We start from the raw sequence: 54056 nt of genomic DNA on the forward strand, positions 1-54056 counted from the left end.
CTGCCAGGCCGCGAAGGTGCCCGCAGCGATGGCAGACCGGATGCCCGCCATCAGATCCTGATAGTAATGCAGGTTGTGCCATGTCAGCAGCATGGACGAAATGATTTCCTGACTGCGAAACACGTGATGCAGATAGGCGCGCGAATAGCCGCGGCAGGCCGGGCAACCACAGGCCTCATCCAGCGGGCGCGGGTCATCCATATGCCGCGCGTTCTTGATGTTCAGCACACCGTTCCGGGTAAACACCTGCCCCGTGCGCCCCGACCGGGACGGCAACACGCAATCCATCATGTCGATGCCGCGCGCCACCGCGCCGACAATATCATCCGGTTTGCCCACGCCCATCAGATAGCGCGGCTTGTCCGCGGGCAGCTGGTCGGGCGCAAAGTCGAGACAGCCGAACATGGCCTCCTGCCCCTCGCCTACGGCCAGCCCGCCAACCGCGTACCCCTCGAACCCGATGGCTGTCAGGGCCTCCGCACTCTGCGCGCGCAAATCCTCTTCCAGCCCGCCCTGCTGGATGCCGAACAACGCGTGGCCGGGCCGGTCCCCGAACGCATCGCGCGACCGCTGCGCCCACCGCATCGACAATTCCATCGATTGCGCAATCCGCGCGCGATCCGCAGGCAAGGCGGGGCATTCGTCAAAACACATCACGATGTCCGAGCCCAGCAAACGCTGGATCTCCATCGACCGCTCCGGTGTCAGGCTGTGCTTGGACCCGTCGATATGGGATTTGAAGGTCACGCCCTCTTCGGTCAGCTTGCGCAGGCCCGCAAGGCTCATCACCTGAAAACCACCCGAATCTGTCAGGATCGGACCATCCCAATTCATGAAACGGTGCAGACCGCCCAAGGCATCAATGCGCTCGGCCGTCGGGCGCAACATCAGATGATAGGTGTTGCCCAGCAGGATATCCGCCCCCGTCTCGCGCACCGAACCGGGCAACATCGCCTTGACCGTGGCGGCGGTGCCGACCGGCATGAAGGCGGGCGTGCGGATGTCCCCGCGCGGGGTGGAAATGGTGCCGGTGCGTGCGCGCCCGTCCGTGGCGGCCAGATCAAAAGAGAATGTGCTCATGGCGCCCCTCATGCCGCGCGTTGCAGCAAATGCCAAGGCCCCGAAGACAGCGACAGCCAGCCCGGGCGCTGCGCGATATTACCCCGCAATTGCCCAACACTGGTACGCTCCGCGCCCGTTTGCTGCCTCAATTTCTTGGTTAATGGCCACCCACAAGGCGATTTCAGCCGTTTCAAAGCAACTGCGCCCAATACCGGCGCCAGTCCAAGGCAACAGACAGGCACAGATCAATGTATTATGACCCGACAACTCTGGTCACCATCGTGACGCAGGACACAGCCAATAATCAGGGCTGGACAAGCATTTCAAACACCTATGACCCCTTCGGCTTTCTCGTGGCGCGCGTGACCGAGATGGACAACGGCTCCACCCAGTCCGAAACATTTTTCGGGCCACAACGGCTCAGCCTCACGGTCACTGACTCGGCCGCGAACAGCGCCTCATGGGCCTCGCGCACAACCGAATGGGACTGGATGGGCAACAAGACCAGCCGCACCACGGTCGAAGACAATGGCGACACGCGCACCGAAAACTTCGACGTCGTCACGGGCGCGCGCATCGCACGCATCGAAGTCGACCACAGCGACAGCAAGGGCTGGTACTCCAAATCCACGTTTTTCGACTCGACGGGTACGATCAAGATTGGCTCGGAAAGGGTGACCGACAGCGGGCGCATCGACGCGGTCACCTTTGATGCCGCCACCGGCGCGCGCAGTTCGCGCACCATCACGGATGGCGGTGATGACCACAGCTGGCACAGCATCTCGACCGTTTTCGATGTGAACACCGGCAAGAAAACCGCACAGACCACCCTGCAGGACGACCAGAGCAGCGAAACGCTGGAATGGGTCAACGGCAAGCTGACGGTGCGCACCAAAGTGGATGGCACGGCGGATGCGTTCGAGTGGCAAAGCCACGAGACCACCTATGATGCCAAGGGCAAGGTTGCCCAGATCCGCGAGGTCGAGGATGATGGCGATCTGGTTGTGCAAACCTTTGCGGGCGGCACCCTGATCGAACAGACCACATACGACAATTCCGACAGTGCGACCTGGCATGTCGAACAGGTTTCCTACGACGCCGCCGGCAATGTGACCGACACGCAGTATTTCGACGAAGGCGGATTGCTCCTGATCGTCTAATGCAGCGCAAACCGCACATGCCGCATCCGTTGTGATGCGCGGGCGTGGTTGCTAGGGTGGTCGCCTAACGCAAGGCAGGAGACCACCCATATGGAGACGTTGAATTTCGGTTGGGAGGAATGGATCGGCCTGCCCGCTCTGGGTTTGCCCGCGCTCAAGGCCAAGATCGACACCGGCGCGCGCACCTCGGCCCTGCACGCCCACGACATCGAGGTGTTCGGCCCCGACAAGGAGCCCAAGGTCCGCTTCAACGTCTTTCCGGTTGCCGGGCGCGACGACATCTCGATCACCTGCTCGGCGCCCATCCTAGACAGGCGCGAGGTCACCTCGTCCAACGGTGAGGCAGAATTGCGCTATGTCATTGAATCCACGCTGGAAGTCGCAGGGCAGACCTGGCCCATCGAAGTCACGCTGACCGACCGCTCCTCCATGACCAGCCGCATGCTGCTGGGCCGCCAGGCGCTGGCCGACCACATCTCGATCACCGCCTCCGAAAAGCGCTTGCAACCCGACCTCAGCTACGACGTCTACCACTCGTCCGCCATGCGCAAGGTCGCCCCGCCCCGTTCCCTGCGCATCGCCGTGCTCAGCCGCGAGGACAACTATTCCACCCGCCGCCTCGTCGAGGTCGGCGAAGACCGCGGTCACACGGTCGAGGTGATCGACACCACGCGCTGCTACATGGCGATCAACGCCATGGCCCCCGAGGTGCATTACGACGGCAAGCGCCTGCCCCGCTATGACGCGGTGATCCCGCGCATCGGTGCATCCGTCACCGCCTATGGCACGGCCGTCATCCGCCAGTTCGAAACCACCGGCACCTATTGCGTGAACGGCAGCGCGGGCATCACCGCCAGCCGGGACAAGCTGCACGCCCATCAGATCCTCGCCTCCAAGAAAATCGGCATGCCCACCACGGCCTTTGCCGCCTCGCCCCGCGACACCGCCAACATCCTCGGGCTTGTCGGCTCGGCCCCCGTCATCGTCAAACTGCTGGAAAGCACGCAAGGCAAAGGCGTCGTGCTGGCCGAAACGAAAAAGGCCGCGGAATCCGTGATCGACGCCTTTCGCGGCCTGCGCGCCAACTTTCTCGTGCAGGATTTCGTCAAGGAAGCGGCGGGCGAAGACATCCGCTGCCTCGTGATCGACGGCAAGGTCATCGCCTCGATGAAGCGCACCGGGGCCGAGGGCGACTTTCGCTCGAACCTGCACCGGGGCGGATCGGCCAAATCCGTGCGCATCAGCCGCGAGGAACGCGACACCGCCGTGCGCGCCGCGCGCGCCTTCGGGCTCGGCACCTCCGGCGTTGACCTGCTGCGCTCCGAAACCGGGCCCAAGGTCCTCGAAGTGAACTCATCCCCCGGTTTCGAGGGGATCGAAAAGGCGACCGGCAAGGATATCGTGGGCAAGGTCTATGATATGATCGAAACGCGGGTGAAACCCCGGCCCGCCCGGCGCCGAGGGTGATCCGCGCGATATATACTTGACTAAATATGCCTCAGAATATATATCATCAATACCGAAACAGGCAGATCGTCTTCCCGGATGACCGCTATCTGTCTGATTTCATGGACAGTATCCGGTCGCTTGAGCGGCGTGAAGACAAGCTTGGCGTGCTGATGCTGGAAGAGGAACTCAAGACCAATGACCCCGACGCCGATGAAAGATGTGGTTTGCTGGCCGACCGGTTCGAAGTGTTCGCCATCCGGATTCCGGGCAGCACGACGCACCGCCTCGCGGTCTCCATCGATTTCAAGTCGGGCCAGCCTGCCCCGCCTGTCATGCTGCACGGCGTCTTTCGTGCGCAATCGGCCTGCGTGCAGGCGCGCCGCCATGCGGAACAACACCGCGATCTGATCAACCCAAGCTGGGAGCCCTGAACATGACATCCCTCAAGTCCATATTGCTCACCGAAGATCCCAAGCTCGAGGCGGCCTATGACCAGTCCGCCATCAAGCGGGACATCGCCCTGATGCTGCGCGCCCTGCGCAAGAAGGCGGGGCTGACCCAGACCGAACTGGCGGTGCGCACCGGCCTGTCGCAATCCCATATTTCCAAGATCGAGGCCCCCACCGGCGGCCTGCCCGAGATCGAGTCCTGCGCCAAATACGTACATGGCTGCGGCCAGTCGCTGCTGATTTCCCCGGTCTCGCATGCCGTTGCGGCCCAAAACAGCGGTGCAGAACTGCGCGCCGTGATCTGAGCGCGTGGATGTGAGCGCTGCGGCAGAGGCATATTTTACCTTCGAACGGCTGCTCAACGCGTTGAGCGTCGCAGGCATCGCCATCCTGTCGGTGCCCGCCTTTTCGCTGAACTTCCGCAAACGCCAGCTCCACACCATCGAAACGATTGTGCGCAAACGCGAGCAAAACGGCGCCGACAGCGCGCTCGACGCCATTGCCGACGAACTCAAGGATGGCGCGCAGCAGGACACGGCCAAATGGCGCCCGATTGACCAGACCTGCCTGCGCTGGGGTTACTTTCTGCTGCTGGGTCCGGCCATCCTGCGCGCACTGGTTGTTTAGGTATGCGCCACGATCTGGCGATCACAGCCAGCGCGCCCCCTTTACCGCCCCTGCTACAAACCCTATATAAACGCTCAGGAACGACCACGGGGACGTCATGAACCAGCCCAACGAACAGCTTGAAGGCACGCCGCTCATCGCGCCGTCCTCGACAGATCATCCGCTGCACGAAGCGATCGTAGAGGCATGCCGCACCGTCTACGACCCCGAGATTCCGGTGAATATCTTTGAGCTTGGCCTGATCTACACCATTGACATCAATGCCGAAAACGAGGTGCGGGTGATCATGACCCTCACCGCCCCCGGCTGCCCCGTCGCGGGCGAAATGCCGGGCTGGGTCGCGGATGCGATTGAACCGGTTGCCGGCGTCAAACAGGTCGATGTCGTCCTGACATGGGAACCCCCCTGGGGGATGGAGATGATGTCGGACGAGGCGCGCCTCGAACTGGGCTTCATGTAAGCCCCCGGCTTCTCGACACAAAACCTTTACAAAACCATCATGCGCGCATCGGGAAACCGTCATATGCGCGCGTCATGCTGCGCGGGCGGATGATCCGTATTCTGCACACGCGCGATCACTCGCATGCGCCTGTATCCCCGTACCCCGCGCTCCCCCGCGCGTTGCAGGCCAAACCAAGGGCCGCCGCGTCCAAACCCGGCGGCCCTTTCCTTTGGGCGCACTTGGTTGGACGCTCAGAGGCGGCGCAAAACCCACATCAGGATCCGCCGACGGCGTGCCCGGCGCTTGCGGTTTTGCATGTCCTCTTTCATTTTTGCAAACTCGCTCTGCTCCTGCTGGTACAAACTGTTCATTTCCATTGATTTATAGGGGTGACGCATGGCACATCCTTTCGGTTACACCCTCAAGATGGCAGCCCGTGACCGGCATTGTCAGACCTCAGAAACCCAACTAGGCTTGCATTTATGCAAATCACCGATTGGACAGATTTCGGCCTCTTCACGGCCGTCGCCCGTGCGGGCACCCTTGCCGGCGCGGCGCGCGAAACCGGGCTCAGCCAGGCGACCCTGTCGCGGCGCATGACCGCGCTGGAACAGCGCACCGGGCGGCGCCTCTTTGTGCACGGGGCCAGCGGCTATACCCCCACCGCCGAAGGGCGCGCGCTGCTGGAACGGGCCAAGCGGATGGAGGCCGCGGCCCGCGACATCGCCCATTGGTCCGCCGCCCAATCCGGCCCGCCCCGCGTGCGAGTGTCGGCAGGCACATGGACGTCCGAATTCCTCGCCCGCATCCTCACCGCCTATTGGACACCGGATGCGGCCTGGACGCCGGAATTCGTCAGCTGCAACCTCGACATGGACATCGAGCGGCGCGAGGTCGACATCGGCGTGCGCAACCGCCGCCCCAACCACCCCTGGCTTGCCGGGCGGCGCATCGGCACGGTGCACCACGCCGTCTACGCCACGTCGCCCGATATCACGGGATGGATCGGGCCCAGCGATGACACCGCCACCCTGCCGTCCGAGGCCTGGACCGTCGCCAATCACGGCGATCAGATGGTCGCCGTGTCCAATGATCCGCAAATCCGCATGGCGCTGGCCCGCGGCAGTATAGGCCGCGTCGTACTGCCGACCTTTGCAGGTGATGCGGTGCCCGATCTTGTGCGTGTCAGCGACATCATCGACGCGCTCACCTCCGAGGAATGGCTGGTCTGCCACCAGGACACGCGACACGACCCCGCCATCCGCGCCGCCCTCGACGCCATCGCGATGGGGCTGCGCATGCACGCACCCTTGCACGAGGCGGGCCAAAGCCCTACCTTAACAGTCGGATAATCGAGGTTCTCACCCATGTTTTCGATCCCCGGCAAACAAGCCGTCAGCATCACGCCCCGCGCCGCCACGCAAATCTCCAAACTGATGGAGAAAGAGGGCCATTCCGGCCTGCGCATCGGCGTCAAGAAAGGCGGCTGTGCGGGCATGGAATACACCATGGAATACGTGGACGAGGCCGACCCCAACGACGAATCCGTCGAACAGGACGGCGCGCGGGTGCTGATCGCGCCCATGGCGCAGATGTTCCTGTTCGGGACCGAGATCGACTACGAAACCTCGCTGCTCGAATCCGGGTTCAAGTTCAACAACCCGAACGTCACCGACGCCTGCGGCTGCGGCGAATCCATCAGCTTCAAGGATGTCGAGGCGCTCACAGCCGAGCAGAACGGCTGACATGGCCCTCTCCGAGGAAGAGATCGCACACGCGCTCGACCTCTTTGCCGGTGTCGGCCCCCTCACCACACGCAAGATGTTCGGCGGTCTCGGGATCTATCACGAGGGCAAGATTTTCGCCGTGGTGATGTCGGACGGAAGCACGCGGATCAAGGGCCAGGGCGAGATGCAGGCGCGCTTTGACGCCATGGGCATGACGCGCTGGACCTATCAGCGCGAGGGCAAGGCGCTCACATCCATGCCCTATTGGACCCTGCCCGACAGCGCACTCGACGACGCTGAAGAGGCCGCAGCCCTCGCGCGCGAAGCGCTCAAGTACCTCTAACCCCAGTTAGTAATCATCGCCCTTGTAGCGGTTCGGCTGCCCCTTGGCCCCCGCCTCGCCGATAAACGCGGCCCAGTCATCACCGGGGCGCCAGATGCTCTCCATATTGGCGAAGGCATCCGCCTCTGACATGTCGAACCCCGCCTTGGCATAGCGGTAGAAAAAGGCACTGACCCGCGCGTTATAGATGCAATGCAGGTGGATTTTCTCACGCGGCAAGCGCTCGATGGCGTCGCAGAACTGCTCAAAATCCGCATCCGTGGGGTCCTCGAACGCGACCGGAATGTAGATGTAGCGCATGCCAAGCGCACCGACCGTCCCCGCCTCGTCCGCCAGCGCGCCATCATTGTGGTGCGGGCCAAGGTTGATGATATGGGTCACGCCAAGCGCCCGGATATCGGCCAGTTCCGCCTCGCTCGGCTGGCCCGAGGTCGTAAGACGCGCGTTGATCCGCCGCCAGTTCAGAATGTTGGGCAAATCTGTCATGTCACGCTCCTTGGGTTGCGTCGTGCAGCGGCGGGCAAGCCGCATGCGCCTTGGTAAATCGGTTGGTGGATGCGGGAAAACGGTGCAGCTTGTCCGCCGGGCGCACCGGGCGCGGCACGAAATTGCCCCCGCAATTGGGGCACACGCCGCCCAGGCGCTGCGCAACACAGTCCGCACAGAACGTACATTCAAAACTACAGATCCGGGCATGTTCCGCATCGGGCGGCAGGTCCGTATCGCAGCATTCGCAATTGGGTTTCAACACAAGCATCAGGCGCTCTCCATCTTATCTGCCCATAGACTAGCGGCAAAAGATCAGGCAGAAATGACAAGATGACCTCGAAAACTGCCAAATCGACACATCCCGCCAAAGGCCCCCGGCTGGTCGTCTTTGTTGTCTACCGCAACATCGTCCTGCTGGATCTGGTGGGCCCGCTCCAGGTCTTTTCCCACGCGCCGGACCCGACAACCGGGCAAAACGGCTATGAATGCGCGGTGGTGTCCGTGGACGGAACGCTGACCGACACAAACACCGTGGTGTCGATCCCCAGCCTTGCCGCCGCGCAGGTGCGAGATCGCGCCATTCACACGCTGGTCGTGGTGGGGGGTGACGGCGCCATCCCGGGCATGCATGACGCGAAACTGGTCGATACGGTGTCGATGCTGGCCAGGCGCGCGCAGCGGGTCTGTTCCGTCTGCTCCGGCGCTCTGGTGCTGGCCGCAACCGGCCTTCTCGACGGGCGGCGTGCCGTAACCCATTGGGACGATTGCGCAATGCTGGCCGACGCCTTTCCCGATGTGCGGGTCGAGATGGACCCGATCTATGTCAAGGACGGCCATATCTGGACCTCTGCGGGGATCACCGCAGGCATCGACATGGCACTGGCCATCGTGGCCGAGGATCTGGGCCGCGCCTCTGCCCTGACCGTGGGCCGCTCCATGGTGGCACAAATGGTGCGCTCGGGCGGGCAATCCCAGTTCAGCCCGGTGCTCGGGCGTCAATTGCGCGACGGCGCCGGTCAATTCGAGGCCCTGCATGACTGGATGACCGACAACCTGCACGTGCCCCTCACCGTCGACGTGCTGGCCGCGCGCGCGAACATGAGCGCACGCAACTTCGCCCGTGTCTATGCGCAGGTGATGGGCGTGACACCGGCCAAGGCGGTCGAGGCGATGCGCATCGCACAGGCGCAGGACCTGCTGGAGATCACGCATCACAGCATCAAGCAGATCGCCACCACATGCGGCTTCCATGATGAAGAGCGGATGCGCCGCGCCTTCCTGCGCACGACCCACGTGTCCCCCTCAGACTACCGGCAGAACTTTCAAGTGCCGTAAGGGGGTGGCGCACAGGCCCTGACACGGGGATTCCGGGCACAGGAAACACGCCCGCAGACCGCCATGCCCGCGCAGCGACCGCTCGACAGCCCGCGGTCAGGGGGACTAGATTGATCCGTACATGAAACACATCGAACTGCGGACAGCCGATGCCGATGCCATGGACCTACAGACACGCTTCAAAGGAGTGGCGCGCCTTTCTGGACGACGCCAAGGAACGGATGTCGCTTCAGTCCGACAATATGGCCTACACCGCCGTGGATGCCGTGCTGCAGGTGTTCCGGCGGCGTTTGACGGCGCAGCAAGGCCTTGATTTTGCAAGCGTTCTGCCTGCTGTGCCCCGTGCGATCTTTGTCCATGGCTGGGACGTGACTGCCTCCCCCGTCCCTTTCGCCGCGCGCGACGCGCTCACGCAAGAGGTCAGACAAATCCGCGCAAATCACAACCTGACACCGGATAATGCGATCGAGGCCGTCGCATGGGCCATCAGGCGCCACACCAACAAACGAGATTTCGAGCGCGTGTTGGCCCGACTGCCGGACGGCGCGGTCGCCTATTGGCATGTCGATGTTGAAGACCCCGCAGAACTGGAACAGCGGATCATCTAGCACACAGGGCTCACACCCCCAGTTCACCCACCAATTGATCGACAAAGGCCCGCATGAATCGCACCCGCGTCTCTGCCATGGCACGTGCCGGGGCGGTGTGCAGCGTCTCGGCGACCCGGTACATCTTGACCTCAAAATGGTCGAGCGCATAGGCCCCGTCATCCAGGGGCCGCGCATCGGCCAGCGGGTCACCGCCGTGAAACAGGCCGCGCCCCATTTGTCCCGACACGCTGAAACAGCGCGCAATGCCGATCGCGCCCAGGGCCTCCAGCCGGTCGGCATCCTGCAAAATCCGCGCCTCCAGCGTCTCGCAGGCGACACCGGCGGAGTAGCTGTGCGCGCGGATGCAATGGGCGACGGCCGCCTGCCCGCCGAGGCCTCGCGCCGCCATCCACGCAACCGCATGATCGGCAGAGAGGCTCGCCGCCTCTGTGCGGCGCGGATCGTCCTTGGGCAGGTTGATGATGTCATGCAGGAATGCCGCAATCATCAGCACCTCGCGGTCCACCTTGGCCTCCACCCGGTCCGCGATCTCCGTGCAGGTCGCCCACACCCGCCGCACATGCCAGATGTCATGCGCCCCGTCCGCCTGACCGGCCCAAACGCGCGCAACTTCTGCGTCAAGGTCGTCCTGCAAGCTCATGTTTTACCTTGCAAATGAACATATGTCTCGCGAAAGCGCGCGCTCAGGTGATCCCCTGCCAACATCACCGTGTCACTGCCCTCGGGCGCAACATTGGTGTCATAGGTCGGGTTGAAGAACAGCGGCACCGATATCCGCTCTGCCGTGCCCCCCACCACACGGTGGGGCGTCGCCTTGACGCGACCGGCTGTCCAGAATTCCAGCATCTCGCCAAAGTTGATGATGAATTCGCCCGGCCGCGCGCTGACAGGCAACCACCCACCACCCCGCTTGCGCACCTCCAACCCCGGAGAGCCGTCCGTCGCAAGCAAGGTCAAACAGCCGTAATCGGTGTGGGTCGCAATGCCGAAATCCTTGGCCCCCGCCCATGCAGGCCGCTCGGGATAGTAGTTGCCGCGCAGCAGCACCATGGGCGTCTCAAACGCCCCCTCAAAGTAAGACGCATCCGCCCCCAGACTGCGCGCAATGGCCCGCAACAGCCCCTTGGACACCTCCAGCGCATCCGCGTAATAGGCCGAGATCACCGCCTTGAAGGCCGGGTCCTGCGGCCACATGTTCGGCGCATAAAACACGCGATCCCCAAGAGGATGGCCCTCGGGCAGCTGATACCCCACATCAAAGAACTGCTTGTAGTCCGGATTGGCATCCGGATCGACCTGCTCGGACCCCGGCGCGCCCCACCCACGGTTCGACCCGGTGCGCGCCATGTCCAGATCGCGCTTTTGCGCCTCCGGCAGCTTGAAAAACGCGCGATACGTCTCGATCACCTCCTCGACCCGCGCCGCTGTCAGGCCGGTGTTGTACACCGTCGCAAACCCGACCCCTGTGGCTGCCGCCCCCAGGGCCGCCAGGCTCTCTGCATCGCCCGCTGCCAGTGCCGCGCTATCCAAACGTGGGATCATACCCGCCTCCTGCTCCAATTCGGGGCCAGCCCTAGCGCAGCCACACGGCGGATGCTAGGACCAAGCCGACACCACCAAAGGGGCATATCGACATGCGGCGGAAACTTGCAGCGGGCAACTGGAAAATGAACGGCGACAGCGCCCTGCTGGCCGAACTCGGCACATTGGCAAACAGCCAGGGCGACAGCGCGCCGCAAATCATCATCTGCCCGCCTGCCCCCCTGCTCACCCGCGCGGTCGACATCACCAAAGACAGCGCCATCGGCATCGGCGGCCAGGATTGCCACCCCAACACCTCCGGCGCCCATACCGGTGATGTGGCCGCGCCGATGATCCACGACACCGGGGCCAGATCGGTCATCGTCGGCCACTCCGAACGGCGCAGCGCCCACCAGGAAAACGACGCCGTTGTGCGCGCCAAGACCAAGGCCGCATGGGCCGCCGACCTCACTGCGATCCTCTGCATCGGCGAAAGCGAGGAAGAGCGCATAGGCCCCGACACGCTCGCCATCATCGCCGCCCAACTCGACGCCTCGACCCCGAACGGGGCCACCGGCGACAACACCGTCATCGCTTACGAACCGATCTGGGCCATCGGCACGGGCCGCGTACCCACGCTCGAGCAGATCATCGAAACCCACGACATGATCCGCGCGGAACTCACAAAACGCTTCGGCGATGAGGGCGACAAGATCCGCATCCTCTATGGCGGTTCGGTCAAACCCGGCAATGCCGCCGAAATCTTCCAGGCAGAGAACGTGGACGGCGCGCTGGTCGGGGGCGCCTCGCTCAAGGCCGAGGATTTCCAACCCATCATCGACGCGCTGGCCGCCTCCTGATCTTCTTCTGACCAAAAATACCACGGGGGAGGCCGCAGGCCGGGGGCAGAGCCCCCTGAAAAATAGCGTGCGGCCCCGTCAGGGGCCGCTCCGCCAGATCACGCAGCGATCACTGCACGATGATCTCCGGCCCCATCATCATGGTCGGCAACCAGGTCGAAATCGCCGGAATATAGGTGACCATGATCAGGAAGACGAAGAGCACGGCCAGGAACGGCAGCGCCGCGCGCACAACCCGCATCATCGGCATGCCCGCCACACCGGAGGTCACGAACAGGTTCAGACCCACAGGCGGCGTGATCATCCCGATTTCCATGTTCACCACCATGATAATGCCCAGATGGATCGGGTCGATCCCCAGTTCGATGGCAATGGGAAACACCAGCGGCGCCACGATGACAAGCAGGCCCGAGGGTTCCATGAACTGACCGCCGATCAGCAGGATCACGTTCACGATGATCAGGAACACAACCGGGCCAAATCCCGCCGCCAGCATCGAGGCCGCGATTTGCTGCGGGATCTGCTCATCCGTCAGAACATGCTTCAGGATCAACGCGTTGGCGATGATGAACATCAGCGTGACCGTCAGTTTGCCCGCTTCGAAAAACGCGTGTTTCGTGTCCCGGTGCACCAGTGCCAGCGGCATGCGGCCCAGGTCTTTCGCAATGGCCACCGGGCTGACCTCCAGCCCGCGCAGCATGCGTTCGGCCACCGCACCCACGGCTGCGACGACAAAACCGATCAGCACGGAGGTGGTCAGATCGACCGCCCCGCCCGTGACCAGCCACAACAGGATGCCCACGGCCAGACCGCCCATCAGGGTGATGCCGGTAAAGTTGCCCGCATGGGGCGCGACCTTCGCAAATGGCCCCATGTCGCGATAGACGAAACTGGCAATCAGGAACGAATAGACGGCAGCGACGGCCGCGGCTTCGGTCGGCGTAAAGATACCGCCATAGATGCCGCCCAGAATGATGATGATCAGGAACAAACCGCCCGAGGCCGCGGCGGCGGATCGTCCAACCTCGCCCCAGCCCAGCCAATCGCCCTTGGGCAGGTCCTTGATCACGGCCATCGCGTAGATGGTGATCATCAGCATGGACCCAGCCATCAGGCCCGGGATGACACCGGCCAGGAACATCCGGCCCACGGACACGTCCGTCGCACTCGCATAGACGACCATCACGATAGAGGGCGGGATCAGGATGCCCAGCGTGCCCGCATTGGCGATGACGCCCGCGGCAAAGTCCTTGGTGTAGCCCACCTGCCGCATGCCCGCGATCACGATAGAGCCGATGGCGACAACCGTGGCAGGGCTCGACCCCGACAGGGCCGCAAACATCATGCAGGCAAAGACGCCCGCAATGGCCAGACCGCCCGGAAAATGGCCGACAACGGCGATGGAAAAGCGGATGATCCGCTTGGCCACCCCGCCCGTCGACATGAAGGTCGAGGCGAGGATGAAGAACGGGATCGCCAGCAGCGTGTAGTGCCCCGCCATCGCCTGAAACAGCGTCTGCGCGATCGAGGCGAGCGAGGTGTCACTCAGCACCAGCAGGAACACGATCGAGGACATGCCAAGGCTGACAGCAATCGGCACACCGATCAGCATCATGCCCACGACGAGAGCAAAAAGAATTGCAACTTCCATGGCTTAGTCCCCGGCGTTCATGTGTTTGACGTCTTCGATCGCTTCTTCGGCCTCATGGCTCACGATCAGCGTCTGCGATTTGCCCGTCCACACGCGCACCGTCGCCTGGATGAACCGGAACAGCAGCAGCCCCATGCCGAAGGGCAGGATGAAATAGGGCATGAAACGCGGAATTTTCTCATAGGCCTCGCCCTCGTTCATCAAGGGTTCGATCCATTTCAGCCAGACCGGATGCGGGATATCGACGACCTCATACCAGCCGCGATAGGACGAGCGGCGCATCTCCTCAAAACCCGTCGGGAACCAGCGCCCGGTGGTCTGTGGCAGGTTGGCAAAGTTGGCCCAGTAGTCCCACGCCCCCTTGAAGACGAGAAAGGCATAGCCGATGCAAATGGCCCCCGCGACCAGCGCGATGATGCGGCGTGTGGGGGCCGAGAACAGGTTGATGACCGCGTCTACACCCAGGTTGGCCGTGGTCTTGACCGCATAGCTGACCCCGAACAGAACGAGCCACGCAAACAGGAAGGTGGTCATCTCCAACCCCCAGATCAGGCCGGTGTTATAGCCATAGCGCAACACGACATTGATGAATGTAATCAAGGTCATAAGCGCCAAGAGGATGGCGATTGCCGTTTCCTCGATTTCGTTGACCCAGCGGCCGAACGACGTGCCCGGATCATAAGCGGCTGCCATGGTCCTGCCCCTTCCCCATACTGTCTTTGGAATTAAAAACGGCCCGGCGGATCATGCCGCCGGGCCGGGTGCGCCACCTTAGTTGGTGGCGGCGTTGATCGCTTGTGCGGCGTCGATGTTTTCCTGACCGACGTCACCCACGAACTGGTCCCAGACGGGCTTCATCACGGCAACCCATTCGGCGCGCTGTGCATCGTCAAGCTGGCGCACAACACCACCCGCATCGATGATCGCCTGCTTGGCGCTCTCGTTCACCGCAAAGGCTTCGGTGTTGCGGGCCGTGGTGACCTCTTCGATGATGGTGGCGAGCTGGTCGCGGGTGCCATCCTCGAGGCTGTCCCAGAAGTCGGTCGAGGTCACGACGAGATAGTCGATGATGCCGTGATTGGTCTCGGTCACACCGTCCTGCACCTCAAAGAATTTGCGCCCGTAGATGTTGGACCAGGTGTTCTCCTGCCCGTCCACAACGCCGGTCTGCAGCGCGCCGTAAACTTCCGAGAATGCCATGGGCTGGGGCGAGCCACCGATGGCCGCCATCTGCGCCTTGAGCACGTCAGAGTTCTGCACGCGGAACTTAAGGCCATTGGCATCCGCGGGGCTGACGAGCGGCTTGTTCGCCGACATCTGCTTCATCCCGTTGTGCCAGAAGGCCAGACCCAGCAGGCCGCGACGGGTCATCGATTCCTTCATCGCCTGACCGGTTTCGGAAGCCTGGAACGCATCAACCGCGTCGATGTCCTTGAACATGAAGGGCAGATCGAAGATGCGGAACTTCTTGGTGAACTGCTCGAACTTCGACAGCGAAGGGGCGGCCAGTTGCACATCACCTTGCAGCAGCGCCTCGAGCACCTGGTCATCGTTGTAGAGCGTCGAGTTGGGGAACACTTCCATGCAGGCCGTGCCGTTCATCTCTTCGTTCACGCGGGTTTGCAGCAGCGTGGCCGCGATGCCCTTGGGGTGCTTGTCGGTGTTGGTGACGTGGCTGAACTTGATGACAAGCTCGCCCGCGTCACAGGCGGCAGACACAGCGCTCGCGCTGATGGACAGGGCCAGTGCCGTTGCGGCAGCGGTCATGAATTTCATGGTGATCTCCTCCCAGAGAATTGTTTTTGAGTGCTGTCCCCGCGGGGACATCAATGTGCATAAAAGCAGAGCGTGCGGTGGGGTGTGGGTTAAGAAATCAGAAATGTGCTCTGAAACCTTGGAAAGTCATTCAAACAATGACTTATAGGTCATTCTTCATGTACGTGTTGCGCGACACCGCACACCGATGTGTGAAACTTCGGACACGTATGCGCAACACTGTGTGGAAATCCACACAGTGTTAGCGTCGGTAGTCGTCGGCCCGAATCCCATAGCGTTTCAGCTTGTCGTAGAAGGTCTTGCGCGGCAGGCGCAGCGTTTCGGCGGCGGCGCTGGCGTGCCCGTTATGCCGCCCAAGTGCCGCCACCAGAAGGGAGCGCTCGACCCGCGCCATCTGTTCCACCAAACCCAAATCCGCCGCCTCTGCGACCTCTTCGGGCATCCCGAGGACAAAGCGCATGGCCGCGCTCATCAACGACCGGGCATTGCCGGGCCAATCCTGCGCCATCAGGGTGGCCATGTGGTCGGGCCCAATCTCGGGCGCGGCGAGGCCTGCCTGTTCCGCAGCCTGCGCGACGTAGTGGCGAAACAGGACGGGGATATCCTCGGGCCGTTCACTGAGGGACGGCACGCGCACCGGCATCACCTCGATCCGGTAGTAGAGATCGGCGTTGAGCGCCCCCGCCTCGACCGCCGCACCCAGATCGCGGGTGCTGCCCGCCAGCAGGCGCGCAGGCGCCCCGGCCTCGAGCGTTTCGAGCAGGGCCAACTGGCTGGCGGCGGGCAGATGGGTGATTTCGTCCAGAAACAGGCTGCCGCCGGAGGCTGCATCCAACGCCTCGGCCAGCGCCTTGGGCGCCATATCGGCCGCTGCGCGTTTCACGAAAGCGGCTTTGGAGCGCAGGGAGGACAGATGAATGACCTCGGCCACTTTGGAGATGCCGGTGCCGGGCGCGCCTGTCACGAGCACTTCGGTCTCGAGCGGGGCGACCAGCCGCACACGGTCGCGCAAGCCGTTGGCCTGTGCCGACACACCAAAGAGCATGCGGGCGGCTGGATCGCCGCTTTCTACCAGCGCACGGAGGCGGCGGTTTTCCAGCACAAGTGCACGCGTCTTGAGAGCGCGTTCAAGAACGGCCAGCAAGTCACTGGGCGCACAGGGTTTTTCAAGAAATCCAAACGCCCCCTCGCGCATCGCCTGCACGGCCATGGGAATGTCGCCTTCGCCCGTCAGCAGGATCACAGGCAGGTCCTCATCCACCTTGCGGGTATGGGCCAGCAGGTGAAATCCGTCGCGCCCCGGCATGCGGATGTCAGAGACGATGACGCCATCAAAGTCGTTTGTGATGTGATCCTTGGCCACGATGAAGGACCCGGCGGTGACCGGTTCCAGATCGGCCAGTTCGAGCGATTGGGCCAGTGCGTCGCGCACCGCAGCGTCGTCATCCACGACCAGAACGCGGGTTGTCATGCTGCGGCTTCCTCTGCCCAGGGTGTCAGGTCAACAATGAATTCAGCGCCTTGCGCGGTGTTCTTGCCATGGATTTCGCCACCGAAACTTTGCACGATGCCGTAGGAGATCGACAGGCCCAGCCCCATCCCTTCGGACGCGCCGACCTCTTTCGTGGAATAGAACGGATCGAACACGCGGTCGGGCATCTCGATCCCGGGGCCGGTGTCGCGGATGGTGACGGCATGGGCGCCGATGTCGATGAACAGTGCGCGCTGGTCTTGCCCCGCCATGGCATCCACCGCGTTCGAGATCAGATTGACAAAAACCTGGCCCAGCCGCACCTCGCCCCCCGAGACCCAGATGGGTGCCGTGGGCGGGCTGTAGTGCAAGGTTACATCCTCGTTGCGCAGGCGCGGTGTCGTGAGTTCGACAGCGCTGTTGATCACGGCGACCAGATCGACGCGCACCGCCGGTTCGCTTTCCTGCCGGGCGAAGGCGCGCAGGTTCTTGATGATCCGCCCCATGCGCCGCGCCATGTCCGAGATGCGGTTGAGATTGTCACGCGCGCGGTCCGGCTTGCCCCGGTCATGGAAGGCGACGGCATTGTCGGCAAAGGTCTGGATCGCCATCAGCGGCTGGTTGAGTTCGTGGCTGAGGCCCGCGCTCATCTGCCCCAGCGCGCTGAGTTTGCCTGCCTGCACAAGGTCGGCCTGGGCGCGGGCCAGCGCGGCTTGCGCCTCTTCCCGCTCTTCCGCCTCGCGGCGCAATTGAGTGTTTGTGTCCGACAGGGCGGCGGTGCGTTCGGCAACGCGCCGTTCCAGCAGGGCGTTGGCCTCAGCCAATGTGCGCCGCCGTTCGGTGGCCAGAAACAGGAGCGCACCGAAGGCAAGGCAGAGGCCCGCGACTGCGGCCGCCTGCAGCGTGGCAAGGCGGCGCGCCGGGGCCACGTCGATCAGCGCCTCGCCCGTCATGCCGATCACCGGCAAGGGCCGCACGAGGTGCAGCGCGTTTTGCGGCAAGTAGGGCCCCCACCCCATTTGCCAGACCTCGTGCCGCCCCAGTTCGTAGCTGTCGAATGGCGGAGCGTCACCATTTGGCGGGACCAGGCCGGGGGCGGTCTCGGGGCGCTGCCAGAACACGATTTCCGAGCGGTTGGTGATGAACACCCGGTCTTGCGCATCCGTGAAGAACACCGCCGGGTTCGATCCGACCCAATCCCATTCGATGCCTGCGAGGTCTGCGGTGACGACCACGGCCCCCTGCACGCGCGATTGCCCGTCAAAGACAGGGGCCGCATAGGCGAACACCCGGCGTCCGCCAGCGGTGCGCCCGTTGCCCCAGCCAAGCGCCCCTTGGGTTGCGCGCTGCACGAGGTGGCCGATTTCGACGCCTGTGGGGTCTGCACGGGCTGAGGCCATGACGTGCCCGCTGGCATCGGTGAGCCGGATGTCTTCGGCGGCCGTCTTGTCCGCGATTTCGAGGAACAGCGCTTCGGCCCGGCCTGTGTCCTCGCCTGCCAGCGCTGCGCCCACCTGCGGGTGGTCGGCCACCAGCACGGCGAGTTCGCGGTAGCGTTGCAGCTGCCCCGTCAGCCGGTCGCTGGCGAGTGCGAGGTCAGAGGCCCCCTGCCGCGAGAGCTGATCGAGCGCCTGGAAGTAGCCATAGCGCCACACGCCCGTGGCTGCCGCCGCGACCAGCGCCACAAAGCCCAGCACCACCGTGATCCGTCTGAGAAATCCGTCGCCCATGGTGCATCTTATCCGCGCCTGTCGGGGCTTGCCAAGCGGGGGCGGGCCTGAGACATCTGCCCTCATGTTGATCCAGTCGCCTCATGACCCCGCCTTTGTCCAGGACCCCTATCCTGTTTACGATTCGGCGCGGTCGCAGGGGCCGGTACTGTTCTGGCGCGATTACGGGATGCTGGCGGCCTTTGATCATGCCACGGTGCATGCGCTGCTGCGCGATCGCCGGTTGGGGCGTGCGGTGCCCGGGGGCGGCCTGCGACCCCGTCCCATCTGCTGGAGTTCGAGCGCGTCGAGGCGCAGTCGATGCTGGATATGGAGCCGCCTGTGCACACCCGCCTGCGCCGTCTGGTGCTGCATGCCTTTACCTCGCGCCGGATTGCGGGGATGGCGGGCGATATTGCGCAGATTTGCGATGCGTTGCTGGCGGAATTGCCCCGCGATGCGTTCGATCTGATCCCCGCCTATTGCCAGCAGGTGCCGGTGCGCGTCATTGCCCGCCTGTTGGGCGTGCCCGAGGAGATGGGGCCGGACCTGCTGCGCTGGTCGTCGGCCATGGTGGCGATGTACCAGGCGGGCCGTGACCGCGCGATCGAGGAGGCGGCCAACCAGGCGGCGGCGGAGTTCACCGATTTCCTGCAAGGCTACATTGCGCGGCGCCGGGGCGATCCGCGCGACGACCTGATCACCGAGCTGATCGCGGCGGAAGAGGACGGCACCCGGCTGAGCGCGGATGAGATGATCGGCACCTGCATCCTGCTGCTCAATGCCGGGCACGAGGCGACGGTGCATAGCCTGGGCAACGCGGTGAAGTGCGTGGTCGAGACGGGCACCGCTGCGGCCCTGAGCGCGGATCGGGTCGAGGGCACGGTGGAGGAACTGCTGCGCTTTGACCCGCCGCTGCACATGTTCACGCGCTACGCCTATGAAGAGGTCGAGGTGGGCGGCCACACGCTGCACCCCGGCGACCAGATCGCGCTGATGCTGGGCGCTGCGGGCCGGGATCCGGCGATCTTCGCCGATCCGCACCGCTTTGACCCGGACCGCCCCAAACCCAACCACGTGGCCTTTGGCGGTGGCCTGCACTTCTGCGTCGGGGCGCCGCTGGCACGGCTCGAGATGCAGATCGCCCTGCCCGCCCTCTTTGCCCGCGCGCCCGGGCTACGCATCGCCGAACCGCCGACCTATTCCGACAGCTACCATTTCCGCAAACTCGACCGCCTGATCGTCACCCCGTGAGTCGGGACCGGGTCAAGGATGGCCAAAGGCCACCGCCGCAGGCGGCCTGTCCTTGACGCGGGCGCGACTCACAACACCCTTGATCAGGTCTGTTTAGGACGCATTGCGCCCTAAACGACCTCTCAGCAAACCATCCCCAACAGACCAGAAAACACAGCGCCTGCAGCAAAGCGTCGCCTCGCCCATATCTGAATAAGAAATGCGCGGTAGCGCTCAATTCGATCACGTCTCGAGCGGGAGCATCGTGGTGGACTTGATCTCTTCCATCGACAACAGCGCCGTGACGTTGTGCACCCGCACCTCGGATATCAGCGCCTGGTAAAACGCATCATAGGCCCGCGCATTCCTGACCCGCACTTTGAGGATGTAATCGATGTCGCCCGCCAGCCGGTGCGCCTCCTGCACCTCGGCGCGATCCCGCAGCGCCTGCAGAAACTTCGCCTGCCAGTCCGCCTCGTGCTCGGACGTGCGGATCAGAACAAAGAAACAGGCCTCGAACCCCAGCGCCTCTGCATCCAGAAACACGGTTTGCTGACCGATCACGCCTGCATCCTTCAACTTGCGAATCCGGTTCCACACCGGCGTCTTGCTGGATCCCACGGCACGCGCGATTTCGTCCAGCGACTGGCTCGCATCGCGCTGCATCTCGGCCAGAATTTTGCGATCCACCTCGTCTATGCGAACGGCCATTCCATACTCTCCTGATTTCCCGGACACGCGTTCTGACCTTGCGCCAAAACAGAACATTCATCCTTATCTACGCCGCGTGGTGGCAACAAACCAGAACAATATTCTATATTGAGGGGACGAAACAGCCACCCGAGGGCCACGTCATGAACCACTTTCCGATCTTCCTGAACACATCCGGCCGCCGGATCGTGCTGTCGGGCGGTGGCGATGCCGCGCTGGCCAAGCTGCGCCTGCTGATGAAGACCACGGCCCACATCACTGTCTTTGCGCCCGCAGCCGATGATCAGATCAAGGCATGGGCCGATGCGGGCAAGCTGCGCCTGATCGCGCGCGCGATGGAGCCAGGCGATACGCTTTGCGCCGCGCTCTTCTATGCTGCTGACGAGGACGAGGTTGAGGACAAGCGCACCGCTGCCATCGCCCATGCGGATGGCGCGCTGGTCAATATCGTGGACAACCTGGCCGACAGCCAGTTCATCACCCCCGCTATCGTGGACCGCGACCCGGTCACCGTCGCCATCGGCACCGAGGGGGCCGCGCCCGTGCTGGCCCGCGCGATCAAGGCCGACCTCGAAGAGCGCCTGCCCCAGGGCCTTGGCACCCTTGCCGCCATCGGCAAGGCGTTCCGCAAGGCCGCGGACGCCCTGCCCTTTGGCCGCCCGCGCCGCGATTTCTGGCGCGACTACTATTTCAACGCAGGCCCCAAGGCGATTGCGTCAGGCGTTGAGGCGGTGCAACCCGCCCTCGACACCCTGCTGGCCGATCACCTGATGAAGGATGCACGCAAGGGCCATGTCGCCTTTGTCGGCGCAGGCCCCGGCGATCCCGAATTGCTGACCCTCAAGGCGCGGCGCGCGCTGGATGAGGCCGATGTGGTCATCTATGACCGCCTGATCAGCCCCGAAATCCTCGAACTCGCCCGCCGCGAGGCGACCATGATCGACGTGGGCAAGGAGGCCTTTGGCCCCTCGACCCCGCAAGAGGTGATCAATGATCTGATCGTGGAACACGGATTGAAGGGCAGCCAAGTCGTGCGCCTGAAATCGGGCGATGCCACTGTCTTTGGCCGTCTCGACGAAGAGATCGACGCCGTCACGGAAGCGGGCGTTGACTGGCATATCGTGCCCGGCATCACCTCGGCCTCAGCCGCTGTTGCCTCGATCGGCCAGTCCCTGACCAAACGCGGGCGCAACAGTTCGGTGCGGTTCCTGACCGGGCATGACATGAAAGGCTTTGCCGATCACGACTGGAAGGCGCTGGCCGCCCCAGGCGAGGTTGCCGCCGTCTATATGGGCAAGAAATCGGCCCGCTTCATCCAAGGGCGGTTGCTGATGCACGGCATTGATCCGGCCACGCCTGTGACCGTGATCGAAAACGCCAGCCGCGCCGATCAGCGCGTGCTGTCCACAACCCTGGCCGAGATGGAGCCGACCATCACGCAGGCCGGTCTGGACGGCCCGGCCCTAACCTTTATCGGTCTTGCGCCCCGCGCGGCGCAGGCGGCCCTGCCCGAGATCCCCATGCCACAGCGCGCACAGGAGGCCCTGTAGATGCCCAAAGTCTTTACCCCCAAGGTCGTCACCGCCAATGATCTGCTGGCTGGCGACGTGATCTATCAGACCGCCACCGGCTGGACCCGCCGTCTGGAAGAGGCCGAAGTGCTGACTGACGAGGCCGATGCCGATCTGCGCCTGATCGAGGCCAGTCAGCAGGTCGATGACGTTGTGGGCGCTTACCTCGCCGATGTGGCCGTGACCGACGGCGTCCCCGCCCCCACCCATTTCCGCGAAGAGTTTCGCGCGACAGGACCCAGCAATTACGCCCATGGCAAGCAAGTGGAGCTGCAGTGATGTATAGCTATTCCGAATTCGACACCGCGTTCCTCGCCGAACGCAACGCCCAGTTCCGCGCCCAGGTCGAGCGCCGGATTTCCGGTGCGCTGACCGAAGACGAGTTCAAGCCGCTCCGCCTGATGAACGGGCTCTACCTGCAATTGCACGCCTATATGCTGCGCGTTGCCATCCCTTATGGCACGCTCAGCAGCGCCAAGATGCGCAAGCTGGCCGAGATCGCGGAGCGCTGGGACAAGGGCTATGGCCACTTCACCACCCGCCAGAACATCCAGTACAACTGGCCCGCGCTGAAGGACGTGCCCGATATGCTCGACGCGCTGGCCGAGGTGGGCATGCACGCCATCCAGACCTCCGGCAACACGATCCGCAACGTGACCGCCGACCATTTCGCAGGCGCTGCGGCGGACGAGATTGCCGACCCGCGCCCCGTGGCCGAGTTACTGCGCCAGTGGTCGACCGACCACCCCGAATTCCAGTTCATGCCGCGCAAGTTCAAGATCGCCATCACCGGCTCCCCCAATGACCGCGCCGTGACCAAGGCGCACGACATTGGCCTGCGCATGCTGGAACGTGATGGTGCGCGCGGGTTCGAGGTGATTGTGGGCGGTGGCCTCGGCCGCACCCCGATGATTGGCAAGGTTATCAACGACTTCCTGCCCGAAGCGGATCTGCTGCCCTACCTCGAGGCCATCGTGTCGGTCTGGAACCAGATCGGGCGACGCGACAACAAGTACAAGGCGCGCATCAAGATCACCGTGCATGAACACGGCATCGACGAGATCCGCCGCCTGGTCGAGGAGCGCTTTGTCGAGACGCGCAAAGCCTTCTCGGGCGTGGATCAGCAGATGCTGCGCGAGATCGAGGGCCATTTCGCCCCGCCCGCCTTTGTCACGGCAGACACGGCGCCCTATACCAACGCGCTGCAAACCTATCCGGCCTTCCGCGCCTGGAGCGACACGAACGTGACCGACCACCGCGATGCCGACCACGCCATCGTGACGATCAGCCTGAAGAAACACGGAGCAACCCCCGGCGACGCCTCGGCCGCGCAAATGCGCCTGATCGCCGATCTGGCTGAAACCTATGGCTATGACGAAATCCGGATCAGCCACGAGCAGAACGTGATCCTGCCCCATGTGCACAAGGCGGCCCTGCCGTCGATCTACTCGGCCTTGCGCGCCGAGGGGCTGGCGACGGCCAATATCGGGCTGATCAGCGATATCATCGCCTGCCCCGGCATGGACTACTGTGCGCTCGCCACGGCCCGCTCGATCCCCATCGCGCAGGAAATCGCGACCGCCTTTGGTGATCTGAAACGCGAGCACGAGATCGGGCAGCTGAAGATCAAGATTTCGGGCTGCATCAACGCCTGCGGGCACCACCATGTGGGGCATATTGGCATCCTCGGCCTCGACCGAGCGGGTGTGGAAAACTACCAGATCACGCTGGGCGGCGATCACACCGAAACCGCAGCCGTTGGCGACCGCGTCGGCCCTGGCTTTTCGGCAGACGACATCGTGCCGGCGGTCGAGCGGATCGTGGACACCTATCTCGACCTGCGCAGCAGCGAGGAAGAGGCGTTTATCGACACCTACAAACGCATCGGCATGGCCCCCTTCAAGTCCGCGCTCTATCCCGAAACGAAGGTGGCAGCAGAGTAAGCGCCCATGCTTCATTGTTCCCCAAATATGCACGGCCCAACTCAGCCCGAGGCGCATGTGATGGTCAGCGCGCTGAACGCGCGACTGACCCATCACGGCGCGACGGACGTGCTGCGCGCGGCGTTCGAGGCAGTGCCGGACATTGCGCTTGTCTCCAGCTTTGGGGCGGAGTCGGTGGTGCTGTTGCACCTGGCGGCCATGATCAAGCGGGACGTGCCGGTGATCTTCATCGACACAGAGATGCTGTTTGCCGAAACGCTGGTCTATCAGCAGGACTTGGCCGAGCGGCTGCGCCTCGAAAACGTGACCGTGATCCGGGCGGACGATCTGGCGGCGCAGGACCCGTACAACACGCTGCATCAGCGCGACACGGATGCCTGCTGCGCCGTGCGCAAGACACGGCCCCTGCAAGCGGCCCTGGCCACGCATAGCGGCTGGATCACCGGGCGCAAACGCTACCAGTCGGGCAGCCGCGCCAGCCTCGAGTTTTTCGAGGTCGAGGATGGCACGGGCCGGATCAAGGTCAATCCGCTGGCCCGCTGGGCGCCCGAGGATGTGGCCGAATACATGGACGAAAACCGCCTGCCCCGGCATCCGCTGGTGGCCCAAGGCTATCCCAGCATCGGCTGCGCGCCCTGTACGTCGAAGGTGGCCACGGGCGAAGACGCGCGCGCCGGGCGGTGGCGCGATACGGATAAGGACGAATGTGGCATCCATTTTGTGAACGGCAAGATGGTGCGCGTAGGAGCAACGACATGACAATTCTAGTGACAGACCAGGGCTTTGGCCCCGACACGTGGGATCGCGGCTATACCCCGCTGGGCGAGTGCGCCAATGATGCCGTCGCCCTTGACGTGCCCAGCGATGCCGATCCCGACACCATCCCGCTGAGTGCCGAGATTATCCGCGTCGATTTCCCCAGCTTTGCCGATGGGCGCGGGTTTACCATCGCGCGCATGCTGCGTCTGCGCGGCTATCAGGGCCGCTTGCGCGCCCACGGCCACGTGATTTCCGACCAATACGCGATGGCGCGCCGGTCAGGCTTTGACGAGGTCGAGATTTCACAGGCCCTTGCCGCCCGCCAGCCCGAGGACCAATGGCAGTTCCGCGCCAATTGGCAGGAGCATGACTATCAGGCCCGCCTGCGCGGTGCCTCCAACCACTGACATCCCACCACCCTGATCCAGATCAAGGCTGCGCGCGGCGTTTCGCCTTATCGCGGCCACAGAAAACCCTTCCTAAATTGAGGGACGTGGGTGTAAACCTGCGTTGACACATACATGACCGAGCAAACCCCCGTGAACGAAACCACCGCCGTAAAGGCCACCCCCACCCTGCCCGATGCCCAGACCGTCACGGACGTTCAGCATTACACAGACCGGCTGTTTTCCTTTCGGGTGACACGGCCCGCCTCCTTGCGCTTTCGTTCGGGCGAGTTCGTGATGATCGGGCTGATGGGGGACCCCCATCCCGAGACCGGCAAGCAAAAGCCGCTGCTGCGCGCCTATTCCATCGCCTCGCCGTCCTGGGACGAGGAACTGGAGTTCTATTCGATCAAGGTGCCTGATGGCCCCCTGACCTCGCGCCTGCAACACATCAAGGTCGGGGACGAGATCATTCTGCGCCCCAAGCCCGTGGGCACGCTGGTGCATGACGCGCTTCTGCCCGGCAAGCGGTTGTGGTTCTTTGCCACCGGCACCGGCTTTGCCCCCTTTGCCTCGCTGTTGCGCGAGCCGCAGACTTACGAGGATTATGACGAGATCATCATCACCCATACCTGCCGCGAGGTGGGCGAGCTGACCTATGGCCGTGACCTGATCGCCGCTCTGAAAGACGACGAGTTGCTGAACGAGGTCATCGGCGAGGACTTCTGGAAGAAGATCAAGTATTACCCCACCACCACCCGCGAGGAGAGCCCCAAGATGGGTCGCATCACCGATCTGATGAAATCGGGCGAGGCGTTTGCGGATCTGGGTGTGGCACCGCTGAACCCCGAGACCGACCGCGCGATGATCTGCGGCAATCTCGCTTTCAACCTCGAGCTGAAGGAGATGTTCGAGGATTACGGGTTGGAGGAAGGCGCCAATTCCAAGCCTGCCCATTACGTGGTCGAAAAGGCCTTCCTCGACTGAGGCACGCCCCCTTGGGCCATGAAAAAACCGCGCCTCCTGTTCGGGGGCGCGGTTTCGTTTTGTCAGACTGATCGGTGGATCAGAGGCCCATCGCCTCTTTCACCTGGTCGAGGATACCCTGAAGCAGTTCGGGGTTGTCCTGTGCCTGCTGCAGGCCCGCCTTGAGCGTGGTTTTCTGCAGCGCGCCGATTTCCGAGTTGTCGATCATCTCGGACACTTTGTCGAAGTTGAACCCATCCACGGTCAGCAGATCGGCGATGCCGCCATCTGTTGCGACCTCTTCGGTGCCGTCTGTTGCGGTTGCAGCGGCTTCCTCGACTGCTTCGGCGGCGGTTTCGGTTGTGGCTTCGGTCGCCTCAGTTGTGGCCTCTGCCGCTTCGGTCGCTGTCTCTGTCGCGGCCTCTGTGGCTTCGCTTGCGGTCTCGCTCACCGCTTCGGCTGCTTCGGTGGCCGTTTCTGTGGCTGCCTCGGTCGCCTCGGTAGCTGTCTCGGTCGCGGCCTCTGTGGCTTCGCTTGCGGTCTCGCTCACGGCTGCTGCGGCTTCGCTGGCCGTCTCGGTGGCCGCTTCTGTCGCTTCGCTTGCGGTTTCACTGACCGCTTCACCCACATCCGCTGCGGTGTCTGTGGCTGCCTCAACCGCGTCCGATGCCGCATCTGTTGCCGCATCCACGGCTTCATTGGCCGTTTCGCTCACGGCGTCGACAGCATCCGATGCCGCATCGCTGGCCGCGTCCACAGCATTCTCGCCCGTTTCGACGGCGGCCTGTGCGGCGTCCGTGGCCGCATCGACTGCACCGTCCACGGCCTCTGTCGCGGCCTCGGCTGTCGCTTCGGCGGCTTCGTTCACTTCTTCGGCGGCGGCTTCGGCCGCTTCGGTGGCGGTTTCAACGACATCGCCGACCGCGTCTTCGGTGGCTTCGACAGCCTCGCCCACGGCGTCACTGGCGCTTTCCAGTGCCTCGGGCGCGTTCACGGCCTCGGCCGCTTCGTTCAGCGCCTGTTGCGGTGTCTGGCCCGAATAGAGCAGATAGGCCCCACCCGCGATGACCACGGCCACAACGATCCAAATCAGATTTTTCATTTTCCCCGTCCTTTTCGGCTAGCACGAAACGCATTCAACGCAGCTTCGTCTTCTGCGCTGTCAGATGCGCGCGGCAAAGGAAAGGTGCAAGGGGGAAAATACGCCATTTCGGCGCAGTATGGCCGAATTCGAGGGTTGAAGATGCCCGGACCAAGGGGTACGTTCTGGCCTCAATTTTCTGCAACAATCCAAGGACAACCACCATCGCTCGCAGACCCCATAACGCGCCGCCGCAACGCGACACCGGCCCCCGCGTCAACGACAAGATCCGCGCAACAGAAATCCGCCTGATTGGCGCCGATGGCGAAAATGTCGGCGTCGTGTCCCCCGCCCGTGCCATGGATCTGGCTGATGAGGCCGGGCTCGACCTCGTTGAAATCTCGCCCAATGCCAATCCCCCGGTCTGCAAGATCATGGACTTTGGCAAGTTCAAATACGAGACGCAGAAACGCGAGGCCGAGGCCCGCAAGAAGCAGAAGATCATCGAGATCAAAGAGGTCAAGTTCCGGCCCAACACCGACACCAACGACTATGACGTCAAGATGCGCAACGTGTTCAAGTTCCTTGAAAACGGCGACAAGGTGAAGGTGACGCTGCGGTTCCGTGGCCGCGAGATGGCGCACCAGAATCTGGGCCGCGAGTTGCTGGAGCGGGTGGCCGAAGACACCAAAGAGCATGGCAAGATCGAGAACTTTCCCAAGATGGAAGGCCGCCAGATGGTCATGCTGATCGGGCCCCTGCCGCAAAAGGGCTGATCGGACCTGCAATGCATTGAAAGGGCTGGAGTTTTCCGGCCCTTTTTTGTTGGCCCGGCTCAGCCCTGCTGTGCGGCGATCGCGACAATCTCGATCAGGCTCACGCCACCATCCCCCAGATCGGCCCCGACACAAGCCCGCTGCGGCCAGTTGTCCTGCGGGCCGACCCAGTCGCACCAGACCACGTCCATCGCCCGTTTCATCGTCATGTCCTGCAGATAGATCGTGACCTGCAACAGACCGGCCTTGTCGCTGCCCAGTTCCGCCAGGCGCGCATCCAGAAAGGCGAGCGCATTGCGGGTCTGCGCCGCGATCCCTGTCGCCGCGTCCGGGTCATAAGCCACCGCATAGACGGTGCCGCCATGGGCGACCGCTAGGCTGCGGCCCTGCACGGGCGCGATGGTGCGTTCAATGGATGGCGGTGCCATGCGTGCCCTCCGGGCCAAATACCAGACATGCAAAGGGGACCCGAGGTGCGATGCCCCGGATCCCCACTAGTGTCGCCAAGGGCAGCGTCAGCTGGCAGCAGCCACCGCCCGCTTGGTCATGACCCCGCACAGATGCGCGCGGTACGCGCCGGTGCCGTGCAGGTCGGAAATCATGTCATCCCCGCTCAGGCTCAACCCATCAATCGCATCCGGCGAAAAGTTCGCCGACAGCGCCGCCTCGGCCTCGGCCCAGCGGAACACGCCGTCATTGCTGGCGCCGGTGATCGCCACGCGCACGCCATCGGCGTATTTGGCCACATACACCCCCACCAGCGCAAAGCGCGAGGCGGGTTGCACGAACTTCTGATAGTTCGCCTTTTCCGGCACGGGGAACCGCACCTCGGTGATGATTTCGCCCTCGTTTAGCGCCGTGGTGAACATGCCCTGGAAATAGTCATCCGCCGCAATCTCGCGGCTATTGGTCACGATGGTCGCGCCCGATCCCAGCGCGGCGGCCGGATAGCAGGCAGACGGGTCGTTGTTGGCCAGCGAGCCGCCAATGGTGCCCCGATTACGCACCGCCGGATCGCCGATATGGGCAGCCGTGGCGGCCAGTGCGGGATAGTCGCCCGCCTCTGCCGCGACAGTGGCGTGGTTTGTCGCCCCGCCAATGCAGACCGATCCATCATCGCCCTTGCAGACACCCTGCATCTCGGAAATGCCCTTAAGGCTCACCAGCGTCGAGGGGCTCGCCAGGCGCTGTTTCAGCGTGGGGATCAGGGTCTGCCCGCCCCCCAGTGCCTGCGCGTCCTCGGCGCCAAGGGCCGCGACCGCATCCGCAACCGTGCCGGGCTTTTCAAACTCGAAGTTATACATCTCTCAGACCTTTCTCTCGGCAACATGATCCTCTTCATCTTGCCAAATAAACTCCGGGGGTCCGGGGGCTGGCCCCCGGTCCTACCCTCTCAGATCACTGCATCGCTGCCCAGACACGGTCGGGTGACAGTGGCATGTCGATATGCGTCACGTCCTTGCCCGCCGATTGCAGCGCATCGACCACCGCGTTCACGACGGATGGTGGCGAGCCGATGGCCCCGGCCTCACCGCAGCCCTTCACGCCCAGCGGGTTGTGCGTGCAGGGCGTCTGGCAGGAGTGATCCACGTCGAACATCGGCAGATCGTCGGCGCGCGGCATCGCGTAATCCATGTAGGATGCGCTCAGCAACTGGCCGTTTTCGTCATAGGAACAGTTTTCGAGCAGCGCCTGCCCGATGCCCTGCGCCAGCCCGCCATGGACCTGGCCCGTGACGATCATCGGGTTGATGATATTGCCGAAATCATCCGCCGCGCAGAACCGTTCAATCGACACTTTGCCGGTGTCCGGATCCACTTCAACTTCACAGGCATAAGCCCCTGACGGATATGTGAAATTCGACGGATCGTAGAACGCCGTTTCTTCAAGCCCCGGCTCAATATCCTCGAGCGGGTAGTTGTGGGGCACGTAAGCGGCGAGCGTCACATCCCCCCAGGCCACGGACTTGTCCGTGCCTGCGACCGAGAATGCGCCGTCCTTCAGCTCGATATCCGCCTCGGAGGCTTCGAGCAGGTGGGAGGCAATCTTTTTCGCCTTGTTGATGATCTTTTCGGTTGCGCGCACCATGGCCGAGCCGCCCACCGCGATGGAGCGGGAGCCATAGGTGCCCATGCCCATCGGTGTCTTGGACGTGTCGCCGTGCACGATCTCGACCATGTTTTCGTCGATCCCGATCATCTCGGCGACGACCTGGGCAAAGGAAGTCTCGTGCCCCTGCCCGTGGCTGTGCGAGCCGGTCATGACGACCAGACCGCCGGTGGCGTTCACGCGGACGGTGGCGGATTCATAGAGGCCAGCACGCGCGCCGAGTTGCCCGACGAGGTTAGACGGCGCGATGCCGCAGGCCTCGATATAGCAGTTCACACCCAGCCCGCGCAGCTTGCCGTTCTTCTCGCTCTCGGCCCGGCGCGCGGCGAAACCGGCGAAATCGCCCATCTCTTCCAGCTTGTCCATCGTGGCGTGATAGTCCCCGGTGTCATATTCGACGGCCACAGGCGTGGCGTAGGGGAATTCGGTGATGAAGTTCTGCCGTCGCAGCGCGATGGGATCGACGCCCAATTCGCGCGCGGCCTTGTCCACCACGCGTTCCAGCTGGAAGGTCGCCTCGGGGCGGCCTGCCCCGCGATAGGCGTCGACCGGCACGGTGTTGGTGAACACCGCCTTCACGTTCACATAGATCAGCGGCGTCTTGTAGTTGCCTGCCATCAGCGTGCCGTGCAGCCATGTCGGCACGGAAGGTGCAAAGGTGCTGAGATACGCGCCCATATTGGCGTGGGTTTCGGTGCGCAGCGCGGTGAAGTTGTTGTCGCCGTCCAGCGCCAGTTCGATCTTCGTGACGTGGTCGCGGCCATGAGCGTCGGACATGAACGCCTCTGTCCGGCTCGACGTCCATTTGACGGGCCGGTTGCAGGCCTTGGCGGCGAAGGTGCAAAACGCTTCCTCTTGATAGTGGAAGATCTTGGTGCCAAAGCCGCCGCCCACATCCGGGGCGACCACGCGCAGTTTGTGTTCCGGGATGCCCAGCACGAATGCGCCCATCAGCAGGCGGATCACGTGCGGGTTTTGCGATGTGGTATAGAGTGTGTGTTCGTCCGTGCCGCGGGCATAGTCGCCCACCGCCACGCGCGGCTCCATCGGGTTGGCGACGAGGCGGTTGTTGACGAGTTCGAGTGAGGTCACATGCGCCGCATCCTCGAAGGCCTTGTCGGTGGCGGCCTTGTTTTCCTCAACAAAGCCCCAGTCATAGCAGAGGTTGTTGTCGAGATCGTCGTGGACCTTGGTCGCGCCGCTTTCCAGCGCCGCCTTCATGTCCACCACGGCGGGCAGTTCCGCGATATCGAGCGTGATCGCCTCGGCCGCGTCGCGGGCCTGTTCGAGCGTTTCAGCCACGACGGCGGCGATGGGTTCGCCCACATGGCGCACCTTGCCCTGAGCCAGCACGGGGTGGCCCGGTTCCTGCATGGGTTGGCCATGCTTGTCCGTCACCTGCCAGCCGCAGGGCATGCCGCCCACGCCCTCAAAGTCCGTTCCGGTAAAGATGCGCACCACGCCGGGCATGGCGGCAGCAGCGGACGTGTCCACGCCGTTGATCGTGCCGTGGGCGATGTCGGAGCGCAGGAAAAACACATGCGCCTGCCCGTGAATGTTGATGTCGTCCGTGTAGTTGCCGACCCCTGTCAGAAACCGTACGTCCTCGCGCCGTTTGCTGCTGGCGCCGATGCCTCCGTCTTTTGGCATATTGTATTCCTCCCTGTTGGCGTGGCGCGCCTCCCCGCGCGCCTGCTGACTATCGGCCCGAAAGGATATCCGGGCCGAGGAATTCCCGTGTTACTCTGCCGCGATGGCCCCGACATCCTGACCGGATGCGGCCATGATCGCCTTGACGATGTTGTGGTAGCCCGTGCAGCGGCAGATATTGCCTTCGAGGTATTCACGCACCTCGCCCTCGGACGGTTTGGGGTTGTCCTTGAGCAGGGCCGCCGCCGACATCACCATGCCGGGCGTGCAAAAGCCGCATTGCAGGCCGTGATGGTCCTGAAACGCCTGCTGGATCACGTTGAGCGAGCCGTCGACGTTCGCCTGCCCTTCGATCGTGGCCACATCGGCCCCGTCCGCCTCGGCGGCCAGCATCGTGCAGGATTTCACCGCCACGCCGTCCACATGCACCACGCAGGCCCCGCATTGCGAGGTATCGCAGCCCACGTGGGTCCCCGTCAGTTTCAGCTGATCCCGCAGGAAGGACGACAACAGCGTGCGCCCCTCGACCTCGCCAGACGCAGCCTTTCCATTCACGGTCATTGAGACCTGTGCCATGACATCCTCCCTTTATTGTCTGCCTTGTTGGGAGCAAGTTAAACACGCGACCTGCGCCATGAGAACAGAAATCTTCGCGCAAGCGGCGAAATCGCAATATCGCGCAGGTGCTTAGGCGTTGCGCGGGCGAGGCCGCGTCGGGATTTCCTTGAGCAGCCCGCCCACCCCCATGGCCGAGATGTCCTCTTGCGTCAGCTCCACGCCGCAGATCAGCCGCTCCAGCACCCAATCCGCGCCATTGAGCGCAGGCGAGCGCGCACACCCCGGCAGGCCGATGACCGGTTTCGGCCCCAGATCGCCAAAGAACAGCAGGTTGCCGGGATCCACGGGCATCCCGTAAGCAGTGACCGAGCCACCGGCGGCGCGCAGGCCCTCGGGCGCCACATCATGCGGGTCGGAGGTGGCAGAGGCCGTCAGCACAAACACGACCTCGCCCGGCGCGGCGGCAATCGCGTCAGCCAGCGGAGCAGTCTGATGCCCCACCAGCACACGCGGGGTCAGGGTCATGCCCATCCGGTCAAGCCGTCCGGTCAGGGCCGCGCGTCCCTTGATGGGCAGCACCGTTTCACCGACCTGCGTTTCGATCAGCGTGGCCGTGCGGTAGCGCGGCGGCAGGACAGAAACGGCGCGCGCCGCAGCCGCGCAGGCCGTGTCCAGATGCGCCGCATCCACGCCATAGGCAATGATCTTGATCGTGCCGACCATGGTGCCTGCATCCACGCGGTGAAACGGCGGCACGGTGGCCAGCGTGATCATCGGATCCACGGTGTTGAGCGTGGTGACAGCAGCGGTGTCGATGGACACGATGCCGGGCGTGTCGGCAAACAGGTTCACGCGGCCCGCCCCGGCAGCCGAGATGCGCAGACCCTGCGCCGCGGCATCGGGTGCAATGGCTTGGGCCAACCGGTGTGCGGCGGCGTTTTCCTCTACATCCTCCGGGCCCAGCCGGGCCACAACCAGCGTGTCATACCCCTGCGCAGAAAGGTCGGCCAGATGCGCCTGCGTCAGCACCGTGCCCTTGGGCACACGCCCCGCCGCCCCGACCATCGAATGGGCCAACGTCGCCCCAAGGGCGTCGGGCAAGGGAACGGGGCCGAACTTCATGGGCGTTGGCGCAGGGTGTGCACCATCTGCGCAAGGATCGACACGGCGACTTCGGGCGGGCTGGCGGCCCCGATGTCAAGGCCGACAGGCCCCTTGATGCGCGCGATCTGGTCGGGGCCAAATCCGGCCTCTTCCAGCCGGGCCACACGTTTGGCATGGGTGCGTGTGGATCCCAGTGCGCCGATATAGAAGGCCTGCGAATTCAGCGCGATATGCAGCGCCGGATCGTCGAGCTTGGGGTCGTGGGTCAGCAGCACAAGGGCGGTGCGGGTGTCCAGACCAACCTCGGCCAACGCCTCGTCCGGCCAGTCGTTGAGCAGGCGTTCTCCGGGAAAGCGCGCCTCGGAGCCAAAGGCGGCGCGCGGGTCGATCACCACGGGGTCATAGCCCGCAATCCGCGCCATGGGCACGAGGGCCTGCGCGATGTGCACAGCGCCAACAATGGCCAGGCGCAGGGGCGGGTTGTGGATGGCGACAAAGGTGCGCCCATCCTCTTCGACGCCGGTGCGGTCGGCGGCAAACCGGGCGGCATGGCCCGTGCGATCAAGGCGGCGCGCGCCGGACTCAAGGTCGGCCACATAGGCCACCGGAGTGCGGGCGGCGCGGGCGGCGACCAGGTCGCCCAGCAGATCGGCCGACATGGCCGTGCCCACCGGTTCCACCAGCACCTTGATCGTGCCACCACAGGCCAGACCCACGGCAAAGGCGTCATCGTCGCTGACGCCGAATTCCAGCATTCGGGAGCCGCCGTCCCCCAGCGTCTCCATCGCTTCGACGACCACGGCCCCCTCGACACAGCCGCCCGAGACCGAGCCCATCATTTCGCCCGTGCCGGAAACCACCAGCTGCGCGCCTGCGCGGCGCGGCGCGCTGCCCCAGGTCTGCACCACGGTGGCCAGGGCCGCGCCCTGCCCCGCCTGGTGCCACTTCAGGGCCTGTTCGGGTGCCGTTTCGACGGATGTCGTCATCGTCTCTCTCCACATCTGCTGGTTCGGAGCCGCCCTCGCTTGGACGCTGACGGACGGAACGACACGCGGCGGCCAAGGGAAACCGACGCGGGGCCCCGCTTGCGGGGATACGTCTGTTTTGCTTGGGGGCCGTGGGGCGATCTGTCAGGCACGCGGTCAATCGGGGGTGGGTCTGCACCTGCTGGTTTGGTGAGCCCGAAGCGTAATCCCAGCCTGTACCGGGATACAACCCCACCTTGGTCGACCCGCAAATGCTTGCACGCCCCGGCGCACCGCCCTAAATCAAGACAGGACAGGTCCGGAGATACCCTATATGCCCATGCAAGCCCAAGAAATCGAAGAGCTGATCCGCGAAAGCTTTCCCGAGGCGCAGATCACCATCACCGATCTGGCGGGCGACGGGAACCATTATGCCGCCGAGGTGATCGATGCCTCCTTTGCGGGCATGAACCGTGTCCAGCAACACCGCGCGGTGACCAAGGCGCTCAAGGGCAAGATGGATGGCAGCCACGGGGAATTGCACGCGCTGGCGCTGACCACGAAAGCGCCTGCATGACCGCATTCTGGGCCTTCATAACCTATCCGTTTCTCCGCCAGCGCCGCCCCCTGGCCGCGCGCCGCCCGGGACGCGTCGAGATGGGTCAGACCCGCGCCGTGCCCTTGGGGATGGAAGCGACGGACCTGGACCTGGTCAACCAGGTGAGCCGCAAGAACGACGCCCTGGAACGCAGCCACGTGATCGCGACGAAACGCACCAAGCTGGGCGACAGCTTTGCCAGCGCCTCCAGCACACAGATCGCGCCGATGCCCGAAGATGAAACCTATGCCGCGCGCTATCACAGCGCCTATATCAAGAAAGATACCTGACATGAGCGATGTAAACGCAACGATTTCCGAGACCATCAAGGCCAATGACGTGGTGCTGTACATGAAAGGCACCAAGTCGATGCCGCAATGCGGCTTTTCCAGCCGCGTGGCGGGGGTGCTGAACTACATGGGTGTCGAATTTGCCGATGTGAACGTGCTGGCCGACGAGGCGATCCGCCAGGGCATCAAGGATTTTTCGGACTGGCCCACCGTGCCCCAGCTTTACGTCAAGGGCGAGTTCGTGGGCGGATGCGACATCATCACCGAAATGACCCTGTCGGGTGAGCTGGACACGCTGTTTGAAGAGAATGGCGTGACCTATGACAAGGACGCCGCCGACAAGATCCGCGAAGCCAACGGCTGATACAGGGCGGCGGCGCACCCAAGGTGCGCCTTACAAAAATAGAGTAAGGCGTGCCATGGGCACGCCTTTCCTTTTGGTCACATCATGCGCTGTGGCTCTGGCGCAGCGAGCTGCGCCTTACCTGTCAGCCCGCTTTCTCTTCCACATCCGCGGCCAGCGCCTCCGCCCGCGCGGCCAGTTCCGCCAGCGTTTCGGTCACGGCCGCCGGGATCACCGGCACTTCGATCCGCTCGGGCTCCGGCGCGCCCATGGTGCGCAGCCCCTCCAGTTCGGCCTCGCGTTCGGCCAGCTGCGCCTGGACCTCGCTGATCCGGTCTTCGACGCTTGCGGTCTTGTCCGCCAGCATCAGCCCGGCCATCAGCAGCATCCGCGCCTCGGGCATGCGCCCGGCCTGATCGGCCAGCACCTGCGCCTCGTCATCCAGCATCTTGGCGGCGGAGTGCAGATAGCTCTCTTCGCCCTCCTGGCAGGCCACGGCGAATTGGCGCCCGCCGATCGAAATCGTCACCTCAGGCATCAGGCGTCCTCCTCATCCGGTGTCTCAAGCTGATCGAGCAGCGGCGCCAGCGCGCCGATGATGCTGCTGGCCTCGGCCACATCCGCCGCGCGCGCGGCGCGCAGTCCCTCAAGTTCAGCCATCATGGCCTTGTTGATCAGGTGCGGCTCGCCCACCCCTTCCTCGTTCGCGGTACGCAGGGCGGCGTTGGACTCGCGCAGCTGTTCGTTGGCCTTGCGCAGGCGCTGCAATTCGAGGTCCAGCTCGGCTACCCGCGCTTGCGCGGCCTCGGCGGCGGTACCCGCCTCGGCCTGCGCGCTTTCCTGCCGTTCAGACAGCTTGCGCACCCGCTCGGTCAGCTGGGCATTGGCCACACGTTCATCGTCCAGTGCGGCCTGCAGCGCGGCACTGTCTTCGCCCGATGCCGTGCTCAAACTGCCCAAACCACCGGCAATCCTGTCCATGGCCGCGGTCAGCCGCTGTTGTAGGCTGTCAATCTCACTCATCTCGTTGCCCGTCCCCTTGTCGTCCTCATGTCGTCATCTGGCGCTTTGGCGCCGCGGTTTTGCGTCTTTTTTCGCGGGCGGCACACGCGAATCGCTGCACCGCCCGATTGCATCGCAGTCTAGCCAATGCCTATGGGAAATGCGCCCCCCTTTGCGATCAGACACTTGCGCGGCGGCATTGAAGTGCCGGTTGCCCCCGTTCGCCACGTCAGGCGCGTCCGGGCAGCGTGCCGGATCATCTTGATCTTTGGGCCTTGGCTGATATGCAGCCTCAACTCTTCTTGCCCAAAGGACTTCGCTCGTGGATCTCACAGCCCTTCGCACCGCCCATCCCGATCACTGGTCCAAGGCGACCGCCATCCGTGCGCTGACCCTGGACGCGGTTGCCGCCGCCAATTCGGGGCATTCGGGCATGCCCATCGGGATGGCCGACGTGGCCACGGTTCTCTACGAAAAGCACTTGAAATTCGACGCCTCGGCCCCGAACTGGCCGGACCGCGACCGGTTCATCCTGTCGGCGGGCCACGGGTCCATGCTGCTTTATTCCCTGCTGCACCTGACAGGCTATGCCGACATGACGCTGGAGCAGGTCAGGAATTTCCGCCAATGGGGCGCGATCACCGCCGGTCACCCCGAATACGGTCACGCATCGGGGATCGAGACCACGACCGGCCCCCTGGGTCAGGGCATTTCCAACGCCGTCGGCTTTGCCATGGCCGAAGAGATCCTGCGCGCCCAGTACGGCAAGAAGATCGTGGATCACCATACATATGTCATCGCAGGCGACGGCTGCCTGATGGAAGGCGTGAGCCAGGAGGCGATCACGCTGGCCGGGCGCCACCAGCTTTCCAAGCTGATCGTGTTCTGGGACAACAACAACATCACCATCGACGGCCCCGTATCGCTGGCAGACAGCACCGACCAGCCCCAGCGCTTCAAATCCGCAGGCTGGGCCGTGATCGAGATTGACGGCCACGACCCCGACGCAATCGATGCCGCCATCACCAAGGCGAAAGGCCAGGGCAAGCCCACGATGATCGCCTGCAAGACCCACATCGCGCTGGGTCACGCGGCACAGGACACCTCCAAAGGGCACGGCGCGCTGACAGACGCGGATCAGAACGCCGCTGCCAAGGCCGCCTATGGCTGGACCACCGGCCCATTCGACGTGCCTGCGGATGTGAAATCGGCCTGGGAGGCGATTGGCGCGCGCGGCAGCGAGGCCCGCGCCGCGTGGGAAGCGCGCTTTGCCGGTATCTCGGGCAACAAGCAGGCGCAGTTCAACCGCACCCTCGCCCGCGAGGTACCCAAGAAGCTGAGCGCGACGGTCAAGGCCTTCAAGAAACAGATGAGCGAGGCCGCCCCCAAGCTTGCCACACGCGCCGCCTCGGAAAAGGCGCTGGAAGTCATCAACCCGATCATGCCCGAAACCGTGGGCGGCTCGGCCGACCTGACGGGATCGAACAACACCAAGACCGGTGATCTGGGCGTCTTTGATACCGACAATCGTGGTGGGCGCTATATCTATTGGGGCATTCGCGAACATGGCATGGCCGCCGCGATGAACGGCATGGCCCTGCATGGCGGCATCCGCCCCTATGGCGGCACGTTCATGTGTTTCACCGACTATGCCCGCCCTGCCATGCGTCTGGCGGCGTTGATGAAGATCCCCACGGCCTTTGTGATGACCCATGACAGCATCGGCCTGGGCGAAGATGGCCCGACCCACCAACCGGTCGAGCATCTGGCGATCAGCCGGGCCACCCCCAATACCCACGTGTTCCGCCCGGCGGATGCGGTGGAAACGGCGGAAGCCTGGGAACTGGCGTTCTCGTCCACCGAAACGCCGTCGGTCCTGTCCCTGACCCGTCAGGGCCTGCCGACCGTGCGCACCGAACACAAGCTGAAGAACATGACCGCGCAAGGTGCCTATGTGCTGGCCGAGGCAGAGGGCAAGCGCCAGGTGATCCTGATCGCCACAGGCTCGGAAGTGTCCATCGCACTGGAGGCGCGCGACATCCTGCAAGATGGCGGGATCGGCTGCCGCGTCGTATCCATGCCCTGCATGGAGCTGTTTGCCGCGCAGGACGAAAGCTATCGCCGCAAGGTCCTGCCTGCGGGTGCCGTGCGCGTCGGGGTCGAGGCGGCGGTGCGCCAGGGCTGGGATCGCTGGTTGCTGGGCGAGCGTGGCAATGCCAAGAAGGCGGATTTCGTCGGCATGGACGACTTTGGGGCCTCTGCCCCGGCCAACGTGTTGTTCGAGAAATTCGGCATCACGGCTGCGACCATCGTGGAAAAGGCCAAAGCGCTGCTTTAAGCACAACTGCAACCAGACAAATGTAAGGCCCCTGCCATATGCGGGGGCCTTTTTCGTTGATCATCACGTTTCAGGCCCCGGACCGGGTGAGGTTATTGGACGCCGCGGAAAGCCGTTTGGAGGCTGACCCCATCCTAACGGACAAACCAAGGTCGCCTTTTGATCACGAAGCTGCCCCAGTCGCCCGGTATTCGAACCTGATGCGTAGCTTTGGATTAATACTCTTGGTGAGCGGGCTGTTGTTGGTGGCAGGCGTGTTCGCCCTGGGGTCAGCGTTTTGGAGCGACCCGTCGCGATCTGGCCACGGCCAGTTCGCGGGTGCGTTTGTCTTTCTCGTCTTTGGCATCCCTGCTGTGGGATTTTGCATCGCAACAACTGTATTTGGCACGCTGATGACCGTTCTTGGCAAACCCGCGCAGACACCGGGCCCGGCGCAGGCTGCAACACCGGGTTGGCACCGGGTCGTGTCTGTCATCGGGTTCTGGGTCGCGGTTGTTTGGACGGTGCCCTACGGATTTCTTGCAACTGTCGCGCTGGTCACAAGCGATCTGCAAAACCTGTTCTATTCCCTGCTGACCTGGGTTGCGGTCGCGGGCCCAGCGTTTGTGGCGCACAGGATGTTCAAACCGTCGCGATGACAGTCGTTATTATGGCGCCAGCCACCCGGCAGGCGCCACCCGACTCGGGCCCACCAGCTAGGCCGCTTTCGCCACAGGTGCCAGCTTGCGCCAGATCGGCGTGATCACCTTTTCACCGATCGGGATCAGCACGAAGCCAACGGCGAGGCCCAGCACACCATCCACAGCCGCCTTGGTCGTCCAGCTTGCAAAGCCGGATGCGTCATTCAGCGCCGCGCCGACGGATTTGCCCAAGCCATAGATCAGCTCTTCGGGCCCGTGCCAGCCCATTTCAGCCAGCCCGTGGATGATGATCGACCCGCCGACCCACAGCATGGCCGCCGTGCCGACAATGGTCAACATCTTCATGAAGCCCGGCATGACCTTGACGATGCCGCGCCCGATGGCGCGTGTGAGGCCGAAGCGGCCGCGCCCGGCCATGGCAAGGCCCACATCATCCGCCTTCACGATGATCGCGACAGATCCATAGACCGCGACCGTGATCATGATTGCAACGGCGGCAAGCGTCGCCGCCTCCATCCAGAAATTGCTGGGGGGGATCGCGGCCAGCGCGATGGTCATGATCTCGGCGGACAGGATAAAGTCGGTCTTGATCGCACCTTGGGCCTTTTGCTCCTCAAGATGCGCGGGGTCCTCGACCACGGCCTCTTTGCCCGGGTAGTCGTCGTGCCCGTGCCCCCAGCCGAGGACATGGGCGACCTTTTCAGCCCCCTCGAAACACAGATAGCCGCCCCCCAGCATCAAAAGCGGCGGGATGGCCCAGGGGGCGAAGTTCGACAGGGCAAGGCCCACGGGCAAGAGATAGACCAGCTTGTTGATGAACGAGCCCTTGGCGATGCGCCAGATGATCGGCAACTCGCGCTCGGCCGAGAAACCGGCGACATATTTCGGCGTCACGGCAGCGTCGTCGATCACCGCGCCCGCCGCCTTGGCACCCGCCTTGGCCGCCTGCCCGATCACGTCATCAACGCTGGCCGCCGCCACTTTGGCGATTCCCGCCACATCATCCAAAAGCGCTAAAAGTCCGCTCATTCCGTCCGCTCCGTTACCGATCCCTTACGTTAGCGCATAACATGCCTGAAAGGTTCCGCATACTGTTAGCGCGAACTGTATACCGTTGGCCACGTTTATCGCTAACACTTTGTTTTTTCGCCCCTTTCAGGGTTCTCATGCCGCAGCGCGGCAGGTATGACGCCTGCATATACAGGCTGACCATGCGGAAGGACCACGATCATGACAATCAAAGTTGGCATTAACGGGTTTGGACGCATCGGCCGTTGCACCCTGTCCCATATCGCCACATCGCTGCGCAACGACATCGACGTGGTCGCGGTCAACGCAACCGGGCCGCTGGAAACCTCGGCCCACCTGATGAAATACGACAGCATCCACGGTCGCTTTCCCGGCGAGGTGAAGGTGGCGGGCAACACGATGGATCTGGGGCGCGGCCCGATCCGCATGATGTCGACCTATGACATGAACGAGCTGGATTGGGGCGGCGTGGACGTCGTTCTGGAGTGCACGGGCAAGTTCAACGATGGTCACAAGGCCAAAGTGCATATGGAGCGCGGCGCCAAGAAAGTGCTGCTGTCGGCCCCCGGCAAGAATGTGGACAAGACCGTGGTGTTCGGCGTGAACGACGAACAGATGGCCGCCAATGACCGGATGATTTCCAACGGGTCCTGCACCACCAACTGCCTGGCCCCGCTGGCCAAGGTGCTGGACGAGGCGTTCGGGATCGAGCGCGGCTTGATGACCACGATCCACAGCTACACCGGCGACCAGCCCACGCTGGACCGCCGCCATGATGACCTGTATCGCGCACGCTCTGCCGCGATGGCGATGATCCCGACCTCGACCGGGGCCGCCAAGGCATTGGGCGAAGTGCTGCCCAACCTCGCGGGCAAGCTGGACGGCACCGCGATGCGCGTGCCCACCCCGAATGTGAGCGCGGTTGATCTGACCTTCGAGGCCGGGCGCGATGTGACCAAGGACGAGGTGAACGCCGCCGTGCTGGAGGCCACCAAAGGCCCCATTGGCCGGGTGCTCGCCTATGATGACGAGGCCAAGGTGTCGATCGACTTCAACCACACCGAACACTCGTCGATCTTTGCCCCCGACCAGACCAAGGTGGTGGGCAACCGGCTGGTGCGCGTTCTGGCCTGGTATGACAACGAATGGGCGTTTTCGGCCCGTATGGCGGATGTGGCCGTGGCCATGGGCCGCCTGATCTGATCCGGCCACACGGCTTGCAAGCATGAGGCGGGGCTGTCACAACAGCCCTGCTTTTCGTTTCAGGGTGCCCCTTGGCCATGACCAACCGCAGCGCGTTTATTCTGGGTCTGATCATTGTGGTCGCCATTGTCGTTGATGTGACGCTCTATGGCTCGGAAAACCTAGTTTTCCTTGGCAAGAAGCTGGCCGAACTTTTGGAATGGATCGCCTTCTGGCGCTAATTCGCCTGTGCGCAGTGCCCCTGCCCGGTTGACAAATCACTCTGCATGGCTTTGTTAGCGGTAACGGCGCGCCCCTTGGTTTTCGGGGCAGAGTGCCTGATTATTTAATGACACCAGACATGGGGGATACCATGGCCATCAAAGTCGCAATCAATGGGTTTGGACGGATCGGGCGCAATGTGTTGCGCGCCATCGTGGAAAGCGGGCGCACCGATATCGAGGTGGTTGCGATCAACGATCTCGGCCCGGTAGAGACCAATGCGCACCTGCTGCAATATGACAGCGTGCACGGGCGGTTCCCTGTGGCCGTCACGACCACCAGCGACAGCATCGATGTGGGCACCGGCCCGATCAAGGTCACGGCCGAGCGTAACCCGGCAGACCTGCCTTGGGGCCATGTGGACATTGTGCTGGAATGCACCGGCATCTTCACCTCGAAAGAGGCCTGCCAGGCGCATCTGGAAAACGGCAGCAGCCGCGTCCTGATCTCGGCCCCCGGCAAGGACGCGGACAAGACGATCGTGTATGGTGTGAACCACGACAGCCTTGGCGCGGATGACGTCATCGTGTCGAACGCATCCTGCACCACGAACTGCCTGACACCCGTGGCCAAGGTGCTGCACGACACGTTCGGCATCACCCGCGGGTTCATGACCACCGTGCACAGCTATACCGGCGACCAGCCAACGCTGGACACGATGCACAAGGACCTCTACCGCGCCCGCGCCGCGGCCCTGTCGATGATCCCGACTTCGACCGGTGCGGCAAAGGCCGTGGGCCTCGTGATGCCCGAGTTGAATGGCAAGTTGGACGGCGTGGCCATTCGCGTGCCCACCCCCAACGTGTCCTGTGTGGACCTGACGGTCGAGCTGAATGGCGACGTCACCGCCGAGCAAGTCAACGCCGCGATGAGCGCGGCGGCTGCCTCCGGCCCCCTCAAGGGTGTGCTGGGTGTGACGGATGCCAAGCTGGTGTCGATGGATTTCAACCACGACCCGCATTCGTCGATCTTTGCCACGGACCAGACCAAGGTGATGGACGGCAATATGGTGCGTATCCTGAGCTGGTATGACAACGAATGGGGCTTTTCCAACCGCATGGCTGACACTGCCGTGGAAATGGGTAAGTACCTGTAAAGACGTTATAAACTTTGTGGAAAAGGCGCTCGTGAGGGCGCCTTTTTTGTGTCTGGGTGGTGCTTGCTGATCCGCGCACAGCTACCTGTCCAATTGATCAGGTTGTGTCACCGACGATCAGGTCAGCCCGCAGCACATGCTTTTTCGCGGCACCGTCATCAGCCCCGGCCACATAGCGCGCAGCCTGTGCGCCCATCTCGTATCTGGGCGTGTGGGTCGTCGTGATCCGTTGCGGCAAGGCCGACAGGAACGGCAGGTCGTTGAACCCGGCAAGGGCGACGTCTTGCGGCACGCGGATCCCATTGCTCAGGCAGTGCATCAGCCCCCCCGCGGCCAGGTCGTCATTGGCAAAGTAGATGGCGTCACAGTCGGTGACCTCTGACAGGCACGCGGCGGTCAGCTCGCGCCCAAGGGGCAAGGAGGATGCGCGGTTGGCGATGCGTTCATGGATGATCTGCCCACCCTCGGCTTCGAGCTGGTCCTTGAACGCGATGTACCGCTTGACCGCACGCAGGTCGCTGCCGCCCTGACTGCCGATATAGGCGACCCGGCGATGGCCCTGCGCGATGAAGTGGCGGGCCATGTCGGCACCAGCCGCCTGCTGGGAAATCCCGAACGAGGCCGACATGGCCGCGCCCTCCACATCCATGATTTCGGCCACACGCACACCGGATTGCGCAACGGCACGGCGCAGCCCCTCGGAATGTTCGATGCCAGACAGGATCAGACCGCAGGGCTGCCAGGACAGCATATCACGCACCAGGGTCTCTTCTTCTGATTCTGAATACTCCGAAACGCCAAAGACCGGGCGCATGCCGATCTGGGCCAACGTGTCGTTGATGCCCGCCAGAACGTCGATGAAAACGGTGTTATTGAGGGTCGGCAGGACCACTCCGATCATCGGATTTTCCATCCCCCGCTGCACCGAGGCGAGGCGATTGTGAATGTAACCAAGCGTCGTTGCAGCATCGGCCACACGCGCCTTAACGTCTTGGGAAAAATAGCCTTCTCCCCTCAGCACGCGGCTGACCGTCATCTGGCTGACGCCGGCCTCAGCCGCCACATCATGCATCGTGGGTCGCGATTTCTTTGACGCCTGAGACAAAGGCTCTAACTCCTTCTTGTTGACAAGTGTTTACGTAATCACATACCACTTACGCCAGATGTTTACGTAAACATGTTACAAGTTAACGTAAACATACTGAGTTTTGGGCGTCTCAGCGTCCGATATGGGAGGATTGAAAATGAAGAAACTGCTATTGACCACCGCCTTGCTTGCTCTTGGCACATCGCAGGCCTGGGCGGCCGACACCCATCGTGCCGAGTGCTTTGCGCCCGCGCCGGGAACCTCGACAATTTCTTATGATGCCAAGGACGGCCCCTACAAGATCGCCTTTGTGAACGGGTTTGCGGGCAATGACTGGCGCATTCAGGCGATCCAGTCTGCCAAGGCGTGGGCCGCACGCGAGGCGAACGCGGCCAAGATCGACGAATTCACCGTCGTGTCCGTGGGCAATGACAGCGCCGCGCAAATCGCCGCCATCGATAACTTCATCGCCGCAGGCTACGACGCCATCACCTTCATCGCGGTGAACCCCACCGCGTTCGAGCCCGTGATCCGGCGCGCGGACCGTGCGGGCACGGTGCTCGTCCCCTTTGACAACGTGTTGGACACCGACAAGGTCGTGCAGATCAACGAAAGCCAAATGGCCCTCGGCGCGCTCAAGGCCCAGGCCGTCATGGATGAACTGGGCGGCGAGGCCTCGAAAATCCTGATGGTCAACGGCCTGCCCGGCAACGCGACCGACCGGGACCGCCGCCTTGGCATGATGAGCGTTCTGGAAAACGTGGACGGTCTGGAAATCGTCGAAGTCGTAGGCAACTGGGACACTGGCACAAGCCAGAAAGTGGTGGCAGATGCCTTGGCGACCCACGGCCAATTCGATGCGGTGGTTTCGCAGCACGGTTCTGCCGGGACAATCAACGCGATGCAGGCGGCAGGCCACCCGATCGTGCCCATGGGTGTCGATGGTGAGAATGGCGTGCGGATGCTGATGGACGACCTCGACATACCCGGCGTGTCGGCAAGCCAGGCCCCTGCCATGTCCGCCGTTGCGCTGGAGGCCGCCGTTGCCCTGCTCGAAGGGAATGCGCTGCCACAGACGGTGTATCTGCCGATCCCGCAAGTGGCGGCCGCCGACCTGGCACCCGGAACGAACTATTTCCCGGATCTGCCCAAGTCGTTCAACACCGGCACCGGTTTTGAGGCCTGCTTTACTCCCTTCACACCGGAAGAGCTGTTGGGCCAGACACCCGACAACAGCTAAACCGCGCCCCTGTCGACCGCGCGCACGCATCCCGTCGCGCGGTCGCATTGCACCGGACAGAACATGACTGACCCCCGAACGCCCATCGCGTCGATGGAAGGGGTGACCAAACGCTTTGGCGCGACGGTGGCCCTGAACGATGTCGATTTCCAATGCTTCCCCGGCGAGGTGCACGCCATCCTTGGCGAGAACGGCGCTGGCAAAAGCACGTTGATGAAGACGATTTCCGGTGTGTTGCGCCCCACCGAGGGGCTGGTCTGCGCCGAAGGTCAGCCCGCAAATTTCAAAAGCCCGGCAGATGCGCTGGCCGCCGGATTTGTGTGCATGTACCAGGAGTTATCCCTCGTACCTGATCTGACGGTGCGCGAAAACCTGTTGCTGGGCGCGCCCGGTTCGGGCTTGGGCCGGTTGAACAAGGCCCCCTTGATGCGGGCCAGACAGGTCCTCGACCAGATCGACGGGCAAGGCATTCGCTTTGGCGCAAAGGTCGCCGACCTCACACTGGCAGAACGCCAGCAGGTCGAAGTTGCCAAGGCGCTGATCCGCGACCCCAAGCTGCTGATCCTGGACGAAGCGACCTCTGCCCTGAATTCATCCGTGGTCGAAAAGGTCTTTGACCTTGTGCGCGCCGAGCGGGACAAGGGCGTGGCCGTCCTGTTCATCTCGCACCGCTTTCACGAGATCGAGGCACTGGCCGACCGCATCTCGGTCTTTCGCAACGGTGCGCGTGTCGAAACCTTCACGAATGGTGCGCACGACTATGCCGCGATCATCAACATGATGGTGGGCCAGCGGATCGAAGAGCTGTTTCCAGCCAAAACGCCCCCCGACAAGACGCACGGGACGTTCTGGAGGTCGATGGCTTTGCATGGGGCACCGAGGTGCAACCGACATCCTTTACCGTCAAATCAGGCCAGATCGTGGGCCTTGGCGGATTGGACGGGCAAGGGCAATCCACCTTGCTGCAAGGCATCTTCGGGCTGCTGAAAGGCACCAGGGGTGTCATCAAGGTGAATGGCGCAGCGATCCCGCTGACGGGCCCAAAACAGGCCAAACAGGCGCAGATCGGCCTGGCCTACATCCCCGAAGATCGCAAGGCGGACGGGCTGATCCAGGACCAGAGCATCGCGGAGAACCTGGAACTCGCAGCCTTGGGGCGCCCTGATCTGAACGCGACGGATCCTGCCCTTTATGACGATGCGCTGCAGCGGCTGGAGTTGAAACACGGCGGGCTGGACCTGCCTGTGTCCTCCCTGTCAGGCGGCAACCAGCAAAAGGTCGTGCTGGCCAAGTGGCTGGCGCTTGCGCCCAAGGTGTTGCTGCTGTCCGATCCGACCCGCGGCATCGACGTAAAGACCAAGACCCAGATTTACGGACTGCTGCGCGAATTGGCGGACCGAGGCACCGCGATCTTGCTGCTCAGCACCGATTACGAAGAGCTGATCCATTTGTGTGACGAAACGCATGTGTTTTACGGCGGCAGGATCACCCGGTCGCTCACGGGGGACGGGTTGACGGCGCAGAACATCATTGCCGCGTCCCTCAACATCCCGTCTGCGAAAGACATCGAAAATGCGTGATTTTACAACATCCTACAGGCGAGAGTTAATTGCTGGGATCGTCCTTGTGATCCTGCTGGCAACCTATCTTGGCACGCATCCGCGCGGGCCGTCCACCTATGTGATGACAATCTGGGCGAACCAGTGCGTGATCCTTGGGCTGGTTGCGATCGCCCAGTTCTTTGCGGTTGTGGTGCGCGGGATCGATTTGTCGGTGGGCGCGATCATGGCGCTGACGAACACGGTCGGATCGCACCTTCTTGACGGGGGCAGCGGCGCGATTGCGCTTGGGATCGGTGCGGTGCTGGTGACCGGTGCCCTATGCGGCGTGCTGAACGGCCTGCTGGTCGTCTTTGGCCGGATCCAGCCCATCGTGGTGACGCTGGCCACCGCGTCGATCTTTGTCGGGCTGGCGCTGATCCTGCGGCCGACGCCGGGGGGACAGGTGAATTACGATCTGGCGGATGCGATGACGCTTGATCTGCTGGGCATTCCGACGGCGCTGATCATCACGGCAGTTGTTGTTCTGGCCTTTTGGCTGCCGTTCCGGCGCACAGGCCTGGGCCTTGGCCTCTATGCTGTCGGATCATCCGAACAGGCCGCGTTTCAATCGGGCATGCCGGTGGCACTGATCCGGATTGCGGCCTTCACGCTGGCCGGGGTGTTTGCCGGGCTTGCGGGCCTCTTTTACTCCTTCGTGACCACGACGGGCGATGCCGGGATTGCCGCGAACTTCACCCTCAACTCCATCGCGGCGGTCGTGCTGGGGGGCGTGTTGCTGCGCGGCGGCACCGGGTCGCTGATCGGCGCGCTGATTGGGGCTTTCATCCTCAAGACCATCGCGGCGCTGATGTTCTTTTCGGGCATCCCCTCGCTCGCGCAGCCCTTGTTCGAAGGGTTGATCCTGGCCATCGCGATTGCCATCGGGGGCGCGGACATCCTGCGATCCAAACACAGGCTGGAGGCGTTTGGCCGATGATCACTGCGCGCAAACCTTCGGCCCTGCCGACCTGGATCACTGTCGAAACGATCCTGCCCTATGTTGGCACCGTGTTGCTGCTGTTATGCGCGAGCCTTGCGTTCCCGCAGGTGCTCAGCCTCGGCTATCTGGGGCAGCAATTGCAGATCGCAGCCTTTCTTGGCGTGCTGGTTGCCGGGGCCACATTGGTGATCCTGCTGGGGCATATCGACCTGTCCGTCCCGTGGACGCTGAATGGTGCCGCCATCGTGGCCACGGCCATGGCCGGGTCCGGCAACCCCCTGCTTGTCAGCCTCGCAATACCCGCGGCCTTGCTGTTTGGCGCAGCCGTGGGCGCGGTGAACGGGCTGGGCGTTACATTTTTGCGCATCCCCTCGATGGTGTGGACGTTGGCCATCAACTCGATGCTGCTGGGCCTCGCGGTGCTGAACACAGGCGGGTTCAACCCCAAGGGCGAAAGCAGCGATCTGATGTCCTGGCTGGCCGCGGGCACGCTGGGCGGGGTGCCTGTCGCCTTCCTTGTCTGGATGCTGGTGGCGACGGGGCTGGCCGCATTGATGATGCGAACGGGCTTTGGGCGCTATCTGCGTTCCATCGGCTTCAACGAAAAGGCGGTGTACCTGTCCGGCGTCTCGACCCGCAGCGTCGTGATCGGGGCCTTTGTGATTGCGGGCATCTGTTCGGCCCTGGGCGGGGTGATGCTGGCGGGCTATGCAGACCAGGCCTATCAGTCGATGGGCGATCCGTTTCTGTTGCCCACGATCGCGGCGGTCGTGATCGGCGGCACCTCGATCCTTGGCGGACGGGGCGGATTGTTCGGCAGCGTGGGCGGTGCCCTCTTTATCACGATCCTGAATTCGATCCTGTCGGTCGCCCAGATTTCGGATGCATGGCGCAGCATCATCTTTGGCGTCATCATCCTGGCCATGCTCTTGTTTCAGACCCTGCGCAAAGGAGGGACGTCATGACGCCAACCACCCCCGGATACGAGGTGATTGCCCCGGAATTTGCCACCTTTGTCGACACCGGCACACCGCCCGAGGTCATCGCCGAAGGCTGCGTCTGGACGGAAGGGCCTGTCTGGCTCGATGACGCCCTCTATTTCAACGACATTCCCAACAAGCGGATGATGCGCTGGACCCAAGGCACGGGCGCGCAGGTGATCCTGGCCAACAGTGAATTTGCCAATGGCAACACGCTGGACCTGCAGGGGCGTATGGTCAGTTGCGAGCATGGCGGACGGCGGGTGCTGCGCCGGGGCGATCCCGGCGATCCGGCGACGGCCGAAACGCTGGCGGCGCGCTACGGCGGCGGTCGCCTCAATTCGCCCAATGACGTGATCGTCGCAAGCGACGGATCAATCTGGTTCACCGATCCGCCTTACGGGATCAATTCGGATGTCGAAGGATACCCCGCCGACAGCGAACAGGATGGCTGTTACGTCTTTCGCCTCGGGACCGATGGCGATCTGACCGTCGTGGCGACAGATTTCGACAAACCCAACGGGTTGGCGTTTTCGCCTGATGAATCGCTGCTCTATATCGCGGATTCCGGCGCGATCCGGGGCGCCAGCTTTCCCGGTATCGACTATGCGCTGCCCCATCACATCCGGGTCTTTGACGTGGTCAACGGACAGTTGAGCGGCGGAGACGTGTTTGCCGAGATCATGCCGGGCGTGCCGGACGGTTTGCGGGTCGATCACGACGGGTATGTCTGGACATCGGCCCTGGATGGCATCCACTGCCTGACGCCCGAGGGCAAGCTGATCGGAAAGATCGTCCTGCCAAGCCAGACCTCGAACCTGTGTTTCGGCGGGCATGCGGGGCAGACGATGTTCATCACCTCATCCGACCGTGTTTACCGCGTGCACAGCTCCCGTTTCGATGCAGCCGCGCAGCTGCGTCTTGCAAAAAAGGGCCAGAGTTCATGACCAGCCGACAGACAACCGCGATCATCGGCCTTGGGTCGATGGGCTATGGCATGGCACAATCCCTGCTGCGCGCCCAACACGTGACCCACGGCTTTGACATCGCCAGCGAACAGGTCGCGGCATTTGCCGCCGAAGGCGGTGCGCCCGGTGCGCTGGCGGATGTGGCGCGCACGGCGGATGCCATTGTCATCGCCGTGCTGAACGCAGCGCAGACCGAGGCGGTGCTGTTCGGCGACGTGGGGATCGTGCCGGAGCTGAAACCGGGGGCCGTCGTGCTGGCCTGCGCCACCGTCGCGCCTGACTTTGCCCGCGCCATGGCGGCACGCTGCGCGGATCACGGGGTTCTCTATCTCGACGCGCCGATTTCCGGTGGCTCGCTCAAGGCGGCCAAGGGACAGTTGTCGATCATGGCCTCGGGCACGCCAGAGGCTTTTGCCGCTGCGCGCCCCGCGCTCGATGCCATGGCCGAAACCGTGTTCGAGTTGGGGGATGCGGCAGGCGCAGGATCGGCGATGAAGGCAGTGAACCAGCTGCTGGCTGGCGTCCACATCGCGGCGATGGCCGAGGCACTGACCTTTGGCATGACCCAAGGTGTGGCCCCTGCGCAATTTGTCGACGTCATCTCAAAATGCGCAGGCACAAGCTGGATGCTGGAAAACCGCGCGCCCCATATCGTGGCCGGGGATTACACGCCGCACAGTTCGGTCAACATCTGGCCCAAGGATCTGGGCATCGTGCTCGACATCGCAAAGTCTGCCCAGTTCTCCGCCCCCATCACCGCCGCCGCCATGCAGCAATACCTGGCCGCTGCCGGCATGGGGCTCGGGGGCGAAGATGACGCAGCCGTGGCCAAGGTCTATGCCCGCAATGCCGGGCTCACCCTGCCCGAAAAGGCCAGAACATGACCACCCTGCTCGGCTGCATCGCGGACGATTTTACGGGTGCCACGGATCTCGCCGGTCTTCTGGCGCGCTCCGGCGTGCGGGTCAGCCTGCGCATCGGCGTGCCTGACCATCCCCCCGCCGACACGGCCCCGTTCGAGGTGATCGCGCTGAAATCGCGCACCGCACCCGTGCAAGAGGCTGTCGACGACGCGCTGGCCGCGCTCGACTGGCTGAAACGCGCAGGCGCAGAGCGGTTCTTCTGGAAGTACTGCTCGACCTTCGACAGCACGGCAGAGGGCAATATCGGCCTGGTGGCCGAAGCATTGATGCAGGCCCTTGGCACAGACCAGACGATTTATTGCCCCGCCTTTCCCGAGAACGGGCGGTCGATCTTTATGGGCAACCTTTTTGTCGGGGAACAGCCGCTGGCCGAAAGCCCTATGAAGGACCACCCGCTGACCCCTATGCGCGACAGCAACCTTGTGCGGCTGTTGGAACCGCAGGTGAAAGGCTCTGCCGGGCTGGCCAACCGCCTGACCGTCGCCCGGGGCGCGGACGCGCTGCGCGACCGGCTGGCGGCCTTGCGCGGTGCGGATGTGGCACATGTGGTCGTGGATGCCGTGGCCGACGATGATCTGCACGTGATCGCCGAGGCCTGCCGTGACATGCCGCTGATGACGGGGGAAGTGCTGTGGCGATGCCCCTGCCCCACCTCTACATCGCGGACGGCACCTTGTCGGCAGATGCGCCCCGGCTGTCCTCCCCCGCAATCGCACCGGGCGCGGTGATCCTTTCGGGCAGTTGTTCCGCGATGACCCGCGCCCAGGTCGCAGCCTATGTGCAGACCGGGGCACCTGCCCTGCGACTTGACCCCATTGCCCTTGCCGCCGATGGCCCGGCAGCAGCGCTGGAGTGGCTCGCCGCGCAAGACCTCGACGCAACACCACTGCTCTATGCCAGCGCTGAACCTGCTGAGGTAAAGGCCGCGCAAGCCCAGCTGGGCACAGCCGCTGCCGGAGAGGTCGTCGAACAGGCGCTGGCCGCGTGCGCCATTGCCGCGCGCGATGCCGGGGCGCGCCGTTTTGTCGTTGCTGGTGGGGAAACCTCGGGCGCCGTGACCCAAGCCCTGGGCACAGCCCGCCTCGACATCGGGGCCGAGATTGCGCCTGGTGTGCCCTGGACCTATTGCCAATCGGGCGGGCATGACATTGCCCTGACCTTGAAATCCGGGAACTTCGGGGCCGAGACATTCTTTGCCGATGCGCTGGCGAAACTGGGCCCGGCATGAGTGCCGAAGCAACCCTGCGCGAACAGATATGCCTGCTGGCCAAGTCCCTGTTCGACCGGGGCCTGACCCACGGAAGCACCGGCAACATCTCGGCCCGCACGGACGATGGCGGCCTGCTCGTTTCGCCCACAGGCACCAGTTTCGGGCGTCTCGATCCGGAGCGCCTCAGCCTGTTCGATGCGCAAGGCCAACACGTTGCAGGCGACAAACCGACCAAGGAAATGCCCCTGCACAGCGCATTCTATGACACGCGCAGCAGTGCCGGAGCGGTCGTGCATCTGCACTCATGCCATTCCGTGGCGCTGTCGATGCTGCCCGGCGCGGATGCGGACAACTTCCTGCCGCCGCTCACGCCCTATGGCATCATGAAACTGGGCAAGGTCACGCTGCTGCCCTTCTTTCTGCCGGGCGATCCGGCGATGGGCGCGGCGGTGCGGGGCCTCGCGGGCAAGCGGTCTGCGGTGATGCTGGCCAATCACGGGCCTGTCGTGGCGGGCAAGGATGTCGAGGCGGCCTGCAACGCCATAGAAGAGCTGGAAGACACCGCGCGCCTGGCCCTGATGACGCGGGGCATGTCGCCCCGCGGCCTCAGCGCAGAGCAGGTGCAGGCGGTGGTCACCACATTCGATGTGGAGTGGGATTCATGAAGTTCTCGGCCAATCTGGGGTTTCTCTGGACCGACCTGTCCCTGCCCGATGCCATCCGCGCCGCACAGGTGGCCGGGTTTGACGCGGTGGAATGTCACTGGCCCTACGACACCCCTGCAACACAGGTCAGGGCGGCGCTGGAGGAGACAGGGCTGCCCATGCTGGGCCTGAACACCATACGTGGGGCGACGGGCGAAAACGGCCTGTCCGCGCTGCCGGGTCGCGCGGCAGAGGCACGCAGCGCCGTCGATCAGGCCCTCGACTATGCCACGGCCATCGGCGCCGGGGCGATGCATGTCATGGCAGGCTTTGCCCAAGGGTCAGACGCCCACACGGCCTTTGTCAACACTCTGACCTATGCCTGCGCCGCCGCGAAACCGCTGGGCGTCACGATCCTGATCGAACCTTTGAACACCTATGATGCGCCGGGATACTTCCTGCAAACCACATCACAGGCGCTTGCGGTCATGACCGATGTCGACGCGCCGAACCTGCGCCTGATGTTCGACTGTTACCACGTGCAACTGATGGAGGGCGATCTGACCAACCGACTGACGCGGTTGATGCCCCATATCGGCCATATCCAGTTTGCAGGCGTGCCCGCGCGCGGCAGCCCGGACGTGGGTGAGGTCCACTACCCCCATATTTTTGAGCACCTTGAGCAGCTTGGCTATACCCACCCGCTGGGGGCAGAGTACAAGCCCTCTGGACCAACCGAGGACAGTCTGGGCTGGCTCAACCGCCTCTAGGGTGCGCCGGACAGACGTACGTTCGTCCGAAACACGCCTAGCTGAACCGCTCTTTCAGCGCATCATTCACCAGCGGCGTGACGAACTTGGACACATCCCCGCCCAGACGCGCGATCTCTTTGACCAGTTTGGAGGCGATGGCCTGATGTTCGGCCTCGGCCATCAGGAACACGGTTTCGATACTGTCATCCAGCTTGCGGTTCATGCCGACCATCTGGAATTCGTACTCGAAATCCGCCACGGCGCGCAGGCCGCGCACAATGATCTGCGCACCCACGTCGCGGGCACAGTCGATCAGCAGGTTTTCGAATGGGTGTGCCACGATCTCTGTGCCGGTCTGCGCGCTCAACTTGGCGCATTCCGCCTCGATCATCTCGACCCGCTCTTCCAGCGAGAAC

60 protein-coding genes and 2 pseudogenes (2 of these 62 cut by a window edge) are annotated in these 54056 nt (G+C 63.6%); 38 read left to right on the forward strand and 24 right to left on the reverse strand.

Annotation, left to right across the window (positions count from 1 at the left end; all coding sequences use genetic code 11):
* A protein-coding gene (gene tgt / locus ACMHLQ_RS02485) for a tRNA guanosine(34) transglycosylase Tgt (RefSeq protein WP_415403183.1) crosses the window boundary here: on the reverse strand, positions 1 to 1080 show its 5' portion. 48 nt of this gene lie to the left of the window's left edge; 1080 of the gene's 1128 nt are visible here — the first part of the coding sequence; its start codon is at positions 1078 to 1080; the stop codon falls past the left edge of the window.
* Positions 1081 to 1310: 230 nt separating this feature from the next.
* Between tgt and ACMHLQ_RS02490 the strand changes: the two genes are divergently transcribed.
* From ACMHLQ_RS02490 to ACMHLQ_RS02515, 6 genes are all read left to right on the forward strand, one after another.
* Positions 1311 to 2222: a hypothetical protein gene (locus tag ACMHLQ_RS02490; protein WP_415403184.1), complete on the forward strand. Its 912-nt coding sequence runs from the start codon at positions 1311 to 1313 to the stop codon at positions 2220 to 2222.
* A 90-nt stretch (positions 2223 to 2312) separates the two neighbouring features.
* On the forward strand, positions 2313 to 3689 hold the full coding sequence (gene rimK, locus ACMHLQ_RS02495; RefSeq protein WP_415403185.1) for a 30S ribosomal protein S6--L-glutamate ligase: 1377 nt from the start codon (positions 2313 to 2315) through the stop codon (positions 3687 to 3689).
* 26 nt (positions 3690 to 3715) lie between these two features.
* Positions 3716 to 4102, forward strand: a complete 387-nt coding sequence (locus tag ACMHLQ_RS02500) for a hypothetical protein (protein ID WP_415403186.1) — start codon at positions 3716 to 3718, stop codon at positions 4100 to 4102.
* A gap of 2 nt (positions 4103 to 4104) precedes the next feature.
* Entirely contained in the window at positions 4105 to 4425 is a 321-nt protein-coding gene (locus tag ACMHLQ_RS02505; protein WP_415403187.1) for a helix-turn-helix domain-containing protein, read from the forward strand.
* A 4-nt stretch (positions 4426 to 4429) separates the two neighbouring features.
* Positions 4430 to 4747: a hypothetical protein gene (locus ACMHLQ_RS02510; protein WP_415403188.1), complete on the forward strand. Its 318-nt coding sequence runs from the start codon at positions 4430 to 4432 to the stop codon at positions 4745 to 4747.
* Positions 4748 to 4844: 97 nt separating this feature from the next.
* Positions 4845 to 5207 carry an SUF system Fe-S cluster assembly protein gene (locus ACMHLQ_RS02515; protein ID WP_415403189.1) on the forward strand — a complete coding sequence of 121 codons (363 nt, stop codon included), beginning with the start codon at positions 4845 to 4847 and terminating at the stop codon, positions 5205 to 5207.
* Between the two features lie 233 nt (positions 5208 to 5440).
* On the opposite strand, the gene ACMHLQ_RS02520 is transcribed toward ACMHLQ_RS02515, so the two are convergent.
* Entirely contained in the window at positions 5441 to 5587 is a 147-nt protein-coding gene (locus tag ACMHLQ_RS02520; protein ID WP_415403190.1) for a hypothetical protein, read from the reverse strand.
* Between the two features lie 84 nt (positions 5588 to 5671).
* Between ACMHLQ_RS02520 and ACMHLQ_RS02525 the strand changes: the two genes are divergently transcribed.
* The 3 genes from ACMHLQ_RS02525 to ACMHLQ_RS02535 are packed head-to-tail and all read left to right on the forward strand — an operon-like array spanning position 5672 to position 7259.
* Positions 5672 to 6541: a LysR family transcriptional regulator gene (locus ACMHLQ_RS02525; protein ID WP_415403191.1), complete on the forward strand. Its 870-nt coding sequence runs from the start codon at positions 5672 to 5674 to the stop codon at positions 6539 to 6541.
* A gap of 15 nt (positions 6542 to 6556) precedes the next feature.
* Positions 6557 to 6934, forward strand: a complete 378-nt coding sequence (locus tag ACMHLQ_RS02530) for a HesB/IscA family protein (protein ID WP_415403192.1) — start codon at positions 6557 to 6559, stop codon at positions 6932 to 6934.
* 1 nt (position 6935) lies between these two features.
* Positions 6936 to 7259 (forward strand): TfoX/Sxy family protein, encoded by a 324-nt coding sequence (locus ACMHLQ_RS02535; RefSeq protein ID WP_415403193.1) that lies wholly within the window; start codon positions 6936 to 6938, stop codon positions 7257 to 7259.
* Between the two features lie 6 nt (positions 7260 to 7265).
* Here ACMHLQ_RS02535 and ACMHLQ_RS02540 read toward each other — a convergent pair whose 3' ends face one another.
* Positions 7266 to 7745, reverse strand: a complete 480-nt coding sequence (locus ACMHLQ_RS02540; protein ID WP_415403194.1) for a protein tyrosine phosphatase family protein — start codon at positions 7743 to 7745, stop codon at positions 7266 to 7268.
* A gap of 1 nt (position 7746) precedes the next feature.
* Positions 7747 to 8016 carry a DUF1272 domain-containing protein gene (locus ACMHLQ_RS02545; protein ID WP_415403195.1) on the reverse strand — a complete coding sequence of 90 codons (270 nt, stop codon included), beginning with the start codon at positions 8014 to 8016 and terminating at the stop codon, positions 7747 to 7749.
* A gap of 62 nt (positions 8017 to 8078) precedes the next feature.
* On the opposite strand from ACMHLQ_RS02545, the gene ACMHLQ_RS02550 reads away from it, so the two are divergent.
* Positions 8079 to 9083: a GlxA family transcriptional regulator gene (locus tag ACMHLQ_RS02550; protein WP_415403196.1), complete on the forward strand. Its 1005-nt coding sequence runs from the start codon at positions 8079 to 8081 to the stop codon at positions 9081 to 9083.
* A gap of 155 nt (positions 9084 to 9238) precedes the next feature.
* A complete protein-coding gene (locus tag ACMHLQ_RS02555) occupies positions 9239 to 9691 on the forward strand; it encodes a DUF2267 domain-containing protein (protein WP_415403198.1) in 453 nt (150 codons plus the stop codon).
* Between the two features lie 10 nt (positions 9692 to 9701).
* Here the strand turns inward: ACMHLQ_RS02555 and ACMHLQ_RS02560 are convergent, their stop codons facing one another.
* Both ACMHLQ_RS02560 and ACMHLQ_RS02565 read right to left on the reverse strand, forming a co-directional pair.
* Complete coding sequence (locus tag ACMHLQ_RS02560) at positions 9702 to 10334, reverse strand: HD domain-containing protein (protein ID WP_415403199.1); 633 nt, start codon at positions 10332 to 10334, stop codon at positions 9702 to 9704.
* Positions 10331 to 11236 (reverse strand): isopenicillin N synthase family dioxygenase, encoded by a 906-nt coding sequence (locus ACMHLQ_RS02565; protein WP_415403200.1) that lies wholly within the window; start codon positions 11234 to 11236, stop codon positions 10331 to 10333. The genes ACMHLQ_RS02560 and ACMHLQ_RS02565 overlap by 4 nt, the downstream gene beginning before the upstream one ends.
* A gap of 92 nt (positions 11237 to 11328) precedes the next feature.
* Here ACMHLQ_RS02565 and tpiA point away from each other — a divergent pair, with 92 nt between their 5' ends.
* The gene (gene tpiA / locus ACMHLQ_RS02570) at positions 11329 to 12075 is read left to right on the forward strand and encodes a triose-phosphate isomerase (RefSeq protein ID WP_415403201.1); all 747 of its coding nucleotides are present in this window, start codon (positions 11329 to 11331) and stop codon (positions 12073 to 12075) included.
* Positions 12076 to 12184: 109 nt separating this feature from the next.
* Here tpiA and ACMHLQ_RS02575 read toward each other — a convergent pair whose 3' ends face one another.
* From ACMHLQ_RS02575 to ACMHLQ_RS02595, 5 genes are all read right to left on the reverse strand, one after another.
* On the reverse strand, positions 12185 to 13726 hold the full coding sequence (locus ACMHLQ_RS02575) for a TRAP transporter large permease (RefSeq protein ID WP_415403202.1): 1542 nt from the start codon (positions 13724 to 13726) through the stop codon (positions 12185 to 12187).
* 3 nt (positions 13727 to 13729) lie between these two features.
* On the reverse strand, positions 13730 to 14419 hold the full coding sequence (locus ACMHLQ_RS02580) for a TRAP transporter small permease (RefSeq protein WP_415403203.1): 690 nt from the start codon (positions 14417 to 14419) through the stop codon (positions 13730 to 13732).
* Positions 14420 to 14497: 78 nt separating this feature from the next.
* Positions 14498 to 15502, reverse strand: a complete 1005-nt coding sequence (locus tag ACMHLQ_RS02585) for a DctP family TRAP transporter solute-binding subunit (RefSeq protein ID WP_415403204.1) — start codon at positions 15500 to 15502, stop codon at positions 14498 to 14500.
* A 241-nt stretch (positions 15503 to 15743) separates the two neighbouring features.
* Positions 15744 to 16973, reverse strand: coding sequence for a sigma-54-dependent transcriptional regulator (locus ACMHLQ_RS02590; protein WP_415403205.1), 1230 nt, complete (start codon positions 16971 to 16973; stop codon positions 15744 to 15746).
* On the reverse strand, positions 16970 to 18703 hold the full coding sequence (locus ACMHLQ_RS02595; protein ID WP_415403206.1) for a sensor histidine kinase: 1734 nt from the start codon (positions 18701 to 18703) through the stop codon (positions 16970 to 16972). Before ACMHLQ_RS02595 ends, ACMHLQ_RS02590 begins: the two co-directional genes overlap by 4 nt.
* 64 nt (positions 18704 to 18767) lie before the next feature.
* Here ACMHLQ_RS02595 and ACMHLQ_RS02600 point away from each other — a divergent pair.
* Positions 18768 to 19936, forward strand: a pseudogene (locus ACMHLQ_RS02600) (cytochrome P450).
* 222 nt (positions 19937 to 20158) lie between these two features.
* On the opposite strand, the gene ACMHLQ_RS02605 reads toward ACMHLQ_RS02600, so the two are convergent.
* Positions 20159 to 20626 carry an Lrp/AsnC family transcriptional regulator gene (locus ACMHLQ_RS02605; RefSeq protein ID WP_415403207.1) on the reverse strand — a complete coding sequence of 156 codons (468 nt, stop codon included), beginning with the start codon at positions 20624 to 20626 and terminating at the stop codon, positions 20159 to 20161.
* A gap of 143 nt (positions 20627 to 20769) precedes the next feature.
* Between ACMHLQ_RS02605 and cysG the strand changes: the two genes are divergently transcribed.
* From cysG to ACMHLQ_RS02635, 6 genes are all read left to right on the forward strand, one after another.
* Positions 20770 to 22176, forward strand: coding sequence for a siroheme synthase CysG (cysG, locus tag ACMHLQ_RS02610; RefSeq protein WP_415403208.1), 1407 nt, complete (start codon positions 20770 to 20772; stop codon positions 22174 to 22176).
* The gene (locus tag ACMHLQ_RS02615; RefSeq protein ID WP_415403209.1) at positions 22177 to 22476 is read left to right on the forward strand and encodes a DUF2849 domain-containing protein; all 300 of its coding nucleotides are present in this window, start codon (positions 22177 to 22179) and stop codon (positions 22474 to 22476) included.
* Positions 22476 to 24140 (forward strand): nitrite/sulfite reductase, encoded by a 1665-nt coding sequence (locus ACMHLQ_RS02620; RefSeq protein WP_415403210.1) that lies wholly within the window; start codon positions 22476 to 22478, stop codon positions 24138 to 24140. The genes ACMHLQ_RS02615 and ACMHLQ_RS02620 overlap by 1 nt, the downstream gene beginning before the upstream one ends.
* Before the next feature lie 27 nt (positions 24141 to 24167).
* Positions 24168 to 24899 (forward strand): phosphoadenylyl-sulfate reductase, encoded by a 732-nt coding sequence (locus ACMHLQ_RS02625; protein WP_415403211.1) that lies wholly within the window; start codon positions 24168 to 24170, stop codon positions 24897 to 24899.
* Positions 24896 to 25306 (forward strand): DUF934 domain-containing protein, encoded by a 411-nt coding sequence (locus ACMHLQ_RS02630; RefSeq protein ID WP_415403212.1) that lies wholly within the window; start codon positions 24896 to 24898, stop codon positions 25304 to 25306. The genes ACMHLQ_RS02625 and ACMHLQ_RS02630 overlap by 4 nt, the downstream gene beginning before the upstream one ends.
* 114 nt (positions 25307 to 25420) lie before the next feature.
* Entirely contained in the window at positions 25421 to 26272 is an 852-nt protein-coding gene (locus ACMHLQ_RS02635) for a ferredoxin--NADP reductase (protein ID WP_415403213.1), read from the forward strand.
* Between the two features lie 79 nt (positions 26273 to 26351).
* Here the strand turns inward: ACMHLQ_RS02635 and ACMHLQ_RS02640 are convergent, their stop codons facing one another.
* Positions 26352 to 27353 (reverse strand): phasin family protein, encoded by a 1002-nt coding sequence (locus ACMHLQ_RS02640; protein ID WP_415403214.1) that lies wholly within the window; start codon positions 27351 to 27353, stop codon positions 26352 to 26354.
* Positions 27354 to 27556: 203 nt separating this feature from the next.
* Between ACMHLQ_RS02640 and infC the strand changes: the two genes are divergently transcribed.
* The gene (gene infC / locus ACMHLQ_RS02645) at positions 27557 to 28108 is read left to right on the forward strand and encodes a translation initiation factor IF-3 (RefSeq protein ID WP_415405347.1); all 552 of its coding nucleotides are present in this window, start codon (positions 27557 to 27559) and stop codon (positions 28106 to 28108) included.
* Positions 28109 to 28167: 59 nt separating this feature from the next.
* Here the strand turns inward: infC and ACMHLQ_RS02650 are convergent, their stop codons facing one another.
* The 6 genes from ACMHLQ_RS02650 to ACMHLQ_RS02675 form a co-directional block, all read right to left on the reverse strand.
* Positions 28168 to 28536 carry a RidA family protein gene (locus ACMHLQ_RS02650; RefSeq protein WP_415403215.1) on the reverse strand — a complete coding sequence of 123 codons (369 nt, stop codon included), beginning with the start codon at positions 28534 to 28536 and terminating at the stop codon, positions 28168 to 28170.
* An 87-nt stretch (positions 28537 to 28623) separates the two neighbouring features.
* On the reverse strand, positions 28624 to 29412 hold the full coding sequence (locus tag ACMHLQ_RS02655; protein WP_415403216.1) for an FAD binding domain-containing protein: 789 nt from the start codon (positions 29410 to 29412) through the stop codon (positions 28624 to 28626).
* A gap of 94 nt (positions 29413 to 29506) precedes the next feature.
* Positions 29507 to 31867: a xanthine dehydrogenase family protein molybdopterin-binding subunit gene (locus ACMHLQ_RS02660; protein ID WP_415403217.1), complete on the reverse strand. Its 2361-nt coding sequence runs from the start codon at positions 31865 to 31867 to the stop codon at positions 29507 to 29509.
* 90 nt (positions 31868 to 31957) lie between these two features.
* Positions 31958 to 32443, reverse strand: a complete 486-nt coding sequence (locus ACMHLQ_RS02665) for a (2Fe-2S)-binding protein (protein ID WP_415403218.1) — start codon at positions 32441 to 32443, stop codon at positions 31958 to 31960.
* Positions 32444 to 32554: 111 nt separating this feature from the next.
* Entirely contained in the window at positions 32555 to 33547 is a 993-nt protein-coding gene (locus ACMHLQ_RS02670; RefSeq protein WP_415403219.1) for a molybdopterin-binding protein, read from the reverse strand.
* On the reverse strand, positions 33544 to 34515 hold the full coding sequence (locus tag ACMHLQ_RS02675; protein WP_415403220.1) for an XdhC family protein: 972 nt from the start codon (positions 34513 to 34515) through the stop codon (positions 33544 to 33546). Before ACMHLQ_RS02675 ends, ACMHLQ_RS02670 begins: the two co-directional genes overlap by 4 nt.
* 313 nt (positions 34516 to 34828) lie before the next feature.
* On the opposite strand from ACMHLQ_RS02675, the gene ACMHLQ_RS02680 reads away from it, so the two are divergent.
* From ACMHLQ_RS02680 to grxD, 3 genes are read left to right on the forward strand one after another with little or no spacing between them, the layout of a single operon-like run.
* Positions 34829 to 35071: a BolA/IbaG family iron-sulfur metabolism protein gene (locus ACMHLQ_RS02680; RefSeq protein WP_415403221.1), complete on the forward strand. Its 243-nt coding sequence runs from the start codon at positions 34829 to 34831 to the stop codon at positions 35069 to 35071.
* Positions 35068 to 35382, forward strand: a complete 315-nt coding sequence (locus ACMHLQ_RS02685; protein ID WP_415403222.1) for a hypothetical protein — start codon at positions 35068 to 35070, stop codon at positions 35380 to 35382. Before ACMHLQ_RS02680 ends, ACMHLQ_RS02685 begins: the two co-directional genes overlap by 4 nt.
* A gap of 1 nt (position 35383) precedes the next feature.
* Positions 35384 to 35746 carry a Grx4 family monothiol glutaredoxin gene (grxD, locus tag ACMHLQ_RS02690; protein ID WP_415403223.1) on the forward strand — a complete coding sequence of 121 codons (363 nt, stop codon included), beginning with the start codon at positions 35384 to 35386 and terminating at the stop codon, positions 35744 to 35746.
* Positions 35747 to 35870: 124 nt separating this feature from the next.
* Here the strand turns inward: grxD and ACMHLQ_RS02695 are convergent, their stop codons facing one another.
* Positions 35871 to 36263: a cell division protein ZapA gene (locus ACMHLQ_RS02695; protein WP_415403224.1), complete on the reverse strand. Its 393-nt coding sequence runs from the start codon at positions 36261 to 36263 to the stop codon at positions 35871 to 35873.
* Positions 36263 to 36748: a hypothetical protein gene (locus ACMHLQ_RS02700; RefSeq protein ID WP_415403225.1), complete on the reverse strand. Its 486-nt coding sequence runs from the start codon at positions 36746 to 36748 to the stop codon at positions 36263 to 36265. Before ACMHLQ_RS02700 ends, ACMHLQ_RS02695 begins: the two co-directional genes overlap by 1 nt.
* 301 nt (positions 36749 to 37049) lie before the next feature.
* Here ACMHLQ_RS02700 and tkt point away from each other — a divergent pair, with 301 nt between their 5' ends.
* The gene (tkt, locus tag ACMHLQ_RS02705; protein ID WP_415403226.1) at positions 37050 to 39065 is read left to right on the forward strand and encodes a transketolase; all 2016 of its coding nucleotides are present in this window, start codon (positions 37050 to 37052) and stop codon (positions 39063 to 39065) included.
* A 227-nt stretch (positions 39066 to 39292) separates the two neighbouring features.
* On the forward strand, positions 39293 to 39703 hold the full coding sequence (locus ACMHLQ_RS02710; RefSeq protein WP_415403227.1) for a hypothetical protein: 411 nt from the start codon (positions 39293 to 39295) through the stop codon (positions 39701 to 39703).
* A gap of 57 nt (positions 39704 to 39760) precedes the next feature.
* Here the strand turns inward: ACMHLQ_RS02710 and ACMHLQ_RS02715 are convergent, their stop codons facing one another.
* Positions 39761 to 40735 (reverse strand): DUF808 domain-containing protein, encoded by a 975-nt coding sequence (locus tag ACMHLQ_RS02715; protein WP_415403229.1) that lies wholly within the window; start codon positions 40733 to 40735, stop codon positions 39761 to 39763.
* Between the two features lie 201 nt (positions 40736 to 40936).
* Here ACMHLQ_RS02715 and gap (ACMHLQ_RS02720) point away from each other — a divergent pair, with 201 nt between their 5' ends.
* The 3 genes from gap (ACMHLQ_RS02720) to gap (ACMHLQ_RS02730) all read left to right on the forward strand — a co-directional run bounded on the left by gap (ACMHLQ_RS02720) (position 40937) and on the right by gap (ACMHLQ_RS02730) (position 43295).
* A complete protein-coding gene (gene gap, locus ACMHLQ_RS02720; protein ID WP_415403230.1) occupies positions 40937 to 41938 on the forward strand; it encodes a type I glyceraldehyde-3-phosphate dehydrogenase in 1002 nt (333 codons plus the stop codon).
* Positions 41939 to 42015: 77 nt separating this feature from the next.
* Entirely contained in the window at positions 42016 to 42159 is a 144-nt protein-coding gene (locus ACMHLQ_RS02725) for a hypothetical protein (protein ID WP_415403232.1), read from the forward strand.
* A 131-nt stretch (positions 42160 to 42290) separates the two neighbouring features.
* A complete protein-coding gene (gene gap / locus ACMHLQ_RS02730) occupies positions 42291 to 43295 on the forward strand; it encodes a type I glyceraldehyde-3-phosphate dehydrogenase (RefSeq protein ID WP_415403233.1) in 1005 nt (334 codons plus the stop codon).
* A gap of 97 nt (positions 43296 to 43392) precedes the next feature.
* Here the strand turns inward: gap (ACMHLQ_RS02730) and ACMHLQ_RS02735 are convergent, their stop codons facing one another.
* A complete protein-coding gene (locus ACMHLQ_RS02735) occupies positions 43393 to 44400 on the reverse strand; it encodes a LacI family DNA-binding transcriptional regulator (protein ID WP_415403234.1) in 1008 nt (335 codons plus the stop codon).
* Between the two features lie 139 nt (positions 44401 to 44539).
* Here ACMHLQ_RS02735 and ACMHLQ_RS02740 point away from each other — a divergent pair, with 139 nt between their 5' ends.
* The 10 genes and pseudogenes from ACMHLQ_RS02740 to ACMHLQ_RS02785 all read left to right on the forward strand — a co-directional run bounded on the left by ACMHLQ_RS02740 (position 44540) and on the right by ACMHLQ_RS02785 (position 53658).
* On the forward strand, positions 44540 to 45622 hold the full coding sequence (locus ACMHLQ_RS02740) for a sugar ABC transporter substrate-binding protein (RefSeq protein ID WP_415403235.1): 1083 nt from the start codon (positions 44540 to 44542) through the stop codon (positions 45620 to 45622).
* 63 nt (positions 45623 to 45685) lie between these two features.
* Positions 45686 to 46609, forward strand: a complete 924-nt coding sequence (locus tag ACMHLQ_RS02745) for an ATP-binding cassette domain-containing protein (protein ID WP_415403236.1) — start codon at positions 45686 to 45688, stop codon at positions 46607 to 46609.
* Positions 46543 to 47202 (forward strand): ATP-binding cassette domain-containing protein, encoded by a 660-nt coding sequence (locus ACMHLQ_RS02750; RefSeq protein ID WP_415405348.1) that lies wholly within the window; start codon positions 46543 to 46545, stop codon positions 47200 to 47202. Before ACMHLQ_RS02745 ends, ACMHLQ_RS02750 begins: the two co-directional genes overlap by 67 nt.
* Positions 47195 to 48160, forward strand: a complete 966-nt coding sequence (locus ACMHLQ_RS02755; RefSeq protein ID WP_415403237.1) for an ABC transporter permease — start codon at positions 47195 to 47197, stop codon at positions 48158 to 48160. Before ACMHLQ_RS02750 ends, ACMHLQ_RS02755 begins: the two co-directional genes overlap by 8 nt.
* Positions 48157 to 49128, forward strand: coding sequence for an ABC transporter permease (locus tag ACMHLQ_RS02760; RefSeq protein ID WP_415403238.1), 972 nt, complete (start codon positions 48157 to 48159; stop codon positions 49126 to 49128). Before ACMHLQ_RS02755 ends, ACMHLQ_RS02760 begins: the two co-directional genes overlap by 4 nt.
* Positions 49125 to 50090 (forward strand): SMP-30/gluconolactonase/LRE family protein, encoded by a 966-nt coding sequence (locus ACMHLQ_RS02765; protein ID WP_415403239.1) that lies wholly within the window; start codon positions 49125 to 49127, stop codon positions 50088 to 50090. Before ACMHLQ_RS02760 ends, ACMHLQ_RS02765 begins: the two co-directional genes overlap by 4 nt.
* Positions 50087 to 50995, forward strand: a complete 909-nt coding sequence (gene ltnD, locus ACMHLQ_RS02770; protein WP_415403240.1) for an L-threonate dehydrogenase — start codon at positions 50087 to 50089, stop codon at positions 50993 to 50995. The genes ACMHLQ_RS02765 and ltnD overlap by 4 nt, the downstream gene beginning before the upstream one ends.
* Positions 50992 to 52262, forward strand: a pseudogene (gene otnK / locus ACMHLQ_RS02775) (3-oxo-tetronate kinase). Before ltnD ends, otnK begins: the two are co-directional and overlap by 4 nt.
* Complete coding sequence (locus ACMHLQ_RS02780; protein ID WP_415403241.1) at positions 52259 to 52909, forward strand: aldolase; 651 nt, start codon at positions 52259 to 52261, stop codon at positions 52907 to 52909. The pseudogene otnK and the gene ACMHLQ_RS02780 overlap by 4 nt, the downstream one beginning before the upstream one ends.
* Positions 52906 to 53658 (forward strand): hydroxypyruvate isomerase family protein, encoded by a 753-nt coding sequence (locus ACMHLQ_RS02785; RefSeq protein ID WP_415403242.1) that lies wholly within the window; start codon positions 52906 to 52908, stop codon positions 53656 to 53658. Before ACMHLQ_RS02780 ends, ACMHLQ_RS02785 begins: the two co-directional genes overlap by 4 nt.
* 37 nt (positions 53659 to 53695) lie before the next feature.
* Here ACMHLQ_RS02785 and coaD read toward each other — a convergent pair whose 3' ends face one another.
* On the reverse strand, positions 53696 to 54056 hold the 3' portion of the coding sequence (gene coaD / locus ACMHLQ_RS02790; RefSeq protein ID WP_415403243.1) for a pantetheine-phosphate adenylyltransferase. It continues 131 nt past the right edge of the window; the window shows 361 of its 492 coding nt (coding positions 132-492); its start codon lies beyond the right edge, outside the window; the stop codon is at positions 53696 to 53698.

It is taken from the genome of Tateyamaria algicola (assembly GCF_047715485.1).
Lineage (GTDB): Bacteria > Pseudomonadota > Alphaproteobacteria > Rhodobacterales > Rhodobacteraceae > Tateyamaria.

What these genes read in the sequence shown, in the direction of transcription:
- ACMHLQ_RS02760 (WP_415403238.1), top strand. Translation starts at nt 48,157, where the DNA reads ATGATCACTGCGCGCAAACCTTCGGCCCTGCCGACCTGGATCACTGTC.
- ACMHLQ_RS02695 (WP_415403224.1), bottom strand. Translation starts at nt 36,263, where the DNA reads ATGCCTGAGGTGACGATTTCGATCGGCGGGCGCCAATTCGCCGTGGCC.
- ACMHLQ_RS02530 (WP_415403192.1), top strand. Translation starts at nt 6,557, where the DNA reads ATGTTTTCGATCCCCGGCAAACAAGCCGTCAGCATCACGCCCCGCGCC.
- ACMHLQ_RS02755 (WP_415403237.1), top strand. Translation starts at nt 47,195, where the DNA reads ATGCGTGATTTTACAACATCCTACAGGCGAGAGTTAATTGCTGGGATC.
- cysG (WP_415403208.1), top strand. Translation starts at nt 20,770, where the DNA reads ATGAACCACTTTCCGATCTTCCTGAACACATCCGGCCGCCGGATCGTG.
- ACMHLQ_RS02555 (WP_415403198.1), top strand. Translation starts at nt 9,239, where the DNA reads ATGCCATGGACCTACAGACACGCTTCAAAGGAGTGGCGCGCCTTTCTG.
- ACMHLQ_RS02590 (WP_415403205.1), bottom strand. Translation starts at nt 16,973, where the DNA reads ATGACAACCCGCGTTCTGGTCGTGGATGACGACGCTGCGGTGCGCGAC.
- ACMHLQ_RS02625 (WP_415403211.1), top strand. Translation starts at nt 24,168, where the DNA reads ATGCACGGCCCAACTCAGCCCGAGGCGCATGTGATGGTCAGCGCGCTG.
- ACMHLQ_RS02715 (WP_415403229.1), bottom strand. Translation starts at nt 40,735, where the DNA reads ATGAGCGGACTTTTAGCGCTTTTGGATGATGTGGCGGGAATCGCCAAA.
- ACMHLQ_RS02525 (WP_415403191.1), top strand. Translation starts at nt 5,672, where the DNA reads ATGCAAATCACCGATTGGACAGATTTCGGCCTCTTCACGGCCGTCGCC.
- gap (WP_415403230.1), top strand. Translation starts at nt 40,937, where the DNA reads ATGACAATCAAAGTTGGCATTAACGGGTTTGGACGCATCGGCCGTTGC.
- ACMHLQ_RS02520 (WP_415403190.1), bottom strand. Translation starts at nt 5,587, where the DNA reads ATGCGTCACCCCTATAAATCAATGGAAATGAACAGTTTGTACCAGCAG.
- ACMHLQ_RS02765 (WP_415403239.1), top strand. Translation starts at nt 49,125, where the DNA reads ATGACGCCAACCACCCCCGGATACGAGGTGATTGCCCCGGAATTTGCC.
- rimK (WP_415403185.1), top strand. Translation starts at nt 2,313, where the DNA reads ATGGAGACGTTGAATTTCGGTTGGGAGGAATGGATCGGCCTGCCCGCT.
- ACMHLQ_RS02515 (WP_415403189.1), top strand. Translation starts at nt 4,845, where the DNA reads ATGAACCAGCCCAACGAACAGCTTGAAGGCACGCCGCTCATCGCGCCG.
- ACMHLQ_RS02560 (WP_415403199.1), bottom strand. Translation starts at nt 10,334, where the DNA reads ATGAGCTTGCAGGACGACCTTGACGCAGAAGTTGCGCGCGTTTGGGCC.
- ACMHLQ_RS02490 (WP_415403184.1), top strand. Translation starts at nt 1,311, where the DNA reads ATGTATTATGACCCGACAACTCTGGTCACCATCGTGACGCAGGACACA.
- ACMHLQ_RS02785 (WP_415403242.1), top strand. Translation starts at nt 52,906, where the DNA reads ATGAAGTTCTCGGCCAATCTGGGGTTTCTCTGGACCGACCTGTCCCTG.
- ACMHLQ_RS02565 (WP_415403200.1), bottom strand. Translation starts at nt 11,236, where the DNA reads ATGATCCCACGTTTGGATAGCGCGGCACTGGCAGCGGGCGATGCAGAG.
- ACMHLQ_RS02540 (WP_415403194.1), bottom strand. Translation starts at nt 7,745, where the DNA reads ATGACAGATTTGCCCAACATTCTGAACTGGCGGCGGATCAACGCGCGT.
- ACMHLQ_RS02740 (WP_415403235.1), top strand. Translation starts at nt 44,540, where the DNA reads ATGAAGAAACTGCTATTGACCACCGCCTTGCTTGCTCTTGGCACATCG.
- tpiA (WP_415403201.1), top strand. Translation starts at nt 11,329, where the DNA reads ATGCGGCGGAAACTTGCAGCGGGCAACTGGAAAATGAACGGCGACAGC.
- ACMHLQ_RS02680 (WP_415403221.1), top strand. Translation starts at nt 34,829, where the DNA reads ATGCCCATGCAAGCCCAAGAAATCGAAGAGCTGATCCGCGAAAGCTTT.
- ACMHLQ_RS02505 (WP_415403187.1), top strand. Translation starts at nt 4,105, where the DNA reads ATGACATCCCTCAAGTCCATATTGCTCACCGAAGATCCCAAGCTCGAG.
- ACMHLQ_RS02550 (WP_415403196.1), top strand. Translation starts at nt 8,079, where the DNA reads ATGACCTCGAAAACTGCCAAATCGACACATCCCGCCAAAGGCCCCCGG.
- ACMHLQ_RS02685 (WP_415403222.1), top strand. Translation starts at nt 35,068, where the DNA reads ATGACCGCATTCTGGGCCTTCATAACCTATCCGTTTCTCCGCCAGCGC.
- grxD (WP_415403223.1), top strand. Translation starts at nt 35,384, where the DNA reads ATGAGCGATGTAAACGCAACGATTTCCGAGACCATCAAGGCCAATGAC.
- ACMHLQ_RS02650 (WP_415403215.1), bottom strand. Translation starts at nt 28,536, where the DNA reads ATGGCACCGCCATCCATTGAACGCACCATCGCGCCCGTGCAGGGCCGC.
- gap (WP_415403233.1), top strand. Translation starts at nt 42,291, where the DNA reads ATGGCCATCAAAGTCGCAATCAATGGGTTTGGACGGATCGGGCGCAAT.
- ACMHLQ_RS02605 (WP_415403207.1), bottom strand. Translation starts at nt 20,626, where the DNA reads ATGGCCGTTCGCATAGACGAGGTGGATCGCAAAATTCTGGCCGAGATG.
- ACMHLQ_RS02585 (WP_415403204.1), bottom strand. Translation starts at nt 15,502, where the DNA reads ATGAAATTCATGACCGCTGCCGCAACGGCACTGGCCCTGTCCATCAGC.
- ACMHLQ_RS02635 (WP_415403213.1), top strand. Translation starts at nt 25,421, where the DNA reads ATGACCGAGCAAACCCCCGTGAACGAAACCACCGCCGTAAAGGCCACC.
- ltnD (WP_415403240.1), top strand. Translation starts at nt 50,087, where the DNA reads ATGACCAGCCGACAGACAACCGCGATCATCGGCCTTGGGTCGATGGGC.
- ACMHLQ_RS02595 (WP_415403206.1), bottom strand. Translation starts at nt 18,703, where the DNA reads ATGGGCGACGGATTTCTCAGACGGATCACGGTGGTGCTGGGCTTTGTG.
- ACMHLQ_RS02665 (WP_415403218.1), bottom strand. Translation starts at nt 32,443, where the DNA reads ATGGCACAGGTCTCAATGACCGTGAATGGAAAGGCTGCGTCTGGCGAG.
- ACMHLQ_RS02640 (WP_415403214.1), bottom strand. Translation starts at nt 27,353, where the DNA reads ATGAAAAATCTGATTTGGATCGTTGTGGCCGTGGTCATCGCGGGTGGG.
- ACMHLQ_RS02725 (WP_415403232.1), top strand. Translation starts at nt 42,016, where the DNA reads ATGACCAACCGCAGCGCGTTTATTCTGGGTCTGATCATTGTGGTCGCC.
- ACMHLQ_RS02500 (WP_415403186.1), top strand. Translation starts at nt 3,716, where the DNA reads ATGCCTCAGAATATATATCATCAATACCGAAACAGGCAGATCGTCTTC.
- ACMHLQ_RS02575 (WP_415403202.1), bottom strand. Translation starts at nt 13,726, where the DNA reads ATGGAAGTTGCAATTCTTTTTGCTCTCGTCGTGGGCATGATGCTGATC.
- ACMHLQ_RS02675 (WP_415403220.1), bottom strand. Translation starts at nt 34,515, where the DNA reads ATGACGACATCCGTCGAAACGGCACCCGAACAGGCCCTGAAGTGGCAC.
- ACMHLQ_RS02780 (WP_415403241.1), top strand. Translation starts at nt 52,259, where the DNA reads ATGAGTGCCGAAGCAACCCTGCGCGAACAGATATGCCTGCTGGCCAAG.
- ACMHLQ_RS02660 (WP_415403217.1), bottom strand. Translation starts at nt 31,867, where the DNA reads ATGCCAAAAGACGGAGGCATCGGCGCCAGCAGCAAACGGCGCGAGGAC.
- ACMHLQ_RS02580 (WP_415403203.1), bottom strand. Translation starts at nt 14,419, where the DNA reads ATGGCAGCCGCTTATGATCCGGGCACGTCGTTCGGCCGCTGGGTCAAC.
- ACMHLQ_RS02620 (WP_415403210.1), top strand. Translation starts at nt 22,476, where the DNA reads ATGTATAGCTATTCCGAATTCGACACCGCGTTCCTCGCCGAACGCAAC.
- ACMHLQ_RS02670 (WP_415403219.1), bottom strand. Translation starts at nt 33,547, where the DNA reads ATGAAGTTCGGCCCCGTTCCCTTGCCCGACGCCCTTGGGGCGACGTTG.
- ACMHLQ_RS02700 (WP_415403225.1), bottom strand. Translation starts at nt 36,748, where the DNA reads ATGAGTGAGATTGACAGCCTACAACAGCGGCTGACCGCGGCCATGGAC.
- ACMHLQ_RS02535 (WP_415403193.1), top strand. Translation starts at nt 6,936, where the DNA reads ATGGCCCTCTCCGAGGAAGAGATCGCACACGCGCTCGACCTCTTTGCC.
- ACMHLQ_RS02745 (WP_415403236.1), top strand. Translation starts at nt 45,686, where the DNA reads ATGACTGACCCCCGAACGCCCATCGCGTCGATGGAAGGGGTGACCAAA.
- ACMHLQ_RS02545 (WP_415403195.1), bottom strand. Translation starts at nt 8,016, where the DNA reads ATGCTTGTGTTGAAACCCAATTGCGAATGCTGCGATACGGACCTGCCG.
- ACMHLQ_RS02615 (WP_415403209.1), top strand. Translation starts at nt 22,177, where the DNA reads ATGCCCAAAGTCTTTACCCCCAAGGTCGTCACCGCCAATGATCTGCTG.
- ACMHLQ_RS02655 (WP_415403216.1), bottom strand. Translation starts at nt 29,412, where the DNA reads ATGTATAACTTCGAGTTTGAAAAGCCCGGCACGGTTGCGGATGCGGTC.
- ACMHLQ_RS02630 (WP_415403212.1), top strand. Translation starts at nt 24,896, where the DNA reads ATGACAATTCTAGTGACAGACCAGGGCTTTGGCCCCGACACGTGGGAT.